A 57,671-nucleotide genomic window follows, 5' to 3' on the forward strand; every position below is an offset into this window, starting at 1 on the left:
CCGAGAAGGCCGCTTTGCGCCACCTGTTTGTCCGCCGGCCGAAGGGAAGGGCACGTGAGCAAACACGCCATCGCCTACGTTCAGGGACTCCAGCTCGCCGATCCGACCGTCGAACGCGTGTTGCTGCTGGTCGAACGCACCAACACCTGGAACCAGGAGCGGCCGGTGATGGGACTGGAGTTGCGCGACGCCGACATCCCGAGGTTTGCCGTCGAGGTGAAGATGAGCGCCCAAGAGTTTCGGCACCTGCCGTGCACGATGAAGAACACGGTCCGGATGGACGTGCTCGAACACAGCGACCGCGCCCCCACCGCCCCGGCGCAGCCCGCCGATGCGCCAATCGGTGCCATCCAGGCGTTCACCATGCCGGGCTGGGATCACTACAGCACCTGGGGCTACGACGCCGGCCTGGGACACCTGTACGCCCCAACCCTTACCTGGTGCCCGGGCGGGTCGTCTTACTCGCACCGGGCCGCGCTGTCTTGCTCGTACTGGGCTTCACCGACGTTGCCGTGTTCCACATGGCGGCCTTTCCCCAAGGCGTCGAATTCTTCGACGCGACGGCTGCTCCCGTAAACGGTCACGTGTGGCCGGATGGATGGCGCCTGGAGGTGACGTCCGATGGCGAGGATTATCTGGTCGCAGACGCGGTTGACGAGCCCGGACCGGTTGACGCGCCAGACGAGAAGGCTTGACCGGGCGACCCTGCCTGTAACCAGCGGATCAAGCTGTGGCCTCCGCCGCCCCGCCCCCGCCGTCTGCGGACGCGTCCTGCTCGTCGGTGCCGAACAGCGTCAACTGCTCGCTGCCCGGCTCGGCGCTGGTGAGTTTCAGGCATCGGCGGCAGGTGACCGGCCCGCGGTCGGGGTGGGCCGCGCCGGGGTCCCAGCCGCTGACGCCGACCATGCAGGCCGGGCCGGGCATGCGTTCGTCGGCGAACCACTTCGTCATGGCGACCTCGTGCACGATGCCTGACGACCGGACCCGCAGGTTCGAGCCGTCGGCGTAGGCGGCCCGCGCCGCCGCGGCGATCGTCGCCAGGGCGGCGTACAGGTCCGGTTCGTCACTCATCTACAGCCCCACCACCGGATTGTCGGTCCATTGATCGGCATCTTCCAGATACCCCAGCAGGGCGCGGGAGCATCCGCCCAGCCGTCGTGCCGGTCGATGCGCACCAGCAACGGGCTGGTGCGGTCGTGCTCGGCGAGCGCGGTGACCAGGGTGCGGGTGGCTCGCACCGGGCAGGTGGCCGGGTTGGACCCGTACGGCACGGCCGTCTCGGTGTACTTCTTGATCTTGCGCCGGTAGACGGTGACCACCAGCCCCTCGGCGGTCTCGGCGACGTCGCCGATGTTCAGCGCGGCCAGTTCCGAGGAGCGGGCGGCGGTGGCGTAGCCGAGCACGGGGTCGAGGAACAGCGGGACAGCCATTAGCGGTACCTGGGAGTAACAAGGGTCTGGCCTGCGGCGGAGGGTCGGCCTCCAGACTGCGTTTTCGGCTGTGGACAAGGTCCGACGTGCTGGGACCGAATCAAGACCGGGTCAAGGGGCAACGCACTGGCCTGCGGCTTCGCCGCGATCGATAGGGGACAGACCGAAGGTTCTGTCCGGTCAGCGTCCCGAAGCGGCCCGTCTCCGCCGTATTCCGGTGGCACCCCATCAGGGGCGGATCCCTCGTTTCGGAACTTGACTGCGCCTACCTGTCATATTCAAGATAAGAGCATGCGGAGCATACAGAGAATCACCAAACCGACGTTGGCAGTACTACGGGTACTGATGGAGGCGGACCAGAGCGTGCACGGTTTCGACGTCGCCCGGCGTGCCGGCCTGGCGGCGGGCAGCGCCTACAACGTGCTCAACCGTTTCCAGGAGGCAGGACATGCCACAAGCCATTGGGAGGACCACAACCCCGTCGAAGGTCGCCCGCCTCGACGGTTCTACGAACTGACGCCCCAAGGGCGCGTATGGGCGGCGGAAGTTCTCGCAGCCCACCCGATCAAGGCGCGACACCAACTCTTGCCTCGGCTGGAGATACGCAGCATGGGAGGCCTGCGGTGATGGACGTGCTCGTGTGGATCCTGATGGCCATCCTGGTGCCGTTACTAGTGACCGAGTTCGGGGAGCTGGCACCATGGCTGGCACGCAAGGTCATCGGGCTGAGTGCTCATCTCATCGTTCATCCGGTTGAGCGAGAAGAGCGACGGCAGGAGTGGCTGGCAGCCCTCCCCGAAGTTCCCGGCAAGATCGTAAAGCTGCTCGATGCTCTCAGCATCCTGCTGTACGTAGTCCCTCGCATGTGGATCGCGTACGGAGTCCCCGGTGGCCCACGGCACCGCCGAATCAAGCGTGCCTTGGAATTTGGCCCCAACCTGGTCCGGCATGCTTTCTTCACCCTCAACGGAGCGGCGGCGGACGAGCTCCCCGCTTTTGTGACTGCACAGGGTAGCAAGGTCAACATTTTCCGATATGTCGATCCTCTTCCGCACGACGTGAGTGAGGACGTGGAGTGTGGAGACCCTCGCTTGGCCAAGGTGATTGTAGATCTTGCAGAGCGCCTATTCGCCGCTCCGCCGACTGTGGACTGGCGGAAAGTGCTGGGGGAGGAACCGGCTACGGGTGGAGCGGCGAAGGCCGCTACCCACGGGGCAGGCACACGCTGACCTGCAAGTGCCCCCTATTTTGGCTCGTCGCACTTAGCTGCGGGTAAGGGGGCAAGCGGTCGCGGGTGGTCAATCGGTCGGATCTGGTCAACTCCTCGCCGTCTCGTCGATCATGAGGCATCTGAATGAACACGTCATGATCGGCGAGACCTGCCTCAGGTTGGGGTGCCGTTAAGGGCCCGGCGCTCCGGTCGGTGTCACCAGCCCCAAAGTAGCTCAGCGTGAGGTCTTACCGGACAGAACGTTTGTTCTGTCCGGTCTGTCCTGGTTGCCGACCGGTACCGCTAATGGCTGTCCCGCTGTTCCCCGACCCCGGAGCAGCACCAGGGCCGCGCCAGTTGCCCGCCGAGGCGTCTGGCTCCTTCTTCGGCGGGCGCGGCGTCGCCTTGGCCCTGCGGTGGCGCCCGGGCGGATCTCACTCGGCTGGCGTGGGAGGTGCCCTACCTGTTCGGACCCGGCCGCGTCGATGAACACCGTGACCGGCGGGCCTGCGCTCGGAGGCCGTGATAGACCTGCCGCCCACGGCCATCGCCCGGCCTGGTCCGGTCAGGATGGCGGGGCGGCCAGGACGGCCTTCGCGGCCAGCCGGAGATTCTTGATCATTGGATTCGGGTCGCCCTTGCGGCTGACCAGGACAACCTGGCTGGGGGGAGCACCCTCGATCGGGACGGTGACGAGGTCGGGACGCAGTGAACTGCGCCGATCGCCGACCGGTAGGACGGCGATCGCCCTGCCACCGGCGACGAGTTCGAGCTTGTCCTCGTAGCTCTCGATCGGCGGCACGCCGGCCCCGAGGATCCGGTAGGACGTCCAGTCCGCGGTCTCGAACGCGCACGGCGCCGTCTCTTCCTCGGCCAGTTCTTCCGCGGTCACCGACGCGCGGTCGGCCAAGGGATGGCCGCGGGGGACCACGAGCATCCGGGGCTCCTCGTACAGCGGGGTGGTGAATACGTCGTCGGCGGCGAGCGGCAACGGGGTCCGCGCGATCAGGGCGTCGACGCGCCTGTCGGACAGTGCGCCGACGTCGCGGCAGCTCAGATGCCGGGTGGCGATCTCGGCGTCCGGGTGACGGTGGCGCAGTTCCCGTACGGTGGTGGTGATCACCAGGTCTTCGACGTAACCGATGGTGATTCGTTCGGTCTGGGCTTGTTCACGCACGGCCAGTTCGGCCTGGCGGGCGGCCTGCAGCAGGGCGTGGGCCCGGGGGAGGAATGTCTGGCCGGCCGGAGTGAGCCGGGTGCCCTGGGAGGTGCGGTCCAGTAGTCGTGTGCCGAGATATCTCTCAAGACGCTGAATCTGGCGGCTCAGCGCCGGCTGGGCTACGTGCAGATCGGCGGCGGCCCGGCCGAAGTGCTGGTGCGCCGCCACCACGGTGAAGTAGCGCACCAGCCGCAGTTCCAGATCCTGCCCGAGATCGTTCACCGTCACAGGGTACGCGTCATGCTGTTTCGGAATGACCGGTTGCCGAAGGGGTCTTGGACGGCCATGCCGTCCAGGGCCTTGACTGAAGGAGCAACGTTTCCCTGAGAAAGCGACAGGCGCGATGAAGGCGATCCAGTTCCACGAGGCGGGCGGGCCGGAAGTTCTGCGGTACGACGAGGTGCCGGTTCCTGAGATCGGCCCGGGCGAGGTGCTCGTCCGGGTGCACGCGGCGGGCATCAACCCGCCGGACTGGTACCTGCGTGAGGGGATGAAGGTCATGCCGGCCGAGATGAGGCCGGTGCTGGAGTTCCCTCTCATCCCCGGAACGGACATGTCGGGCGTGGTTCAGGCGGTCGCTCCGGACGTGTCCGGGTTCGCCGTCGGTGACGAGGTCTTCGGCATGCTGCGGTTCCCGGGATTCGGCGGCCGGACGTACGCCGAGTACGTGGCCGCTCCGGCTTCCGACCTGGCTCACAAGCCGGCCGGTATCGACTACGTTGAGGCGGCCGGTGCGCCGATGGCCCTGCTGACGGCCTGGCAGTACCTGGTCGAGCTCGGCCACGACGTGCCGTCTCCCTTCACCGGCCAGGTGCACCAGCCGGTGGCGATCACGCCAGGGATGACCGTGCTGGTCAACGGGGCCGCTGGGGGAGTGGGTCATTTCGCGGTGCAGTTGGCGAAGTGGAAGGGGGCACACGTCGTCGCGGTGGCCTCGGGACGGCACGAGCAGTTCCTGCGCAAGCTCGGCGCCGATGAGTTCATCGACTACACCACGACGCGGGTCGCGGACGTGGTCAGCGGCGTCGACTTGGTGATCGACACCGTCGGCGGCCCGGACAGTTCACGTTTCCTGACCGTGCTCAAGCGCGGCGGCACCATGCTTCCGGTGTTCTTCGCCCAGTACGATCCGGAAGAGACGGCGCGTCTTGGCATCACTGTCTCGAACATCCAGGTGCGTTCCAACGGCCCCCAGCTCGCCGAGATCGGACGCCTGTTCGACGAGGGCAAGCTCCAGGTCGGGGTGGACAGCACCTACCCGCTTTCCGAAGCGGGCAGCGCACACACACGAGCCGCGCAGGGCCACATCCAGGGCAAGATCGTGCTGACGGTGTTCCCGTGATCGCCGACCTCCAGCAGGCGGTGGCGCGCTACGCCCATGCCCTGGACGAGCTGAATGCGGCCGAACTGGAAGCGGTCCTGACCGAGGACACCACCTGGACCTTCACGATGCCCGGACAGGGGGTGCTCGGCCCGGTCGCCGGACGCGCGGCGGTGCTCGACTTCATCCGTGACGGGCATACGGCCCAGACCGGAAGGGTGCGGCACCACCTGGGTGACGTCGTGGTCACGACGACGGACGCCGCCACCGCCGAGGTGCGGGCCTATCTGCTGCAGACGAGGAACACCGGCGAGAGCGTCCAGATGATCTCGACCGGGGGCTACACGTTCGGCCTGCGACGATCCGGCGGTAGGTGGCGGATCGCCGAGCTCGCCCTGACGCTGGACAACGCCTTATAGGGCGAGGCCAGGTATCGCTCCCGGCGATCATCGAATGCCCGCCGACGGCGCCCGGGGACCGATTCGGGCCGACGACGAACGGCACGGCCCTGGCAGGGAAATGATCAGCCGGTCGATGCGCTGTTGAGCGGCGGCAGGCTCGGCTGCCCCAGACAGATCGACCAGGCGCTCGGGGACAGATCCTTCGACGAGCACCTCACCCCGGCCGTCGAGGAGCGGGCGGTGCGACGCGCGCAACTGGAGCCGCTCCTGCACGGCGACCGGAAGACGGCTCACTGGGGCTGTCTCCCATCTCAGACGGGTGCCAAGGCGATTCTCCGTTCAGCGATCACGCTTCTAGCGTTGCCATCACACGGATTTCGGTTGCGAGCAGGAGGGGCTGATCATGAGTGAGGTGACCCGCCGCGGATTCGTGGGCGGAGCGGCAATCTCGGCGGAACGACGGCGCTGGGCCTCGGCATGCCGTTGAAGACGTGGGCCCAGCAACTGGGGCCGGTCCGTATAGCCCCGAATGACCCACGTTATGAGGATCTAGCCGTGCGCCGGACGAACCAGCGGTTCGACACCAGACCGGAGTACTTCCACGTGGTCGACTCGGCCCAGCAGGTGGAGAAGGACGGCGCGTTCGCGATCGAGGCGGGCACGATGTTCATGCAGGTGTACCGGACGCTGCACCTGGGCTGGGGGGTGACGATCCCCGGAGGCCGGTGCGGCGGGTGGCGGCCGGCGGCCACATCGCCGGCGGCGGCTACGGCCGGCACTCGCGCCGTCTGGGCTCGGTGGTCGACTACCTGCACGCCGTGGAGGCCGTGGTGGTGGATCGTTCGGGGCGGGCGCGAACGGTGGTCGCCACGAGGAGCCCGTCCGACCCCAACCATGACCTGTGGTGGGCGCACACGGGCGACGAGGCGGGAACTTCGGCGTCGTGACGCGCTACTGGATGCGCGACCCTAAGACGAAGGGGAAAGACCCCTGTAAGTCACGGCCCGCGTCGGTGCCGTCACGCCCCGGCTGCTTCGTTCGGCCGGCGACCGGTCGCGGCCCGAACCGTCAACGTGCGTATCGATGACTGATGCGCCATCTCATGACACCGGTTCCTCGCTGTCAGGCTTGGCGGGCGTGGGAGGCGAGGCGATCGGCGAGCCCGATGACGAGGTCGCGCAGTTCATCGGGGCGCTCGATGACGAACGGCCGGTCGAGTGAAGCGAGTACCGGAGGCAACCAGTCCAGCCGCTCCGCCCGCAGCTCGACACGTAGCCAGCGCTCGGTCGCCCGATCCTGGCCTGCCCCGGGCTCGTACTCCTCCAGGCGCGCCACGCCGGCGGGAAGGTGGGCGCGGATCTGCTCAACTGTCCCGTGGATCCGCAAGGTCACCGCATACCGGTACTCAGCCGTGGCGAACCCTGACAACACACGTTGTGCAGGACCGGGCCCCACGGGCGCTTCGAACGAGCCGGGCAGGGTCCTCGCGTCCACGATGCGATCGAGCCTGAAGGTTCGGTCCTCACCGATCCGGGCGTCCTTGCCCGTGACGTACCATCGGCCCGAATGGGCGACGATCCCGTACGCGTGCAGCGCGCGTTCGCTGCGCCGTCCGTCGCGATCGGTGTATCGGATCGAGACCGGTCGGCGGTGGCGCACCGCGTCGGCGATGGTCAGCAGGACCCCGGCGTCCGGGGTGTCGAAGTCACCGGGCTGATCCGTGAAGGCGAGAGCCTCCAGGAGTGTGTCGAGCCGGCGGGCGACGTGCGTGGGCAGGACCCGCCGGATCTTGGCCGATGCCGTCTCGCTTGCTGTGCGCTCCGTCGTCGTCAGCCCGGTGCGGAGGCCGGCGACCAAGCCGAGCAGTACGGCCAGCGCCTCGTCGTCGCTGAGCATGAGCGGAGGCAGACGGCACCCGGGGGCGAGCCGGTACCCGCCGTAGCGGCCGCGCACCGACTCCACGGGCACGTCCAGGTCGATCAGCTGGTCCACATACCGCCGCACGGTGCGCCCATCAACGCCGAGCCGGTCGGCGAGTTCGGCCACCGTCCGGGTGCCGCCCGACTGCAACAGCTCCAGGAGTGTCAGCACGCGGCCGGTGGGTCGAGGCATGCTCTCAGCCTAATGCGAATACAGGACCGATTCTGTCCACTATTTCTCCTAGCCTGCGGAGTGCACGACTCCAGCACAGCCAAGGAGATCCCATGGACTTCGTCTCGATCCGCATCATCACCGGCGACGTCGCACGCCTCGTCGAGTTCTACGAGCGAGCCACCGAGGTGCCGGCGATGTGGGCCACCGAGGACTTCGCCGAACTCAAGACCCCCACCGCCACCCTCGCGATCGCCGGCACCCGCACCGTTCCGCTGTTCGCCCTGGGCTCTGCTCGCCCAGCGGACAATCACAGCGTGATCACCGAGTTCCTCGTCGACGACGTGGACCGTGTTCACCAGAACCTGACCGGCTTCGTCACCGACTTCGTCACTGAGCCCACCACGATGCCCTGGGGCAACCGGTCGCTGCTGTTCCGCGATCCCGACGGCAACCTCGTCAACTTCTTCACCCCCGTCACCCCGGCGGCCATCGAAAAGTTCGCACGTTGACGCCACGCATGGCCGCTCGTCCGGGAGCCCTGAGATCCCAATGAACAGCCACCGGTGGGGGGTACCGAAACACCGCGCCGCCCCCCGAGGGACGTCGGCGGTCGCGTCTACCACGGTGTGGGCACAGACGCCGCCCATGCCACCAAACGTGACCGGGAAGGTCGGTTGTACGTACACGACCACGAGCGGCCGTACGCCGCCTTGAGCGGGGAACCGCCGATCAACCGGACATTCGGCAGCCACTACCGTGTCACGCTCAAGCAGCCGCCGGGGCCGCTCGACACCTTCCCCCAGCAGCTGACCACAGAGGACGTCGTGGAACCAACGTCCTGAGTCTGGACCGGCAACAACCGTGTCCAGTGGTACGGGGACGGAAGGTGGCAGCCCGAGGGCGGGATCGATCCGTGGACCAGCTTCACCTTCCCGAACCACCCGGGCGGGGCCAGCGTCCAAAGGATCAGGATCATGTGAACTTCCGGCGATGATCAGGGGCGGCGATCCTGCCCGATCGCCGGACCGCCCAGGCGGGGCGCCGTCAACCAATGCGCCACTAGCCGCCGAGTAGGCGCTGATCTGGGGAATCGATGTCCCGCTTCCAACTCGGCTCGCACCGTTGGCCGTTCGGCGGCGGGGCGGCCCGTGGCGAGTTCGGGCACGTACTTGTAGATCGTGGAGCGGCTGACGTTCAGCAGCCGGGCGATCGAGGAGACGGTGGCGTCGGGCTGGGTGAGCAAGGCGCGGGCGTTCCGGACCTGCTCGGGGTCATCGTGGGCGGGCGGCCGAGTCGGACGCCGCGAGCCTTGGCGGCGGCCAGACCCTCATGGGTGCCTTCCACGATGAGCTCGCGGATGACTTCGGCGAGCGCGGCGAAGACGTGGAAGACGAGGCGGCCGCCGGGGGTGGTGGAGTTGAGGGCTTCCTTCAGGGACTGGAAGGCGGCGCGGCTCGGTGACAATCGTGATGAGGTCGGCCAGGGAGCGGGCGAACCGGTCGAGTGAGGGAACGACCAGGGTGTCGCCGGACCGCAGGTGGTCCAGGGCCTTGGTGAGCTTTTCGCGGTCGGTGTTTCTTGCCGCTCAGCTTGTCGGCGAAGATGCGGATGCATCTGGCGGCTTCGAGCGCGTGGGTCTGCCGGTCCAGCCGTTGAGCACAGGTAGAGACCCGGGCATAGCCGACAAGCGCTTTGAAGAGGACCGCGGTTTCGGAGCCAAGGAAGTCGGCGGCGGCTTGGCGGGCTGCGGCAGGAGCCGAGCCGGTGATCGCGGATGTATGGGCGTCATGTTGCCACGCCGCTTGACCCTGACGCAGGGTCAAGCTTTCAGCATGGTGGCATGACCACGGAAACCAAGGCGATCGAGGTCGCCGAGCTGTACGACGAGCACAACAATGATGGAGGGCGGGCGGAGAGAGGCGACAGGACGATCCGGCGCTTCACGATCCACCACGACGGCGTCACAATCCCGGTGTCTCGCGGCGGTCAGGGACGACCGCTGGTCCTGTGCCCTGGCCTAAGCTCGACCCAGGCCCACCTGCGCGAGCTGATCGAGCTGCTGAGACGCGATCACGACGTGGTGACCTTCGACCTGCGGGGGCATGGCCTCGCCTCGGCCGCCGACCGGTACTCCTTCGAGGACTTCCTCAATGATCTCGTCGCGGTGATGGCGGAGCTGGGAAACCTCGGCCTCCTAGCAGCGCCCGTACTGGTGGGCTACTCGCTGGGCGCCGACCTGGCCGTGCACTATGCCTCCGAGCATCCTGACACCGTCGCCGAGCTTGTTCTCATCGACGGGGCGAACCCGGTGCCCGAACCGTTCATCACCGAGGCAGCCCTGCCTGCGTTCCGCGCCATGTGGGAGGACCTGGCGACTCAGCAGGAGGTCGAACGGGGCACCGCGCGTCAGGTGCTGCTCAGCGCCCAGGAGATTCTCGACCTGAACTTCGAGATCGACGTGATCCGGTCCGAGATCCTCGACCGGTACAGGAACATCGACCGGCCCATCAGCATGATCATGTCGACCTCGATGGCCGGCGACAGCGGCGAAGGGCCTGCGCCTCGGTTCAACCAGAACTGGCGTGCCGGCGTCGAGCGGCTTGTCCGCGAGCATCCGCACATTGCCACCAGCTGGCTCGACACCGATCACCAGCTGGTCTTCACCCATGCCCCGCACATCGCGCAGATCATTCTTGATGCACCAGTCTCATCCGGTCGGGCGATCTCTTGAGCGGTTCCTGGAGACTGGTCTGATGGTGACCATCGGCGAGCTGGCGTCGTACGCGGGGGTGACGGTGCGTGCGGTGCGGCACTACCACGCCAAGGGGCTGCTGCCGGAGCCTGAACGGGATAACTCCGGTTACCGCAGATACGACGCCGGCGCCGTGATCGAACTGATCAAGATCCGGACCCTCGCCGAGGCCGGGGTTCCGCTGGCGCGGGTGCGGGAGCTGCTACGGGCCGGGCAGGAGGAGTTCGCCGCGGCGGTCGCGGACATCGACAGGCGGCTGCAGGCGGAGATCCGGGAGAGGCGGCGGCACCGAGAGCGAATCGCCCGGCTCGCCTCCGGGGACAGCCTGGTCCTGCCCCCGGAAGTGGTCGAGTATCTCGACCGGATGCGGGCGCTCGGGGTCGACGAGCGGATCGTTCAGGCCGAGCGTGATGGCTGGATCCCGCTGGCCGCGCACTCACCCGAGCGAGTCCCGGAGTGGATGGCACGCAAGCGGAGGCAGCTCGACGATCCGCGGCTGGTCGACTTCTATCTCATCCTGGGCCAGGCCCTTGACCGGGCCGACGACGATCCGCGGCTGATCGAGCTGGCCGACAAGCTGGCCGCCTATCTCACGCGTATGGCCGACGAGCGGGGCGAGGACTATGTCGACGACATCGATATCGAGCTGCCGCTCATCAAGCTGATGGACACGCTGGCGTTCGCCACTGTGCCGCCGGCGCGCCGGCTGATCGAACTGCTGAAGCAGCGAGGCTGGACGGGCTGGACCAAGCTGGAGCGCGTGACCTCCACACCGGGCGCGACTCCCTAGTAGCGCCAATACGCGCAGGAAGACGCCACAGCGCGGCGATCCGAGAGCTATCGGTGATGGCGGGCGGGGTACTGCTGGGCGGCTTGGTTCAATCGCAACAGCAACCCAGCGACGGACTGCCCCTCCTCCGCTAATCTGACTTTAGGCCTAAACTTGAGGAGGATGGCATGACACGTGTGATCGTGGTCACCGGCGGGGGCACCGGCATCGGCAAGGCGATCGCGGCGCGCTTCGCGGCGGACGGAGACCAGGTGCTGATCATCGGCCGCCGCGCCGGCGTACTGGAGAAGACCGCGGAGGAGATCGGCGGCACAGCGCTGGCGGCCGACCTGAGCGATCCGGCCGAGGTCGCACGGGTGCGCGCCGCCCTGGCCGAGCGCTTCGGCGTGATCGACGTGCTGGTCAACAACGCGGGCGGCAACATCGAACGGCACGGCGGGTCCGGTGGAGTCGCGGAGCGGTGGACGAGCAACTTCCGGGCCAACGTGCTGACGGCGGTGCTGCCGACCGAGGCGTTCCGCGATCTGCTGAACCCGTCGGGCCGGATCGTGTTCATCACCTCGATCGCGGCCTTCCGAGGCTCGGGTGGCACCTCCTACGGCCCGATGAAGGCGGCCCTGCACCCGTATGTATTCGACCTAGCCGCCGCCCTGGGGCCGCGCGGCGTCACGGTGAACGCGGTCGCCCCGGGACTGGTCGAGGACACCGAGTTCTTCGGCGACACCCTGAGCGAGGAACGCCGCGCGGCGCTCGTCACGCAGACCCACACCGGCAGGGCCGGGACACCGGGGGACATCGCCGAGACCGTGCACTGGCTCGCCTCGCCCGGCAGCGGGCACGTCACCGCGCAGATCATCCAGGTGAACGGCGGCGCCGAGCGTGGCCGCTGAGCCGCCACGCGACGGCGCCGATGCCATCCAGGACGCCTGGCGGCGCGAACTGCCGGGTGTTCCGGTGGAGTCGATCGGGATCGTCACCCGCGTCTGGTGGGCCGCCAAGGTTTTCGGCGACCAGCGCCGCCGCACCCTCGCGGCGCTGGGGGTGGACGTCGCGACGCTGGACCTGCTGTCCACGTTGCGGCGCTCCGGCCCGCCGTACCGGATGAGCCCGGGGGAGCTGGCCGGGGCGTGCATGGTGACGCGCGGCGCGATCACCCAGCGCGTGGAGCGGGCGGTCAGGGCCGGGCTGGTCGAACGGACCGCTGTGGGGTCGGGCTACCACGCGCGCGCGGTCACCCTCACCGAGGCGGGCGGCGCCCTGCTCGACCGCGTCGTCGCCGATCTGCTTCTCACAGAGGACCGTCTCGTCGGCCATCTCGCCCCCGAACGCCGTGAACTCCTCGCCGACCTGCTGCGTGAACTGCTCGCCGGACTCGACGGCCCGGATCCGACCGGACAGGTCGGAGACTGAACTCCAAACTTTTTGGGCTGATGACACTTTCGTTGAGACCGTGCTGCCGCTGCCCTACGGCTCACACGGCTCAGGACTCCCGAAGCTGCGGTGAGCCGCAAAGTAGACGGGCTGATCCAGCTCAGCGCGGGTTTCCGTACCGCTCGTCAGAGCCGGACCTCGGCGACCCGTCCCGGGCCGGCGTCGAGGACCGGACCGGCGGAGTGACCGGAGTCAGAGCCGTGACCTGGGGCGACGCGGTTCCGGTGACCGGCAGAGTCGTAGTCCTGTCCGGTCGGCCTCCTGCTTTGCCCCTGGCCGTAGCTTCGGGAGTCCTGGGCCACGTCGGCGTCGTGTGCCTGGCGACGTGACCTCTGCGGCCGGGTCGCGGTCATGACGAGGCCGGTGCCGCCGCGCCGGACGTCAGGGCCGCCTGTACGATGCGGATCGCCTCGCCCGCGTCGAGGCCGACGCTGGCGATCACGGCCGCGTACTCGGCGGCGGCCCGGCGGGCCCGCTCCCGGCCCTCCTGCCCGGCCGCCGACACGAACGAGCCCGCCCGCCCGCGCGTCTCGATCAGCCCCGCCTCCTCCAGCTCCCGGTAGGCCCGGCCGACCGTGTTGACGGCCAGGCCGAGATCGGCCGCCAGGTGGCGGATGGTCGGCAGCCGGGCGCCCACGGCCAGCGTGCGGTCCTGGATCTGCCGGGCGAGCTGGGCCCGCAGCTGCTCGAACGGCGGCACCGGCGAGGCCGCGTCGATGACGATCATCGGGTGCTCATGGCCCGCCGGGCCACCGTCGCGCTCGACGGCGTCCTGACGCGGAGGGCGATGCACGCGACCATGCCCAGGACCACGTTGGCGACCGCGGCGGCGCCCCACCAGCCGGGCGCGGTGCCGAACAGCAGCACCATGGGCAGCGACCACTGCACGCTCGGCGTGGTGAGCTCGCGGGCGTCCTCGACGCGCATGATGACGTCGGCGGTCAGCGACTCCTCATCCTGCGCCACGACCGGGTGCCTGAGCAGGTGGCGCAACTGCATGGCGGTGATGGCCGTCGCGCCGAGCAGGGCGATCAGCAGGACGACGGCCGGTTGCCGCAGGGTGGGGTCGGGAACGGCCAGGGCGCTTGCGGCCAGCGCCATCGTTCCGGCGGACGTGGCGGCCGCGAAGGCGGCGTACGGCCTGCCGAGCACGGCCCGCCAGCCGGGCTGGATCAGGTGGGTGGCCCTGCGGGACAGTGTCGCGCCCGCCCGCTGGTCGACGCGTCGCACCCACCGGTCGAGCAGTGATTGGGCCAGTAGCAGCCCGGCCACCAGCGCGGTCAGGGCCAGCAGAGGCAGTGGGCGATGCGGCGGGGAGCCGCCGAAGGCGGAAGCGGCGGCGAGCGCGCTCGCGATGATCAGCACGGCCGGGATGATCTGAGCGGCCAGGCGGGCGCGTCTGCGGACCGCGAGCCGGCTGGCCAGCAGTGGGGTCGGGCGGGTGCCGGCCAGGTCGTGCATGGCCAGCCACTCGCCTGCCAGTCGCAGATCGGTCGCACGCGTCTGCGGGCCGGCGTTCGGTAACGGTTCGGGGGTCACAGCGCCTCCTTTGTCGCAAGCTTTGTATCAAGATGGTGCGTCATAACTTGCGACAAAGTCAACGCCCGACCATTGCGAGATCCCTGCCGGTCGGCGAGGGCGGGTCAGACGGCATGGCCCAGGACTCCCGAAGCTACGGCCAGGGGCAAAGCGGGAGGCCGACCGGACAGGACTACGGCTCTGTGTCCGGTCACCGGAACCGCATTGTTCCAGGTCACGGCTCTGACTCCGATCGCTTCGCCGATCCGGTCCCCGATGCCGACCCGGGACGGGCCGCCGAAACTCGGCCCTGGCGAGCGGTACGGAAACCCGTGCTGAGCTGGACCGGCCCGCCTGCTTTGCAGTTCGTCGCAGCTTCGGGAGCCCGCTGACCTGTGGTTAGACCGCTACTTCGCCCCTGGGCGTGGCTTTAGGAGTCCTGGGCCGACTCCGTCGCCCACATCGCAGACCTACCTGACCAGCCTGAGCCGTCACGGGCCCAGCGACTGTGCATCCACCGACGCGCCGCCAGGCCAATTGGGGCTACGTCCGCACAGTCCTCGGCCGGCGCCGACGGGTCTCCGGCTTCTGGATCGGGTGCCGTGGCCCGATCCCACCCTCGATGAGGTTTCCCACCTTCCGAGGCACGGCGCCCGACGCGGGGCCCTGCGTACCAGCGAGCGAAGGGCCCCTCACACCTTCGCGGCGGACTTGTGAATCGTGTGGGGAGCGGCCCAGGAACACCTGCCCCATCCCGACCTGCGAGCCGGGCATGGATGCGGCAGGGCCCGGTCTGCGCGGGATCGTCGTCACGGGAGGCGAATGAACCTCGTCGACATCACCACAACCGTAACGGGGATGATCAACAAGAAGAAGCCCGCAAGCGGGCATCGCGGCTATGCGTCGATGGCCTGGTAGACGGTGGTCCAGAAGTCATGGATGAGCCGCGCGGGAGCGGGCACGGACAGTCCGACCTGCGTCAGCAGGATGCCGGTGACCCCGTGGCGCGGGTCGGCGTAGACCGACGTCCCGGTGCCGCCATCCCACCCGAACTGCCCGATCGGCGAGTAATCGCCGCGGTGCGTCCTGACGGCCATGCCGAACCCCCAACCACCGTGCTGCCCCTGCCCGTACGACAGGTGCACGTTGCTGACAGCCATCTGATGGCGCAGGGCCTGCACCTCGGCCCCCAGCCGGTTGGTGGTCATCAGCTCCACCGCGGGACGCGACAGGATCCGTCGGCCGTGATGGACTCCGCCGGCCAGCAGCATCCGGAAGTAGGTGTGGTAGTCGTCCACGGTGGACACCAGCCCTCCGCCGCCACGATGGAACATCGGCGGCTTGCTGAAACTGCCGCCGGCGGCTTCGTCCCACACGTGGAACTCCCCGGTGCCCGGGTCGGGCATGTAGCAGGGCGGCAGCCGGTCGATCGTGGCTTCGCCGACCCAGAATCCGGTGTCGCGCATGCCCAGCGGCTCGAAGACCCGCTCGCCCAGGAAATCGCCCAGCGTCTGACCCGTCACCCGGGCGACGAGCATGCTCAGCACGTCGTGGCTGAGTTCGTACTGCCAGCGCTGTCCCGGCTGGTAAGACAGTGGGATCCCGCCGAGGAGCCGGAGCCATGCGTCGGGGTCGACCGCGGACCCGGCCGCCGGACTGTAGTAGGCGACCTCCATAATCTTCGCGCCGATCGGCGCGGCCATCAGCGGCAGGTCGATCCCGAGCCCGAAGGTCGAGCTCAGCACGTCCCGCACCGTGATCGGGCGATGGGCCGGGACGGTGTCGTCAAGGGGGCCGTCCGGGCGGACGAGCACCTGCCGATCGGCCAGTTCCGGCAGCCATTCCTGCACCGGATCGTCCAGCCGGATACGGCACTCGTCCAGCAGCACCATCGCCGCGGCCATCGTCACCGGCTTCGTGGTCGAGGCCATCCGGAAGATCGTGTCCCGGCGCATCGCCGGGCCGCCGTCGTGCCGCATCGTCCCGGCCGCCTCGACGTGGACCTCCTCACCCCGGCTCACCAAGGCCACCAAGCCGGGAATCTGCCCGGACTCGACATACCGGTTCAGCAGGCCGCGCAGTCTGGACATCCCCGCTGTGGTGAATCCGTTACCGACGTCGCTCATCGTCACGCCTTTCCTCTCGCGCGCCTTCTTTTCGCGAGAGCCAGCATCATCGGCCCGCTCAGCAGCGGCAACGCTCAACTCGGCAACCGGCGTTAAGCGATGCTTACCGCCATCGGGGAAGATACGTCCGTGGAACTGCGCGACATCGAGATCTTCCTGACCCTCGCCGAAGAGCTGCATTTCGGTCGTACGGCCCAGCGGCTGCGGCTGACGCCGGCCCGGGTCAGCCAGTCGGTCAAGAAGCAGGAGCGGCAGATCGGGGCGCTGCTGTTCGACCGCTCATCGCACCACGTGGCGCTGACCGCGCTCGGCCGCCGCCTGCGCGACGACCTGCAACCGGCCTACCAGGCTCTGCGCAAGGGCCTGGACAACGCCCGCCTTACGGCCAGCACCGGGATGGCGGCGGCCGACACCCCGCTCCGGCTCGGGATCGTCGGCGGAGGCCCGCTCGACGACCTGCGCCCGGTCTTCGACGAGTTCGCCTCCCGCCACCCCGAGCATCCGATCCAGCTCCGCTCGATCCCGTTCGGCAGGCCGTTCGCCGGTCTGCGCCGTGGCGACCTCGACCTCGCGGTGCTGTGGCTGCCGGTCCGCGAACCCGACCTGGCCGTCGGCCCGCTCATGTTCACCGAGCCGTTCGTGCTCGCCGTCGGGATCCGGCACCGGCTGGCGCAACGCGAGTCCGTCACGTACGAGGATCTGGCCGCCGAAACCACCCTGGCCGCCGACGTCCCCGACTACTGGCGCGCCGCGGTGGTCCCGTTCAGAACCCCGAGCGGGCATCCCATCCGCGTCGGACCGACGGTCGCCGACTGGATGGAGCTGGTCGCCATCGTCGCCAACGGCGAGATCGTCGCTCCGGTCCACGCGCACGCCGTGCGCTACCACACCCGCCCCGACATCGCCTACATCCCCATCACGGGCGTGCCCGACTCGCGCTGGGCACCGGTGTGGCGCGCCGACGCCGAATCCGACGTCATCCGCGCGTTCCTCGACGTCATCACCGACCTAGGCCCTCTCCACCTGTAACGGCCGAACGCGAACGCGGCGCCTACCACGCCGTCACCGGGACGATCCGGGTGGCTGGCCCGGCGTGCACGGTCGGTGTCAGCGGCTGGGGCCTGGGCGCCGCCCACCCAGACTGCGGGCCGGTCACCTGTCGCCGGTGCCTGAAACTCACCAGTGCCGAGCCGCTTGCCGAGCAGCTGACGCTGTTCGGCGCCGACGAGCAGGACACACCTGCAGACGGCGGTAGCACCCCTGCCTGATCCACCAGCCGCAGTCAGGCGTTGCCCGATCGTGCCTTCTCCTCTGAGGCGTCGTCGACCGGTCCCGGCTCATCAGCCGCGCTGTCTTCGACCAGACGGCCCTCGCCGCCGGACCTCACCTCCAAACGCCATCCATCCGGCCACCTATGACCCTCTAGAGGAACAGCTGTCGCGCCGAACAATCAGGCACCGCCGGTGAAGGTCGCCTCGTCGAACCATGCGTTCCCGCTGAAGGACGCCCTAGAGAACCTGGCGATCCCGGTGAAGGTCGCCCTAGCGAATCGGGCGTCCCCGAGGGTCGCCCCATCGCATCTGGCGCCCCCGGTGAAGGTCGCCCCGACAGAGATCGCCCCTGCGGAGTGGCAGCAGGTGAAGTTCAGGTTGGTGAGGATGGCGCCGGTCAGGTCGACGCACATGCCTTCCCAGAACCGGGGGCCGGCCGGTTCGGCGATGCTCTCACCCGGTGCGCGGTCATCGTGGAGGTGGTCTTCCAGGATGCGCTGGGCAGTGAGGCGAACCTGAAGTTCCTCGTGCGGGTCGCGTCCGGTGGCGGGGGCGGAGGCTCCGGCGATGGCGGCGCGCGGGACGGCGGGCGCCAGGTCCTGCCGGACACCGCCGGGCGACGCCCACGGCATCCTCAGATACGCGCAGATGACGTTGACGATGGTCTGCCGGTGCCCGGGGTTGTCTTGGGCCAGGCGCTCCAGCGCGTACAGGCCGCCCAGCCGTACCGCGGCGGCCTCGTGACCGAGCTGCTCGACCGCCTTCGTGTACAGGTCGGTCACCCGGCGCTCGGTCGCGTCGTGGGTGGTGTGCGCGGCGGTGACCTCCTGGTGGTGCTGACGGCGGAAGGCCAGCATCAGCGTGACCGCCGCCCCGACCGCGGCCCCGGCGGCCAGCGCGGTGCGCAGCATCTCCCCCCGCACGCTTCCCACCCCACCTCCGACGCCAGGGCTCGGGGCGGGAACGGAGGCGGCCGGGTCGGCCAGAAGCCACCACAACGTGACGGCAACCACGACGGCCACCAGCACGGTCACGCAGACGATCCACCACAGAGCCGACCGGGGCGTATGCAACGGCGGAGGCGTCACCGTGACGGTTCGGCGAAGGGAAGGACGGGGACGGCGACGTGGAAGTAACGGCATGGCTTTCATTCCAGCCGTCCGCAGCCTGGCCCCGGCCTGATGCCGTCTGATCGTTACGGGAAGCACCTACGCCCGCAGCCTGCGGTTTCAGGAGAAATCGCCTGATCTCGGCGGCCGTGTCTGCCCTTGAGGGGTACGGGGTCTGACTACTGGCGGGCTCTCTCACTCAAGATTCGCGAATCCACCCAGCCTCCTCCACGGTCGCCCCTACGAGTCCTTCCGGCCCGAACATGGGGCACCGGACGTGCCCGTTCAGCAGACCGACCAGCACGTCGGTGAAGGTTCCGGGATAGTGCCACCACCGGTGAAGTGTCGTTATGACGACGGTCCACTTTCCCGGGTCCGGGTCGGTGAGCCAGCAGCAGTAGTCTCCGTTGGAGGTGTTACCCCAGGGAAACAGCCCCTGGGGGGCGGGGTAAACGGGAAACGGCGGCGCCGGACGGGGAACATCGCGGTCGTCGACCAGTTCGATCTGGTCGAAGCGTTCCCCCCACCGGCGCATGTTTTCCAGCACGTCTGCCCAGCTTTGAACGTACTCCTGCGGGGTTTCGCTGGTTCCGGGATGACCCACGAGGAGGAACTCGTCGAACTCCAGGGTGGAGTATCTCGAAGCCCAGTCCTTGTAGTCGTCCGGGAACACCAGGCCGGTGCCTTCTTCGATGAGGGTCCAGTTCACGGGTGGAGGCGGAACACGGGATGGCCCGATGATGGCTTCAAGATCGGTGATGCTGCGCATTCAACACATTCTTCTCCGAAGCTGTTGGCCAGGAAGTGATCTTCGTTCGTGTGGTGACCCGCGCTTCGCTTCACTGATGCAGGCACCTGCCGGGCGGTTACCGTCACCTCATGGCGCCGCCCGTTCCGAAGGGCTACCTTCCCAGGGGCCGCAGAGGTGTCGGGCGTTCAGCAAGCTCCGCACGGGCGCCGACCCCACCCCGATCCAGGCTCTGATCAGATGCTTCCCGGTCAAGGCCGGCCGCTTGCCGAGTGGCCTGGAACTCGGCCAGTTCGGCAGGCGCGGCGACGAACGAGGCAGCGCGCAGTCGGCGGGCAGCGTGTCCAGCTCCTGCTGCGGGCGCTCGTAGGCGGCTGGGGACACGTCCGGTAGCGCAGGCCCTCACCCAGTTCGGGTCACGGTTCCGTCGAGGGTGCGGACGAAGACCGAGCCGGTGGCTGGGCTGGACTGGTAGTGGTAGGTGGCGGTGGTGACCTTGGTGCTGCCGGCGGCGCACTGGGGGTTGAGCAGGCTGGCGGTGCCTCCCGGGCGGCGGGGGTAGTCGCTGCGAGGCGTGATCGTCCAGGTGTAGCCGCGCCCGGCGACAGCGGCGGTGCCGTTGAAGGCGTCCGGCTGCCCGGCGAAAGTGTCCTCGATGCTGCCGCTGATGACCGCCAGGCCGCCGTTGGGCAGGCTCGGGATCACGCCGCCGGGCACCAGGGCGATCCGGCGCTGGCCATAAGGGCCGCTGCGGCCGTTCCAGAAGGTGGCCCGCACCGAGCCGGAGAAGCCCGCGGCAAGGGTGGCCGAGCGCCAGTCGGCCTGGTGGCCGCCGCAACCCGGGCCCTCGCCGACCGCCCGGGCCGCGGAGTCGGCAGCGGGTGCCGCCTCGGCGAAGGAGGAAGCGGCCTGGGCAGGTGTCGGAAAGCCGGGCACGCCGGTCAGGGTGGCCAAGGCGGTGGCCAAGGCCAGGACGGGCAGGGGCCGCAAGCGGCGCATGGGGGCTCCTTTTCTGGGCGAAGGATGTTTCCGCAGCTGATGAGCGGGCGCTCTGCCCGGGGTGTCGTGGGGATCGACGGCAACCAGTCGCTACCTATCGTAGTTAATTGACTACGTTATGGAAATACTTGGGGCCGGCCATACCACCCAGGAGCCACCCCCCGCAGTTCTTCACCCCGGACACCTCTGACCGGCCACCGGGGGATCGGTACAGATTTTGGCGGTAGAGCTGAGGGCGGGGACGTTTCTCCAGTTCACGGCCATCAGTTCTGAGCTGGCCACATCGGACAGAACCTGGATCCTGTCGGGGTTGCGTCCACGGAGGTGGTGTACGAGTTTGACCTGGTCACAAGAGTGGCGCCGGGAAATGGTGACGGCCATCGCGTGATCCTTCGAGTAGCGAAGATCAAGTTTGAAAACGTGCACGTCCTGGTCGCCACGGCCGTGAACGCAGGCGGCAACCGGGAGATCCTCGGGCTGGAGGTCACCTCGGCCGAGAACGGCGCCGGCTGGCTGACGTTCCTGCGGGGCTTGGTGGCCCGCGGCCTGGGCGGGGTGCAGCTGGTCGTCTCCGACGCCCACCCCGGCCTGGTCGAGGCGATCGGCGCGACCTTGGCGGGCGCCTCCTGGCAGAGATGCCGCACCCACTACCTGCGCAGTCTGCTGCCACCGTCCCGAAGTCGGCGCAGCCGTGGGTGGCCACCTTGGTGCGCACCGTCTTCGACCAGCCTGCCGCCGAGCAGGTACGCGCTCAGCATGCCTGGGTGATCGACGCGCTGGAGGCCAGGTATCCGGCCGCGTGCGAGCACCTGGAAGCCGCCCGCGAAGACCTGCTGGCCTTCGCCGCCTTCCCGAAGGAGACCTGGCGGCAGGTCTGGTCGAACAATCCGCAGGAGCGGTTGAACAAGGAGATCCGCCGCCGCACCGACGTGGTCGGCATCTTCCCGGACCGGGCCGCGATCGTCCGGCTTGTCGGTGCGGTTTTGGCCGAGCAGACCGATGAGTGGACCGGGGCACGCCGCTCCATGGGGCTCGACGTGCTGGCCAAATGCCGGACGCGCGTCCTTACCGGCGACACACCAGCCCACAATCCGCTACCGCAGACACTTACCGCTTAACCTGCAGAAACAGGATCACGCGAAGGGCAGCTCATACACCACTTCACTGGACGTGACCCTCGGCCGGCCTTCGCGGTTCGACGGCGGCGACGGTTTCTTCCGTGGTGACGACGTTTTCGGGAGTCGTGTGCGGCCCTCCGCGAGGGCCGGTCAGCCGAACCGTAGGACGAACCGCCCGCGAACGCCACGCCGTTCGAGCGAGCGATGCGCGTCGCCGGCTCGGGAGGCCGGCAGTTCGCCGGCCACGCGGACGGTGAGCAGTCCCTCACCGGCGAGTTCGGCGAGCCGGTCGAGCTTGGCCGCGGCCTCGACGTAGTGGCGGACGAAGATCGGGACGACGCGGACCCGGCCGGTCCCGTCGCCCTGGTAACCGCGGAGGGTGGCGACGGTGCCGCCGTCCTTGACGGCAGGGAGAGCGGCGGCCTCCAGCACGGCGGCATCAACGAGCCCGTCGACGCCGCCCGGGTGGAGGCGGCGGACCATCGCGGTGAAGTCGTCCCCCCGCGGCACAGTCTCGTCGGCTCCGCACTCGCGGACGAAGGTCTCGTCCTGCCGAGCGGTGTCGGCGACGACGACCAGCCCGGCCTGCTTGGCGAGCTGGACGAAGTACCCGCCGACGGTACCGGCCGCACCGGTGACGGCGACCGTCGCGCCGGCCGGGAGCGCCAGCGTGTCAAGTGCGAGCCGGGCGGTGAGCCCGTTCATCGGAATGGTGGCGGCCTGGACGTCCGAGAGCCCGGCCGGGATCCTCGCGACCGAGCGTGCCGGCACGACGAGGTCTGCCCGGTAGCCGCCGTGCGCACCCGAGGGCACCACGATGGCCATGACGGCGTCCCCGATCGCGAACGGACGGTCGACAGCGGGGCCGATCTCGGTGATCACGCCGGCGACCTCCATGCCCGGCACCCGCACCGCGTCCGCCTCATCCTGCCGCGGACGAGAACGGATCACCGTGTCGACCGGGTTCACCGTGGCGCTGCTCACCCGGATCCTGACCTGACCGGGACCGATCGGTTCGGCCACCAGGTCGAACTCGCCAAGAGCGTCCGGTCCGCCCGGCTGGGTCACTCCGATTGCTTGAACCATGGTCGTTCGTACTCCTTGTTCGTTGCCGCCGGGGTGGCGATGGGCAGGGCCGACCACGCCGTTGACGAGACGCGGCGGATGATCGACCCGGTTCGGCTACGGCGATGCGGGGACGCGAAGACCCTCAAGCAGCAGGCTGCACACCTCGTCGAGCTCGGCGCCGACGACGGGGTTCTGCCATTCGGCCGCGTGGGCGAGATGGTGGAACTTGGCAGTGGCGTTGAAGACCACGCGGGCGGTGGCCGCCGCGTCGTCGGTGCGGAGGCTGCCGTCGGCGGCGCCGTCAGCGATGATGGCCGTCAGCTGGCCCAGGAGATCGGCGACGTGGTCGGTGGCGACGCTGCTGTGCGCGGCGGCGAGGATTCCATAGGCGGCGAACAGCTCCGGGTCCTGGCGAATCTTGGCCTGCTTCACGGCCAGGACGGCGTGCAGCCAGGTGCGCAGCCGCCGCGCCGGGGCAACCGCGCTGTCGGCGGCGATGACGGCGAGGGCGTCGCGGTTGCGGTCGAGCCAGCGCCGGGTCACGGCCTCGCGCAGCGCCTGCTTGGAGGGGAAGTGCTTGTAGACGGCGGCGTGGCTGACCCCGAGTGCCCGGGCGACGTCGACGACCGTTGCCTTGTCCGGTCCGTGGCGCCGCAGGATCTCCTCGGTGGCTGCCAGGATGGCGTTCGCGTCCAGCGGGGTTCGGGCGGGCATCAGCGTCCGCCGCCCGTTCGCTCGCTGTCCAGTAGCGCGAGCAGGGCGGGGGCGTAGCGTTCTCCCGCGACCGCCCCCCGGGGGACGGCCTGCTCAATCGCGTCCAGGTCGTCCTCGGTCAGCCGCAGACCGGTGGCGTCCACCGCCTCGGTGACGCTGTGCGGCCGGCTGGTCCCGACCAGCGCGACGATGTCCCGGTGCACGCGACCCTGTGCGAGCACCCACGCGATCGCGAGCTGTGCGACCGTGACACCGCGGGAGGTGGCGATCTCCCGCAGCCGCTCGACCAGCGCGAGGTTGGTCTCGATGTTTCCGGCGGCGAAGCGGGGCAGGTGCCCGCGATGCCGTGCGTCGCCGGCCGACGGCCGCCACATCCCGGTCAGCATTCCTTGGGCGAGTACCCCGTAGGCGATGACGCCGATGCCCAGTTCGCGGCAGGTGGGCAGGATCTCGTCTTCGACACCGCGGCTGAACAGTGAGTACTCGATCTGGACATCGGTGATCGGGTGCACGGCGTGGGCACGGCGGATCGTCTCGGCGCCGACCTCGGACAGCCCGATGCCGCGCACGTAGCCCTTCTGCACCATCTCGGCGACGGCGCCGACGGTCTCCTCGATCGGGACAACGGGATCCAGCCTGGCCGGGCGATAGATGTCCACATAGTCGATGCCCAGCCGCTGCAGCGAGTAGCCCAGGAAGTTCGGGATCGCGTCCGGTCGGCCGTTGACGCCGCGCACGCTGCCGTCCACGCCGAACAGTGCGCCGAACTTCACGCTCAACACGGCGCGGTCGCGATCGGCGGATCGCAGTGCCTGCCCGATGAGCGTCTCGTTGTGCCCCATCCCGTAGTGGTCGGCCGTGTCGATGAACGTGATCCCGGCGTCGAGCGCGTTGCGAAACGTCGCGATGCTCTGTTCGTCGGCGCCGTGCCCGTACGCGCCGGACATACCTGCGCAACCGAGCCCGACCGCCCCCACATGGACGTCGGCGCCGAGTGTCCTCTGCTCCATACGAGAAACACTAAGCAGGCTGGTAACAGATGTCAAAACTTGTAACCTGACACCTTGGTCGTTACGGAACCAGAGCGTGGCGGTCTCTTCGAGGTCAAGGCTTCGGACCTGTCCGGTTCGCGGCGCCGCTGGATGCCCCGGAACCGAACCCGGCCGAAGGAGTGCGGCCGGTTCTCAAACGGGGCCCGGCCAACATCGCTCCCCATAACGCCGAGCGGCTCACCACACTGGTCAAGACCAGGCTCGAACGGATGCGGTACCGTCCTGCGCTGCTCGACGGCTTCATCGCCCGGACTGGCCTGCCCCTCGAACCGCCGCGACTTCAGCCTTTCAACCTCAGACGCTCTCCCGGCTGACGTTCGGTGACGTTTCCCGCGAGGGCCTGAGTTCGCTTTAGCCGGTGGTGGGGAAGCGGCGGAGTGCCGGGGTGAGCGTGGTCGCCAGCGCGATGACGCTGAGGGCGGCGGCACAGCTCAGTATGCCGCCGGGCCCCGTTCCACCGGCGGTCATGAGGGCGCCGCCGAGCAGTGGCCCGAGCGCCGCCGCGCCGCCGGAGCACAACCCGACGATGCCGGTCAGCCGGCCGCGCAGCCTGTCCGGAGTGACCGTGATCTGGTATGTCAGGATCGTCGTGTTCGCCAGCGGCGCGAAGAACGCGGTACAGCCCAGCAGCAGCCCCAGCGGCAGGCCGCCGGGCACGAGCGCCATCAGCCCGGTCAGCAGGGCCGTCATCCACGAGAAGCCGATGATGATGACCGGAGCGGGCAGCAGGGCGTGCAGCCGGTCGGCCAGCGCCGCGCCGAGCAGTCCGCCCGCGCCCATGCAGGCCATGGTCAGGCCGATCACGCCCGCACCCACCTTGTCCTCGTGCGACATCGCCAGCACGATGATCATCAGCGCGGTGAACACGAGGTTGGACCCCGCCATCCACACCAGCGTCGTCCTGATCAACCGCTGCCCCAGCACCCACCGGAGCCCGGCCACGAGATCCCCTCCCGCACCCCGGGCGGGCTCCGCGGGCGCGGGGCGCGCGGGCAGCCGGAGGAACATCAGCGCCGCGAACGAGAGCGCCAGCATCAGGCCGTCCAGCGCGAACGGCATCGCCTGCTCAACCGCGAACAGGAACCCGGCGAGCGCCGGGCCCAGCAGCGTCGCGATGAACGGTCTCGCCGTGTTGGCCGCGACCGCCCGCGACAACTGGGACTCCGGTACGACCTGCGGAAGCGCGGCCTGCTCCGCAGGTTCGAAAGCCGCCCCGAGCAGCCCGTCGATCAGCGCCACGAGCAGGACGTGCGGGAACGAGAACGCGTCCAGCCAGACGGCGACCGCCACCGACGCCACGGCCAGCGCCCGGCCGCCTTGGCACAGCAGCAGCGTCCTGCGCCTGTCCCACCGGTCGGCGATCACACCGGCGGGCAGGTTGGCCAGCATGTGACCGGCCGCGACCAGCGACGAGGCCAGCCCGGCCTGCAACGCGGAGCCCGACATGGCCAGGATCAGCAGCGGGAACGCGACGAAGTTGATCTCGTTGCCGAACTCCGACAGGAACTGTCCGCTCCACAGGATCGCGTAACGCCTGTTACGCGCGAGCGGGGGAGCGACGGTCTCCACGGCGGCTTCCTTCATGCTCCGGGGCTCCCCGCCCGGCGGGCCAAACGGCCTGACACCTGGATCAGGTCGATGTCGCCGCCCAGGGTGATGAACCGCCCCGCGTGGCCCTCGCCGATCTCGAACACCCCGCCCCGGTAGCAGGTGATCGGCCCTGCCGACCGCAGACGCAGCCCGCCGCCGCCGCTGGTGACCTCGAAGGCCGATCCGCCGTTCACGTATGTGCCCGTGCACCCGGGCGGCGGCGCCACGGGTGGTCCCGAGCCCGCGAGCGGGCGGTGGTCGCCGGGGGCGATCCCGTGGAGGGCCAGCCGTTCGGTGAGGTCGCGCCACAGGGCGAGCCCGGTGTCCGCGTTCGTGGTGAGCGCGACGACGGTTCGTTGCGAGGGCTCGAACCTCAGATGGCAGGAGGTGCCCTCGCCGGTGCCGTCGTGGCCGTACCAGTCGAGGCCGTCGCGATGGTGCGCCGACCAGCCCAGGCACCAGCCGTCCGCCAGCCCGTACGGCCCGATCTCGATCCCGGCCAGCTGGTCCTCGCGCAACTCGTGAAGGGTACGCCGGTCGAGCAGGACGGGCAGGTCAGGGTCGGCCAGGTGGAGCCGAGCCAGGGTGACGAGGTCGGCCGCGCTCAGCGCGAGCGCGCCGGAAGGGGCCTGACCGGGGGTCTCCTGCTCCTGCGCCACCGGCACGACGCGACCTGTCGCCGGATGCACGCTGTGGCCGGTCGCGGTACGGCGACCGGTACGCCGTCCCGTCGCGTACGACGCTTCGATGCCCAGCGGGGTCAGCAGTAGTTCCTCGACCGCCTCCCACCAGGTCATCCCGGTGACCTGGCCGACCAGGCGGCCCACCAGCTCGTAGCCGAGGTTGGAGTAGGAGAACGCCCGGCCCACCCGCAGAACGGCGGGGTGCCGTACGTCGCCGTCGGCGGCCAGGCCCGAGGTATGACTGAGCAGGCCACGCAGAGTCACCCCTTCGACCCCACCGGGCAGCGGGCCGTCGAAGGTCAGGTCACCGTCGTCGGCCAGCATGGCGGCCAGCGTGGCCGTGAACGGCTTGGTAAGCGAGCCCAGCGGGAACGCCGTCGCCTCCGTCACGGCCGCCTCTCCGCCGTGGGTCTCGACGCCGTACCCGGCACTCACCGTACGGCCGCCGTGGCGGACGGCGAGCTGCGCGCCCGGGACGTGGTGCTCGCGCGCCAGCTCGGCCAGCAGGCCGGCCAGCGCGGTGGCGGGGAGGGCGAGAACGTCCATGTCAGACCTCCTCGCGGGGCGCCGAACGCCGCTCGGCATGGCGGGCCAGGGAACGCAGCGCGCCGGCGAAGTCCTCCGCGAGCTTCGACACCGTGGACGGGTCGTACAGGTTCTGCGAGTAGTACCAGTCGAAGGTCAGGTGGCGGTCGCGGATCGCGCCGACGATCTCCAACGGGTGGCCTGCGTGTTCCAGCGGGCTCTGCTCCTGCCCGATCGGGTCGTGGAAGGCGTGGTAGAGGCCTTCTCCCGGCGCGGTGCCGGACTGGCCGTGGTAGTTGAAGGCGACCTGCGGGCGCGGCCGGCCGGCGAGTGCGGTGCCGGGGGAGCCGGGCGGGCTGAGGTGGCGCAGCAGGCCGTACCCGAGGCCGTTGCCGGGGATCGCGCGAAGCTGCGCGCGCACGGTCCTGACCAGCGCCGCCCAGTCGTTGCCGCCGGGCACGGTCAGGGCGGCCGGGTATTCGCTGGTGAACCAGCCGACGGTCCTGGTCAGGTCGAGGTCGTCGAAGACGTCCTCACGGCCGTGTCCCTCCAGGCCGATCACGACCTGCTCCTGGCCCGTCCACCGGCACAGCGTCCAGGCCAGCGCGCCGATGAGCACCTCGCTCAGCCGGGCACGGAACACGGCGGGCGCGCCGCGCACGAGCGCCCGGGTCTCGTGCTCGGACAACGAGCACGGCGCGGTCGAGACCGAGCCGACGAGGCTCTCGCCGTCGTGGTCCGTGGGCAGCGGCGCGGGATCGGGCAGGCCGGTCCAGTACGCCGCCTCACCGTCGAGCCCGCCCCTCGCCGTGTGCTCGGCCAGCCGGGCCGCCCACTGGCGGAACGGCGAGGTCGCGGGCCCGAGATCGACGGATGCGCCGCCTGCCGCCTGCCGGTAGGCGGTCTCCAGATCCTCGGTCAGGATTCGCCAGGACACGGCGTCCACGATGAGGTGGTGCGCGGTCAGGTACAGCCAGGGCCGCCGTTCCGTGCCGAGGTCGAGGAGCAGGGCGGACCACAGGGGGCCATGCTGCAGGTCGAACCCCAGATCAGCGTCGGTGGCCAGTTCGTTCGCCGCGGCTCGCAGCTCGGCCTCGCCCGTCAGATGGGACAGGTCGTGGCAGGTCAGCGGGACGGCCGGCGCGGGCACGGCGAGCTGCGACCAGTCCCCGGTGCGGGGCCGGGAGCGGTCACGTTCGAAGCGGAGCCTGAGGGCGTCGTGCCGTTCGGCCAGGGCGGCGAGCGCGGCCCGCAGCGCGGGCTCGCTGACCGGGCCGGACAGCTCCACCAGCATCGACTGGTTGTAGTGGTGCGGCGCGACCCGCCGCGGCAGCAGGAACTCGCGCTGCACGGGCGTCAGCGGCACCGGCCCGTCCACGACCGCACCGGAGGAGGCGGTCTCGGTGACCGGCTGGGCGACGGGCGCCAGTTCGGCGATCGTCTGGTGCAGGAAAAGGTCCTTGGACGTGATCCACACCCCCGCCTGCCTGGCCCTGGCCACCATCTGCATGCTGAGGATGGAGTCGCCGCCGAGGTCGAAGAAGTTGTCCTCGACCCCGAACGAGTCCGCGTCCACGCCGAGCACTTCGGCCCACGCCTCGGCCAGAGCCCGTTCGACGTCGTCGCGCGGGGGGAGCCGGTCCGTACCCGCCGCCGTCGCGCCGGGAGCGGGCAGGGCGCGGCGGTCGACCTTCCCGCTGGTGTTCAGCGGCAGATCCGCCAGCGTCACGAAGAGGTGCGGCACCATGTACCCGGGCAGTGAGCGTTTGGCGAAGTCGCGCAGCGCGCCGGGCTCGGGCGCGGCCCCGGGAACGGGGACCACGTACGCGGCGATGCGCGGCGACCCCGGGTCGTCGAACACGGCCGCGGCGGCCTGCGCCACGTCCGGGTGCTCGCAGAGCACGGCCTCGATCTCGCCCGGCTCGATACGGAAGCCGCGCACCTTGACCTGGTCGTCGGTGCGGCCCAAGTACTCGATCAGCCCGTCGGGCCGCCACCTGGCCAGGTCGCCCGTCCGGTACATGCGGCCGCCCGGCTCCTCGAAAGGCCCGGCCACGAACCGTTCCGCGGTCAGGCCCGGCCGGTTGAGGTAGCCGCGCGCGAGCTGGTCACCGGCCAGGTACAGCTCTCCCGCGACCCCGACGGGCACCGGGCGGAGCCGGTCGTCCAGCACGTACGCCCTGGTGTTCCAGGTGGGCCTGCCCACGACGGGCCGCTCGCTGTCCGACAGTCTGCAGTACAGGGTGTCGACCGTGCACTCGGTCGGCCCGTAGTAGTTGTAGCCGGTGGTGCCGGGCGCGTCGCGCAGCTCGCGCCAGAGCTGCTCGCCGACCGCCTCACCGCCCAGCATGAGTACGGCGGGCCGGTGACGGGCGGAGGTGAGCAGGCCGCGTGCGGTGAGCTGTTCGGCGTAGGAGGGCGTGAGGTCCAGCAGGTCGATCCGGTGCCGGGCGACGTAGTCGATCAGCGCTTCCGGGTCGCGTCTGGTGAGGTCGTCGATCACGTGCAGCTCGTGGCCGTCGGCCATCCACAGCACGCCCTCCAAAGAGGTGTCGAACGTGAACGCCGCGGTCACCCCCGCCTTGATCGGCTGGGTGGTCTCGGCGCGCATGAGGTCGGCCCGGTGGTCGAGGAACAGGTTGGCGAGTCCCCGGTGCTCGACGACCACGCCCTTTGGCCGTCCCGTCGAGCCCGACGTGTAGATCACGTATGCCGGGTGCGCCGGATGCGGCCGCACGCCGGGCCGCGTGTCAGGCAGGCCGTCCAGCAGCGCGGGATCGTCCAGCAGGACGACGTCCACAGGCTCGGGCGGTTCGAACGCGGAGTCGCGGTCGGCGAGGACGATCAGCGGCCGGGCGTCGTCCAGCATGTACGCCATCCGCTCCCGAGGCAGTCCGGGATCCAGCGGCAGGTAGGCGGCCCCGGCCTTGAGCACGGCCAGCAGCGCGACCACGGTCCATTCGCTGCGTGAGCCCGCGAGCCCCACCAGCGTCTCGGGTCCCGCCCCCCGGGCGCGCAGCAGGTGCGCCAGGCGGTTGGCGCGGGCGTCGAGTTCGGCGAAGGTGAGCGCGCGGTCACCGAAGACGAGCGCGGTACGGTCGGCGTTCGCCGCCGCGCACTCCTCGAACAGCTCGGCGAACAGCGCGGGCGGGGTGTCCCGGCGGGTGTCCTGCCGGCCGGTCACGGCCTGCTTGAGCTCCGTGTCCGTCATGATCGGCAGTTCCGCCACGGAACCCTGATGACCTGCGGCGATGGCGTTGAGCAGGGTCGTCAGGTGCCCGGCCAGACGGTCGGCGGTCGAGTGGTCGAACAGCGCGGTGCCGTAGCCGACGGCGGCGGTCAGCCGGCCGCCGTGCTCCAGGAAGTCCACGGTCAGGTCGTGGCTGACCTGGTCGGAGACCGTGGGCAGCGGCGCGGTGCGCAGTCCCGGCAGATCGGGGTCGGCCGAGGGTGTGTTGTCCAGGACGACCATGACGTCGACGAGCGGGTTCCTGCTCGGGTCCCGTTCGGGCCGCAACACCTCGACGAGTTGCTCGAACGGTACGTCGTCGTGTTCGAACGCCTCCAGCACCGTATCCCTGACCTGCGCCAGGAACTCCGCGAACGACGACGACTCGGTCACCGTGGACCGCAGCACGACCGTGTTGACGAAGAACCCGACCAGCCCTTCCAGTTCGGCGCGCCCGCGCCCCGAGGCGGCGGTGCCGACGGCGACGTCCCGTTGGCCGCAGATCCTGGACAGCAGGATCGTGGTGGCCGCGACCAGCACCATGAACAGGGTCGCGTCATGCTGTCTGGCCACCGCCTTCAGCCCGTCCAGCGTGTGCGCCGGGAGGTCGAGCAGGCGGATCGCGCCGTCGGCCCGCCGTACCGGGGGGCGTGGGTGGTCGGTGGGCAGGGCCAGGGGGGTGAGCCCGGCCAGCCGCTCCCGCCAGTAGGACGGGTCGGACGGGTGGCGGCGCTGCCAGGCCGCGTAGTCGGCGTACCTGATCGGCAGCGGCGCCAGCTCGGGGGTCTCGCCGCGCAGCGCGGCCGCGTAACAGGCGCCGAGCTCGGCGGCGAGCACGCCCATCGACCAGCCATCGGTCACGATGTGGTGCATGACCAGCGCGAACGTGTGCTCGTCCGGTCCCATCCTGATCAGGGTGGCCCGCAGCAGCGGGCCGCGGCGCAGGTCGAAGGGCAGGGACGCCTCCCGCCCGAGAAGGCCGTGCGTCGCGGACTCGGGGTCGTCGTGGCCGGACACGTCGATCACGCGCAGCGGCAACGGTCCGGGCGGCAGGATGGACTGCACGCCGCGGCCTTCGACGTCGCCGAAGACCGTACGCAGCGACTCGTGTCTGGTCACCAGCCGGTCGAGCGCGGTACGCAGCGCGGCCACGTCCACCTCACCGGACAGACGCAGGCCGAACACGGTGTTGTACTCGGAGCTGTCCGGCTCGAACTCGCTCAGGAACCACAGCCGCTGCTGCGCGAACGACAGCGGCAGGCCGTCGTCGCCGTCCGCCCGCCCGATGGCCTCCTGCGGCGCGGCGGCCCCGAGCGTCCTGGCGAAGGAGGCGATGGTGGGCGTGTCGAAGAGCTGGCGGGGCGAGGGCGCGGCGCCGAGCGCCGCACGTACCCGCGAGATCACCTGGATGCTGAGGATCGAGTCGCCGCCCAGGTCGAAGAAGTCGTCCTCGACGCCGATCCCCGCCGGATCGCGGCGCAGCACCTCGGCCCAGATCCCGGCGAGCAGCCTCTCCGTGGTGTCGCGCGGCGGGACATGGGGCACGGCGGCGTCGAGCAGGCCGGCGGGGGCGGGCAGGGCGCGCCGGTTCAGCGTGCCGCTCGGAGTCATCGGCAGCGCGTCGATCCTGACGTACGCCGACGGCACCGCCTGAGCCGACACCCGCCCGGCCAGGAACGCCCGCAGTACGGCCGGGTCGGGTGCCTGCTCGCCGGTGGGAACGACGTACGCGACGAGCCGCGTCCGCCCCGCCTCGTCCTGCCGTCCGGCCACCGCGGCGGCGGCGACCTGGGGATGCGCGACCAGCGCCGATTCGACCTCGCCTGGCTCGACACGGAACCCGCGTACCTTGACCTGGTCGTCGACCCGCCCGACGATCTCCAGTACGCCGTCGGCCCTGCGGCGGCCGAGATCGCCGGTCCGGTACATGCGTCCCGGGGTGAACGGGTCGGGTGAGAAGCGTTCCTCGGTCAGGTCGGGCCGGTTCCAGTAGCCGCGCGCCACCCCGTCACCGGCGATGTGGATCTCGCCGACCACGCCGATGGGCACCGGCCGCCGTTCGGCGTCCAGCACGTACACGCGGGTGTTGGCGAAGGGCCGCCCGATCGGCACGTACGTCCTGTGCCCCATCGGGTCGGCGCCGAGCTGGAACACGGTCGAGTCAACGGTCGTCTCGGTGGCGCCGTAGGCGTTCACGATGACGGTGCCGGAGCCGAGCCGGTCGAGTATGCGCCGGGCCTCGCCGACCGGCCAGCCCTCGGAGCCGACCATCAGCACCCGCAGCGAGCCGGGACCGTCCAGCTCCTCGGCGATGGCGCGGGCCAGTGCGGGCACGGTCACCAGGAGTTCCGCGCGCGTGTTCTCGATCAGGCGGGCGATGGCGAGCGGGTCGCCGAGCCGTCCGCTCGGACAGATGATCATCTCGCCGCCGAGCACCGCCGACAGCAGGAAGTCGCCGAAGAACAGGTCCACCGACTGGCTGGAGACCGACAGGCATCGGGGCGAGGTCCCCGCCAGGCCGTAACGGGCGTCCCAGGCACGCAGCATGTGGCAGACGTGGCGATGCTCGACCATCACGCCCTTCGGTCTCCCGGTCGAGCCCGACGTGTAGATCACGTACGCCAGGTCGCCGGGGGTCACGTCCGTGTGGGGCGCGGTGGCGGGGTGCCCGGCCAGGTCGGCGTCGTCGAGGCAGACGAACGCCGCCCGGCCGCGTTCCAGCCGGTCGAGCAGCCTCGTCTGGGTGACCACGATCGGGGCGGCGGCGTCCTCCAGCATGGATTCGAGGACCCGAGGCGGATGGTCGGGGTCGAGTGGCACGAACGCCGCGCCCGACTTGAGCACGCCGAGCAGCGCGACGACGGCGTCCAAGCCGCGTTCGACGCACACGCCGACCAGCGTTCCGGGCCGCGCGCCCAGCCCGATCAGGTGGTGAGCCAGCCGGTTGGCCCGCTCGTCCAGGGCGGCGAAGCTCAGCGCGGTTTCGCCGCAGCTCACGGCGGTGGCGTCGGGGGTGCGGGCGGCCTGCTCCGCGAACAGCTCGTGCACGGGACCGGCGGCGGGGAAGGGGACGACGGTGTCGTTCCACTCCACGAGCAGCCGATGCCGCTCGGATTCCGGCATGACAGGCAGCTCCGACACCCGGCAGGTCTCGTCGTCGGCGAACGCGCCGAGCATCGTCTCCAGGTGGCCGAGCAGCCGCTCCGCGGTACCCGCGTCGAACAGGCCCGGGTCGTAGTCGAGCGCCAGGGTCAGCTCGCCCGCCGCGTACGCGGTGATCATGAGCGGGTAGTTGCCGTGCTCGTCACCGGTGTGCTCCAGCACGCGGACGCCATGGTCACCGGCGGCCTCCGGGTAGTTCTCGAACACCATGACGCTGTCGAACAGCGGCACACCGCCCGCCAGGCCGGCACATCTCTGCACGTCCGCGGGGGACAGGTAGTCGTACTGGCGGCCTTCGACCTGAGACTCCTGCAGCCCGCGCAGCCAGCCGATCAGGTCGGCGTCGCCGTCCACGTCCACGCGCACGGGCAGCATGTTGATGAACAGGCCGACGATCGACTCCGACCCCGGCAGTCCGGAGGGGCGGCCGGAGACCGTGGCGCCGAAGCACACGTCGCGCTCGCCCGAGTACCGTGAGAGCAGGATCGCCCAGGCGCCCTGGAGCAGCGTGTTCACCGTCAGCCGGGCGCGGCGGGCCCGCTCGTACAACGCGTGCGAACGTTCGGGCGACAGGCTCAGCCGTACGGCGGCGGCCGAGCGCGACCCGTGCGCCCTGACCGGCGGCCGGTCGAACGGGAGTGGCGTCGCCGCGGTGAACCCGTCCAGCTCCCGCCGCCAGTGCGCCTCCGCCGCCGCCCGATCCTGCCGCCCCAGCCACTCCACATAGTCCCGGTACGGCCTGCGCGCCGGATGCGTGCGACCCGCGTACCGCTCGAACACCTGGGTCAGCACCTGTGCCGCGCTCCAGCCGTCGAGCAGCAGGTGATGCGCCGTCCAGAACACCCGCACCCGCGTGTCGGACAGCCGCGCCACGGCCAGCCGCATCAGTGGCGCCCGGCCCAGGTCGAGCCGCCACCGGGCACGGCCCTCCCACATGCGCGCGGCCTCGGCGCTCCTGGCCTCCTCGGTCAGCGCGCGCCAGTCGTGACGCTCGACGGGGATCGTGGCGTCGCGCCGCACGACCTGCAGCGGCTCGGGCACCCCCTCCCACACGACCGCGGTACGCAGCGCCGGGATGTCCGCGGCCACCTCCTGCCAGGCGCGCACCAGCCGCTCCGGATCGTCCACGCCGTCGAGCAGCAGGTTGAAGTGCGAGGCGTAGGTGTCGCCCGCGGGGTCGGACAGCGAGTGGAACAGCAGGCCGCTCTGCACGGGCGTGAGCGGGTAGACGTCCTCGACGGCCCGGCCGTCGCCCGCGATCCCGTCCAGCGCCGCCTGGTCCAGCCGCGCCAGCGGGAAGTCGGACGGCGTGCACCCGCCCGCCCCGGGACGCGCGCAGTGCTCGGCGATCTCCCCGAGCGCCGCCACGAGCTGCCCGGCCAGCCGGTTCACGGTCTCCTCGCGGTGCAGCCGGGCCGAGTACGACCAGCCGATCTCCAGCCGGTCGTCGCGTACGACGGCGTTGACCTCCAGCAGGTGAGCCCGAACCTGACCCGGGACGCGCTCGGTGCCCTCGGGGACGGGCAGCAAGCGCGGGAACGGGCCGCCGGGCGAGCCGTGGGCGTCCATGCGCCCCAGATAGTTGAAGGCGACCTGCGGCCTCGGGTCGTCACGCAGCTCCTCCCCTGAAGGGGACAGGTAACGCAGCGCGCCATACCCGAGACCGCGCGAAGGAACGGCTCTGACCTGCTCCTTCACGGACTTGAGCAGGTCACCCCAGTCACCGCCCGGCACGTGCAGCACCAGGGGCGAGACCGTGGTGAACCACCCGACCGTCCGCGACAGGTCCACCTCCGGGAACAGCTCCTCGCGGCCGTGGCCCTCCACCTCGACCAGCACCCGGTCACCGCCCGCCCACCCGGTCAGCACCCGGCCGAGCGCGCCGAGCAGCACGTCGTCCATCCGCGCCCGGTACGCCTCCGGCACCTCGCGCATCAGCCGCCGGGTGACCTCGGGGCCGACAGTGCTGGTCACCGTACGCAGGTCACCGGCCAGGTTCTCGCCGCCGCCGTCCAGTGGCAGCACCGCCGCGCTCCTCGCCAGCTCACGGGTGCGTCGCCAATGGTCCAGCTCGTCGTCGAAACCGCCCGAGAGGGCATGCTCGCGCAACCGCAGCGACCAGGAGCGGAACGAGGTGGTACGCGGCCCGAGCCTGATCGGCTCACCCGCCGCGGCCTGCCGCAGGGCGGTCTCCAGGTCGGGCAGCAGGATCCGCCACGAAACGCCGTCCACGGCCAGGTGATGGACGGCCAGGTACAGCCGCCTGGACTCGCCGGACGTGACCAGCAGGGCCTTGACCAGCGGCCCGCTGTCCGGCGCGAACGTGATCTCGGCTTCCTCGCCGGGCCGTTCCGCCCTGCGCAGGATCGTGCCGTGCTCGGTCTCGGCGTTGTGCTGGCGCCACCCACCGTCGCCGTCCCGCTCCAGCCGCAGGCGCAACGCGTCGTGCCACTCGACCAGGGCGCGCAGGGCGGCTTCGAGCGCGTCCTCGTCCACGTCGGGGGCCAGCTCCAGGCAGACCGCCTGGTTGAAGCGGGACAGGCTGTCGGCCATGTTCTCCAGGAACCAGTGCTGGATCGGCGTCAGCGGCACGTCGCCGCTCACCCGCTCGTCCCCGCCCGCGTGGTCCTCACGCCCCGCGGGGACGAGGGCCGCCGCCACGGCCAGGTCGGCGACGTTCTGGCGCAGGAACATCTGCCGCGGCGCGACATCCAGTCCCTGCGCCCTGGCCCCGGCCACGACCTGGAGCGCGAGGATGGAGTCGCCGCCCAGGTCGAAGAAGTTGTCCCGGACGCCGACCCGGTCCACGCCGAGCACCCGCGACCACACCCCAGCCAGGACACGTTCGGTGGGGGTGCGCGGCTCGACGTACTCCTCGCCGCTGTCACGCTCGCCGGGTGGCGGCGGCAGCGTACGGCGGTCGACCTTTCCGCTGCGGGTCAGCGGCAGCTCGGGCAACGGCACGAACGCCGCGGGCACCATGTGCTCGGGCAGCCGCCGGCGCAGGAAGTCGCGCAGCTCGCCCGGCGTGACCCCGCCGTCGGCCGGCACCGGGTAGGCCACCAGCCGTTTTGCCCCGCCCGCGTCCTCCTTGACCGCCACCGCGGCGGTGACCACGGCGGGATGCGCGGCCAGCGCCGCCTCGACCTCGCCCAGCTCGATACGGAACCCCCGCAGCTTGACCTGGTCGTCGGCGCGGCCCGCGTGCTCCAGCCTGCCGTCGGCCAGCCAGCGTGCCCTGTCGCCCGTGCGGTACATGCGCGTGCCCGGCGGCCCGTACGGGTCGGCCACGAACCGCTCGGCGGTCAGCCCGGGCCGGTTCGAATACCCCCTCGCCAGCCGCGTACCACCGAGATACAGCTCGCCCGGCACGCCGATCGGCGCCGGCCGCAGCCGCGCGTCCAGCACGTACGCCCTGATGCTCGGGAAGGGCCGTCCGATCGGCACCGGTCCGGGATCGGCGTCGGCCGCCGTCAGCGGCCCGCCCAAAGTCGCGCCCACCATGGTCTCGGTTGGCCCGTACCCGTTGAACAGGCGCCGGCCCCGCGACCACGTCCGCACGAGTTCCGGCGGGCAGGTCTCGCCCGCCACGATCAGCACCGCGCCGTACGGCACTCCGCCGGGTGGCAGCGTCGAAACCGCGGTGGGCGGCAGCACGGCGTGGGTGACGCGCTCGCGTGCCATCAGCCCGGCCAACGGCGCGCCGGGCGGACGCTCCTCGTCGGTGGCGATCACCAGCGTGCCGCCCGACAGCAGCGCCCACACCAACTCCCAGAACGCGCCGTCGAAGCTCAGCGACGCGAACTGCAACACCCGCGCGTCCGGCCCGGCGCCCAGGCGTTCCCGCTGGATGAGCACCATGTCGTGCACACCCGCGTGCGTCACCACGACGGCCTTGGGCCGTCCTGTGGAACCCGAGGTGTAGATCACGTAGGCGGGGTGATCGGGGTTGACGGAGGGGAGAGGGGTGGCGTGCGGGCCGGTCAGGGCGTTCTCGACGGCCGGGTCGTCCAGCGCCACGGCGGGCACACCCGGGGGTAGCCTGTCCACGCCCTCGCGGGTGGTGAGCGTGAGCACCGGCGCGGTGTCGTCGATCATGGTACGGATCCGGTCGGCCGGATAGTCCAGGTCGATCGGCAGGTAGGCGGCGCCGGAGCGGAGCACGCCCAGCACGGCCGCGACCATGTCGATCGAGCGCGGCAGGGCCACCGCAACATACCGCTCGGGCCCCGCGCCCTCGGCGGCCAGCAGCCCGGCGATGCGCTCGGCCCGCTCGGCCAGCTCCCCGTAACGTACCGAGCGCGGGCCGCACACCACCGCCTCGGCGTCCGGCCGGGCCTCGGCCTGCTCGGCGAACAGCTCGCTCACCGTGCGCGCGGGCGGCCCGGTCCCGTCGCCGCACCACAGCGACGTCAGCAGCGTCCGCTCGGCCTGGCCGAGCGACGAGATCTCGGCCAGCGGCCGGTCGGGGCCGTTCGCGACCTCCTTGAGCAGGCACGTCAGATGCGCCGCGATTCGCTCGGCCGTCCCCGCGTCGAACAGCGTCGCGTTGTAGGCCACGCTCCCCGCCAGCGTCCCGTCACGCTCGGCGAAGTCGAACGACAGGTCCATGCTCGCCGCCAGCACGGGCGGCTCCAACTCCTCGGCCAGCAGGCCGGCGAACGCCGCCGACGCCGCCGGCAGGTTACGCAGATTGACCGCGACCTCGGTGAGCGGCGGCCTGCTCGGGTCACGTTCCGGCCGCAGCGCCTCCACCAGCCGCTGGAACGGCACCCCGTCGTGGGCGTACGCGTCCAGCACGCCCGCCCGCGTACGCCGCAGCAGCTCGTCGAACGACACGCCCTCGTCCACGTCACCACGCAGGACCAGCGTGTTGACGAAGAACCCGACCAGGTTCTCCAGCTCCACCCGGTCCCTGCCCGACACGACGGTCGCGACCGCGACGTCAGGCCGTCCCGTGTACCGGGCCAGCAGCAGGTGCACGGCCGCGACCAGCGTCATGAACAACGTCGCCCGGTTGCGCTCGCCGGCCTCGCGCAGCCGCCCCACCACCTCGGCCGGGATCTCGAACGTGTGCCGCGCCCCGGCCGAGCTCCTGACCGGCGGGCGGGGGCGGTCCGTCGGCAGGTCCATCGGCGTGAACCCGTCCAGCCGGTCGCGCCAGTACGCGAGCTGCTTCCCGGCCTGCGGCCCCGCCGTCAGATTCCGTTGCCAGGCGGCGTAGTCCGCGTAACGCAGGGGGAGCGGCGCCAGGCCCGCCGGTTCACCGCCGAGCGTGGCGGAGTACAGGGTGGCCAGGTCGTCCAGGACCAGCCGCGAGGACCAGCCGTCGGTGACGATGTGGTGCGCGTAGGCCGTCAGCACGTGCTCACGCTCGCCCAGCCTGATCAGCCGGGCCCGGAACACCGGACCTTCCCGCAGGTCGAAGGGCTGCCGCGCCTCCTGTTCGAGTACGCGGTCCAGCTCGCCCGGCCGCCCCGTCAGGTCGGTGACCTGTAACGGGACCTCCATGTGCGGCGCGACCTCGCGCACGCCACGGCCGTCACGCGACCCGAACGTCGACCGCAGCGTCTCATGCCGTTCCACCAGCGCGTTCAGCGCGGCACGCAGCGTGGGCACGTCCAGCGGCCCGGTGAGCCGCACGATCAGCGGCACGAGATAGTCGAGGGCTTCCGGATCCAGCTCGTACATGAACCAGAGGCGTTCCTGCGCGGGCGAGAGCGGCAGCGGTCCTGAGCCGTCGATCGCGGGTATCGGCTCCTCGGCGGGCGACGACTGCCCTGACAGGCGCCGCAGAAGCTGCTCGCGCAGGTGCTCGGGCAACGCCTGGATGCGCTCGTCGCGCGGGGAAGAGATATGCACGGGGAGTTTCTCCAATGTCCTGCGGTGTTCGCCGCGCCTGGATAACTCGTCTGATCACTCATCGCCGAAACAGCGGTGAGCAGGCTGTGAACCCCTGGAGGCGGACTTCCGGTACAACCGATCTTTTCAACGCCGACCCGGCGGTTCCAGGGCCTTGAATCGACGGCTAAAGAGCCAGTTCAACGGCCACCTCCGACGAAAAGCAGGAAAACGCGCCATCGCCGAGCACAAAAAAGCGGTTGCTCCGCCAGCGAAATGGGCGCCCTGTGCAGGGCTGTCGTAAAGCGCGGCAACGGGGGCGGTTTTCCGAAGACCGCTGGGAAAGGCATGACCTCCCCGGCGAAGACGGTCGAATTCTTGAGGCGGTGACGCGAGGACATCGTCGGGCGATCGGAGCCGCCGCGCCCCTACGACGCCAAGAGGCGCCGCAGGAACGTCAACAGGCAGGTACGGCGGCGCAGGGGTGAGTCGTTCACGACTCGCGCGCCGCCGCTTCGAGCTGGTCCAGGATCCTGTCCTGGACCAGCTCGGACAGCTCGGCCACGGTCGGCGCCACGAACACGTCGGCCGGGGACAAACTCACCCCGAAGGCCGGGCGCATCCGCGACGTCACCCGCAGACTTGAGATGGAGTCACCGCCGAGCATGAAGAAGTCATCGTGCGCGCCGATCTCGTCCAGGCCGAGCACCTGCTCCCAGATGCGGCACAGCGCCTCCTCCGTGGGGTTGCGCGGCGCGACGTGCTCGCCCGCGCGCTCGGGCTCGCGCGGCGACTCGGGCAGCGCGCCGCGGTCGACCTTGCCGTTGCGGTTGAGCGGCAGCCGCTCCAGGAACACGAACGCCGACGGCACCATGTACGCAGGCAGCCGCGCGCCCAGCTCCTTCGCCAGCTCCTCACCCCGCGGCCTCTGCCCGGCCGCGGGCACCACGTACGCGACCAGCGTCTTGCGCCCGCCCGAGCCCTCCCTGGCCACGACCACGGCCTCGGCCACACCAGGACGGTCGAGCAGCGCGGACTCGATCTCGCCCGGCTCGATGCGGAAACCCCGGATCTTCACCTGGTCGTCCACCCGGCCGAGGAAGTGCAGGTCGCCGTCCGCCGTCCACCTGACCCGGTCGCCCGTGCGGTACATGCGCTCGCCGGGCGGCCCGTACGGGTCGGCCACGAAGCGCTCGGCCGTCAGCCCGGCCCTGCCGAAGTACCCTCTGGCCAGACCGCTGCCCGCGAGGTAGAGCTCGCCCGGCGCGCCGACGGGCACGGGCGACAGGTTGTGGTCGAGCACGTAGGCACGGATGTTGTCCACCGGCCGTCCGACGGGAGCCAGCCCCGCCCGCGCCAGCTCGGGCGTCAGCTCTCCGGTGAGGGCGAACGTCGTCGTCTCCGTCGGCCCGTACCCGTTGTGCACCCGCGTGCCCGGGCAGTGGGCCGTGACCCGCGACACCGCCGAGGGCGCGACCGCGTCGCCGCCCGCCAGCACCTCACGCATCCCGGCGAAGCACTCCGGCGACTCCTCGGCGAACAGCTTGAACAGCGCGGCCGTGACGAACGTCGCCGTCACGCCGTGCTCGGCCACCAGCGACCGCAGCCCTTGCGCGTCCAGCTCACCCGTGGCCACCACGACCTGGCCGCCGGTCAGCAGCGGCGCCCACATCTCGTACGTGGCCGCGTCGAAGGCGTGCGGAGAATGGAACAGCACACGCTCGTGCCCGGACCGCCACCGACTGTCCCAGGCCAGGCTGACGACGCCCCTGTGGGTGATCGCGACGCCCTTGGGCTCGCCGGTCGAGCCTGAGGTGTACATCACGTACGCGAGCTGGTCGGGCGGTGTGCTCGCCGGGATCGGGCCGTCGGCGGCGGGCTCGTCGCCGATCCGGACGACGGGCACGCCGAGCTCACCCGCCCTGTCCGCCATCGCGGAATCGGTGAGCACGGCCGCCGAGCGGGTGTCGTTCAGGATCCAGCGCAGGCGGTCCGGCGGGAAGCCGGGGTGCAGCGGCACGTACGCGGCGCCCGCCTTGAGCACCGCCAGCGTCGAGACGATCGCGTCAGCCGTACGCGCCTGCAGTATCGCCACCCGCGACCCCGGCCGCACCCCCACCCCGGACAGGACACGGGCCAGCTCGTCCGATCGGCGGTCGAGCCCGGCGTAGGTGATGGGGTCGCCGTCCCCCCGCAGCGCCACCGCGTCCGGCATGGCACGCGCCCGCTCGGAGAACAGCTCGTGCACCGCGCGCCCGGGGTAGTCGCGTGCCGTGTCGTTCCACTCGGCCAGCGTCCGCCGTCGTTCGCCGGGGTCGAGCGCGGTCAGCGTCCCCACCTGAGCCCCCGCCCGGGCCCCCGCCTGGGCCGCCATCTGGGTCAGCAGGGCCTTCAGACCTTCGCCCAGCCGCCGCACGGTCGCCTCGTCGAACAGCGCCTGGTCGTAGAGCAGCACGAACTCCAGTTCGTCGCCCGGGTAGACGACGAGGCTGAGCGGGTAGCCGTTCGCCTCGGCGGCGTCCACGCCGCTCAGCCGTGCCTCCCGCGCCTCGATCGGGTAGTTCTCGAACACGATCGTGCTGTCGAACAGCGAGGTGCCCGGCGGCAGCCCGGTCCACGACCTGATCCGCGCCGGCGAGACCGCCTCGTGCCCGCGCGCCCGCGCCTGAGCCTGCTGCAACTCGCTCAGCCAGGACAGCAACGGCCGCGCGCCGTCCACGAGCACGCGCACCGGCAGGGTCTGGATGAAGATGCCGATCATGGACTCGGCTCCGGCCAGCTCTTCCGGCCGGCCCGACGTCGTGGCGCCGAAGCACACCTCCCGCTCGCCGCCGTGCTGCGACAGCAGGATGGACCACGCGCCCTGCACGAGCGTGTTGAGCGTCAGCCCGCCCTCACCCGCAAACGCGGCCAGCCGCCGGGTGACCTCGGACGGCAGGCCGGTACGCAGGCGCTCGGCCGCCTTCGGCCGATACCGCGGCGCGGGGACCCGGTCGTAGGGGAGCGGCGTCGGCGCGGTGAACCCGGCCAGGGCCGCGCGCCAATGCTCCTCGTCCGCCGCCGGATCCCTGGACAGAAGCCACTCGACGTAGTCGCCGAACGGGCGTCGCGGCTCGGGCCGCCAGGTGACGCCTTCGCGCAGCGCGGTATGGGCCGACAGCACGTCGGGCAGCAGCCGGTGCACGCTCCAGCCGTCCAGCAGCACGTGGTGCAGGGTCCACACGACGTGGACGCGGGTGTCCGACACGCGGATGAGCGCCAGCCTGCACAGCGGCGGCTCGGCGAAGTCGAGCGGCTCGGCCCTGTCGGCGGCCAGCAGTGCGGCCAGCCGGGCCCGCCGCTCCTCCGCCGGCAGAGCCCGCCAGTCATGGTGCGTGACCGGCAGCCCGGCCTGGTGGCGCACGATCTGTACAGGAGTGTCGAGACCTTCCCACGCCAGGCCCGTGCGCAGGATCGGCGTATGGTCCACCACCGCCTGCCAGGCCATGGCCAGTGCCTCGGGGTCGTCCACGTCGTCGACGTCCATCTCGAACTGCGCCAGGTAGAGGTCGTCGCCGGAGGCCAGGCAGTCGTACAGCATGCCGTTCTGGGTGGGCGTGAGCGGGTAGACGGCGGCGATGGCGCGGCCCGTACCCGCCAGCCGGTCGACGGCCGCCTGGTCCAGGCGCGCCAGCGGGTAGTCCGACGGGGTACGGCCGCCCGCGTCGGGTTCGGCGCAGTGGCGTACGAGGCGGGTGACGTTCGCGGCGAAATCGGCCGCCAGCCGCTCGACGGTGGCATCGTCGTGCAGGTTTGACGAGTACTCCCACGTCAGTTCGAGCCGTCCGTCGCGGATCGCGCCGATCACGTCGATCGCGTGTGGCCGGTTGTCGCCCGGGTCCTGGAACAGGCCGATCGGCTCGACCTCACGGTAGAGCCCGCCGCCCGTCGGCGGGTCGAAGCGGCCCAGGTAGTTGAAGCAGATCCCGGGACGGCAGTCCGGCACGATGCCGCGCAGGTAACGCAGCACGCCGTAGCCGAGCCCGCGCTTCGGCACGGCCCGTACCTGCTCCTTCACGGCCTTGATCAGCTCACTCCAGCCAGCGTCCCGGATCGTCAGCGCCAGCGGGAAGTACGTGGTGAACCAGCCGGTCGTACGCGACAGGTCGACGTCGGGGATGATCTCCTCCCGGCCGTGGCCCTCCATGCCGAGCACGAGATCCCCGTGTCCTGTCCAGTCGGTGACCGTGCGGGCCAGCGCGGCGAGCAGCACCTCGATGATCTCCGTGTGGTAGACGTCGGGGACGTCGCGCAGCAGCGCCCGGGTGACGTCCTCGTCGAGCGCGGCCGTCACCTGCCGTCCCGAGGCCACGGTGTCGGCGCCCGCACGGTCCAGGGGGATCGCCGTCGTGCGCGCGGCGACGTCCGCCCAGTGGGGCCTCTCGTCGTCGAACGCGCCGGTCTCCGCGTGGGCGGCCAGCGCCCTGCTCCACCGCGCGAACGACGTGCCGCGCGGGCCGAGATCGATCGGCTCGCCCCGGACCGCCTGGCCGTAGGCGGTGTTCAGGTCATCGAGCAGCACGCGCCAGGACACGCCGTCCACGACGAGGTGGTGCGCGCTCAACAGCAACCGAGGCCGCCCGGCCCCGGTGAACAGAACGGCCACCATCGCGGGGCCGTTCTCGACGTCGACGCTCCGGTGCGCGGCCTCGATCTCGCAGGCGAGGGTGTCGCCGCCGACCGTTACCCGCCGAAGGCGTCCGGTGTCCTCCACGGTCCGCTGCGTTCCTGCCCGAAGCCTGGTACGCAGTGCCGCGTGATGCTCGACCAGGGCGCGCACCGCGGATTCGAGCGCGTCGGCGTCCACGTTCTCGTCCAGTTCGGCGGTCACGTACTGCTGGAACACGCCGGGCACGGTGAACCGGTCGTACAGGAAGTGCTGGATCGGGGTGAGCGGCGCGGTCACGTCGCCCGGCTCCTCCTCCACACGCTCGGCGGCCCGCTGTACGTGTGGGGCGAGCGCCTCGACCGTCTGCCACCGGAACAGGTCACGCGAGGTGAACCGCAGACCGGCGGCGCGTGCCTTCGACACCGTCTGGATGGCGAGGATGGAGTCGCCGCCCAGCGCGAAGAACGAGTCCCGCGCGCCCACTCGCTCGACGTCCAGCACCTCGCGCCAGACCCTGGCCAGTTCCCGTTGCGCCGGGCCCTCCGGCGGCACGTACGTGCCTGCCCGCTCCGGCGCGCCGGGGTCGGGCAACGCGGCCCGGTCCACCTTGCCGCGCACGGTCAGCGGGAACGCGGGCAACACCATGATCGTGGCGGGCACCATGCTGCCGGGCAGGAGAGTGGCGGCGAAGCGCCGCAGCCCTTCCGGGTCGGGCTCGCCCCGGCCCGACGGGATGACGTAGGCCGTCAGCCGGTCGCGCCCGCGGTTCGGCAGCACGACCGCGCCGCCCACCGACGGGGACCGTTGCAGCACGGCCTCGATCTCGCCCGGCTCCATGCGGATGCCACGGATCTTCACCTGGTCGTCGGTGCGGCCCAGGTATTCGAGCTCGCCGCCGGGCAGCCGCCGGACCAGGTCGCCGGTACGGTACATGCGCCCGCCCTCGGGCCCGAAGGGGTCGGCCACGAACCGTTCCGCGGTCAGGTCGGCCCGGTTCAGGTACCCCCTGGCCAGGCCGGGACCGGCCACGTACAGCTCGCCCGGCACGCCTACGGGCACGGGGTTGGCGTAGGCGTCGAGCACGTACCCGGCGCTGCCCGTCACCGGCACGCCGATCGGGGGAAGCCCGTCGCCATCGGGGCCGACCTCGCCTGCCGTGGCCACCACCGTCGTCTCCGTCGGGCCGTAGTTGTTGACCAGGCGGAACGGCAGGCCGGGCCGTGGGCGGCGGCGCAGAACGTCCCCGCCGGTCAGCACCGTACGCAGGCTCGTACGCTCGATCTGCGGCACGTCGATCACGGTCTCCAGCCGAGGCGTCGGCAGGAAGCAGATCGTCGTGCCCGCGGCGGCGAACCACTCCACCAGTGCGTCGGGATCGTCGAGCGTGTCCCGGTCCGGGAAGGCCACTCGCGCGCCCGCGCACAGGTACGGCCAGACCTCCCACACCGCCGCGTCGAATCCCGGCGAGGCCACCTGTGAGGCCCGGTCCTGCGGTCCCACCTCGAAGGCCGCCACATGCCACGTGCACAGGTCCGACAGCCCTCGATGATCGATCATGACCCCCTTGGGACGTCCCGACGAGCCGGACGTGTAGATCACGTACGCCAGGTCGTCAGGTGTCACGCTCGGGATGACGCCGCCGGTGGACTCCCCGCCGTCGCCGGGGTGGACCACCCGGACGCCCGCACGGGCCACGTCGGACAGCACGAACGGCGCCCTCGTGTCGGCCATCACGTAGGCCAGCCGGTCGCGTGGCGTGCCAGGGTCGAGCGGTACGTACGCCGCTCCCGCCTTGAGCACGGCCAGCACCGACGTCACCATCGCCGCACCCGGTTCCATGCACACCACCACGGGCACGCCGCGTGTGACGCCCAGCGAGCCCAGGTGGCCCGCGAGCCTGCCGGCGCGCTCGTTCAGCTCGGCGTAGGTGAGCCGGCCGCCCCGCCACTCCACCGCCACCGCGTCCGGCGTGCGCCGTGCCCACTCCTCGAACCGAACGTGCACGGGACGCCGGTCGCCCGGCGCACCGGTCACCGGCCCGCCGGTCGCGCCACCGCTCAGCGGCAGACGGGTCATCGGCAGCCCGGGAGCGCCCGTCACGGACTCCAGCAGCGAGACCAGATGCCGGGCCAGGCGCTCGGCCGTCGCGGGCTCGAACAGGTCCGTGCTGTACTCGATCATCGCGTCCAGCCCGCCGTCGCCCTCGCCCTCCCGCTCGGCGAACTCCAGCGTGAGATCGAAGATCGACGATACGTGCGGCAGCTCGTGCCGTTCGGTACGCACGCCGCCGAAGTTCGGCACCTTGGGCGGGGCGTTCTGCAGCGCCACCATCGCCTGAACCAGCGGCGTCCTGCTCGGGTCCCGGTCCTCGCCCAACTCGCTCACCAGCCGCTCGAACGGCACATCCCGGTTGTCGAACGCGTTCAGCACGTTCTCGCGTACCTCGCCGAGCAGCGCGGCGAACGTGGCGTGCTCGTCCACGGTCGAGCGCAGCACCAGCGTGTTGATGAAGCAACCGATCAGCGGATCGAACTCGGGCAGGTCGCGGCCCGACACCGGGGTGCCGACCGCCACGTCCTTCTGTCCCGCGTAGCGGGAGAGCAGGAGCTGACAGGCCGCCACCAGCGCCATGAACAACGTCGCGTCGTTGCGTGCCGCCACCCGTTCCAGCGCGGCCACCAGCTCGGCGGGCACGGTGAAGCGGTACGCCGACCCCGCCCACGAGCGGACGGCCGGTCTGGGGCGGTCCGCCGGCAGGTCGAGCGGGGTGATCCCGTCGAGCCGTTCGCGCCAGTAGGCGAGCCGGCTCTCCAACCGCTCGTCGGTCCAGCGGTCGCGCTGCCAGGCGGCGTAGTCCGCGTACCGGATCGGCAACGGCGGCAGCTCGGCGCGCCGTCCGTGCCTGGCGGCGTCGTACAGCAGGCCGAGTTCGTCGGCCAGAATCCGCATCGACAGGGCGTCGATCACGCTGTGGTGCAGGCTCAGCATCAGCAGGTGGTCGTCGGCCGCCTTGCGCAGCAGCGTCATGCGCAGCACCGGCCCGGCGGCCAGGTCGAACGGCCGGGTCGTCTCCCGCAGGAGCAGCCGCTTGAGTTCTTCCTCCCCGAGCCCCGACACGTCGGTGACCGAGAGCGGCACCTCGACGTCGTCCGGGGGCCGTACGACCTGGACCGGTTCGCCCCGCACGGACCGGATGACCGTGCGCAGGGGCTCGTGCCTGGCGATGAGCTCGCCCAGCGCCGTACGCAGCGCCTCGACGTCGAACGGGCCGCGCAGCCGGTAACCGAACCGGACGTTGTACTCGACGCTCTCGGGGTCGTGCTCGTGGAAGAACCAGAACCGCCGCTGCGCGAAGGAGAGCGGCGCCGGGTCTCCGGACGGAAGCGGCACGATGACGTCGGACCCGCCAGGGGAGGGCCGGTTCGGGGAGGGTGCTTCGTCCGGCTTGGACCCGTCAGGTCGCGCCGTGGGACGCTCCGTGTCCAGAGGTCCGCCTGAGCGGGACGGTTCGGTGGCGCTCGTGGAGAGGGAGGCGGCCAGGGCCTCGACGGTTCGTTTGCGGAAGACGGAGAGGGCGGGCTGGTCCGTGCCCAGCGCCTCGCGGATACGCCGGACGAGGCGGAAGGCCAGCAGCGAGTTGCCGCCGAGCGTGAAGAAGTCGTCGTTCACGCCCACCCGGTCCAGCCCCAGCATCTCGGCCCACAGCTCGGCGATCACCCGCTCCTCGTGGGTGCGCGGCGCCGTGTAGCCGGTGTCCGCGCCGTCCTCCCGGCTGGGCGCGGGCAGCGCGGCCCGGTCCACCTTGCCGCTGGCGGCCAGCGGGAGCCGTTCCAGGGAGACGAACACGGAAGGGATCATGTACTCGGGAAGCGTGCGCGCGAGGAACCCGCGCAGGTGCTCGGGCGACGGGCCCGGCTCGTGGACCGGGACCACGTACGCCAGCAGGCGCTCGTCCGCCGCCGTCACCGCGGCGGCGGCCACTCCCGGATGGCCGCACAGCGCGGCCTCGACCTCGCCCGGCTCGATCCGATGCCCGCGGATCTTGATCTGGTCGTCGGCACGGCCGAGGTATTCGAGGTCGCCGGTCGGCAGGAGGCGGGCCAGGTCGCCGGTACGGTACATGCGCTCGCCCGGCGGCCCGTAGGGGTCGGCGACGAAGCGCTCGGCCGTGGCGTCGGGGCGGCCGTGGTAGCCGCGGGCCACGCCGGAGCCGGCGACGTACAGCTCGCCCTGTTCGCCCTCGCCCACGGGGCTCAGGTCGGGGCCGAGGAGGTGGACGCGGACGCCGCGCATCGGGCGGCCGATCGGCACCGGGCCGCCGGGGGAGCGGTCGCCGGGGGCGAGGCGGAAGGCCACGCAGCCGACCGTGGTCTCCGTGGGGCCGTACTCGTTGATCACCGCTGTTGCGGGACACGCGGCCCGCAGGCGTTCGAGTGCCTCGCCGTACAGGGCCTCGCCGCCGATCACCAGGTCTTCCGTGGGCGACCGGTCGGCGGGCATCTCGTCGAGCAGGGGCAGATGGCTTGGCGTGATCTTCAGGAACGTCGGCCGGGCCGACGCGGTGTCGAGCGGGGCGACATGGACGCGTCCGCCCGCCGCGAGCGGCCCCCACAGCGTCGTCACCGACAGGTCGAACGACACCGACGAGTGCAGTGTGGCGGTTCCCGCCAGGCTCGGGTAGTCGCGCAGGCAGCAGGCCAGGTACGCCGCGAGCTGCCGCCGCTCGACCAGCACGCCCTTCGGCCGGCCGGTGGACCCGGAGGTGTAGATCGCGTACGCCAGGTTCTCCCGCCGGGCGGGCCGTACGAGCGCGCGGTGTTCGTCCGGCTCCAGCCCCGGGGCGTCGTCGGCGCACAACACCTGGGCGGCGGTGACGGGCAACCGTTCACGCAGGTGGCGCTGGGTGACGATGACGGGGGCACCGGAGTCGCCGACGACGAGGGAGAGACGGCCTGCCGGGAGGTCAGGGTCGAGCGGCAGGTACGCGGCCCCCGCCTTCAACACCCCGAGCAGGGAGACGACGAGGTCGGGGCCGCGTTCCGCGTACACGGCGACCAGCGTGTCGGCGCCCGCGCCGAGCGCGCGCAGGCGGCGGGCGAGTCGATCGGCCAGCGCGTCGAGCTCACCGTAACTGAGTGATCCGTGGCCCGGTGGCCCGTCGCCGTACCGCCCGTTGCCGTCCGGTCCGCTACCGGGGGGCGGCGCGACGGATACGGCCGTCCGCCCGGGGTCGCGCCGCACCCATCCGGCGAACAGATCGAGCAGGTCGGCCGGGTTCGCCGGGTCGGGGTGGACGGCGGGGGAGTTCTCGCGGGCGGGCGCCGTCGGGTTGTCCATGTCCGGGACTCCTAGCTCGATCCGGGTGGTCAGTAGATGACGCGGGAACGCGCGTCCAGCCGGAACTCACGAGACTTACGCAGGTCCCTGGCGACGTTCAGGCGGCGCAGCCATCGGTCGGTTCCGTCGAACCTGGCGCGGAACGGCTTGCGCCCGTGCACGGCCTTGAAATTGTCGATGATGCAGATGTCGCCAGGCTGGAGAACGACTCCTGTCATGGCTGCCTCGACGGCGGAGACGAGCGCGGCGAGTGCTTTCTCATCAGCCTCGTCCTGTGTTCCTGCCATATACGAGGGATCGGCGCGAAGATAGGGGTCGTCGGGCGCGCCGAAAAGCACGGGGCCGGGCTCGGGATCGTTCAGCGCGCTCTCGACGCGTCGGTAACCGCGTTCCCGCAGGGCAGCGGTCCTGGGGTCGTCGTCGTGTGCTGTGACGCGATTGGCCGGGCGGTGCGAATCGTCGGGAAGAATGCGAAAGCGAGGCTCACGGAGCAAGGTTTCCGTGGCTTCGTCGAAGCGCAGGTCACCGACGTCGGCATATGTCGTTTCCACACGATCGTGATTGCGCAGGCACATGAGCCCGAGATAGTCGGTGCGAAGTGGATGGAAAGCGTCCTCAGTGTGCCAGACGAGCGTTTCCTCGCTGCTCCACCCGATCTGCTCGTACTCGAATCCCTTGATCGGGAAAACGTCGTGCATAATGCGCCCGCCCTGTTGCGTGGCCCACGCGATCGGATCCCCGAGCAGGCTCGCCACCAGGAAGAACGCTATGTCCAGTACCAGCGTGGATGACGGTTCCGGCTGGTTGCGCCAGTCGGGTGGGGTCGGGCCGATTGCGTCGTCGTCGACGGGGAGACCGGACAGCACGAGGATTCCCGAAGGTTCGGAGAGCCGGAAATCGTACAGTGCCGCCCGCAGTCGGCGCGGTAACTCATCGACATGGGTACGGCTCACGTCCTGGAATTCCGCTGATTCCACGCTCGGGTGCCGCAGGGCCAGTTCGCTCGCCAGATCGAGGATCGCGGCCGCCTCGTCCGGGCGTAGCTCGAATGTTGACACAAGTCACTCCCTTCGCTGACAACGGTCGTGGTTGCTCAGCACATCTCGTGGTCAAGAATCAAGGATGTGGTCGCGCTGTTCAATGTGTTTGAGCCAGGGGTGAAACAGCGCAGTCACCGTGACGTGTGATAGCGTGACTCAAAGGAATTGCATGCGCGAGCCCATTGCACGAGCGCGTGCCGGTCGGCTGCGGGACCTTTGCGCGATACGGCTGATTTCCGGTCCGGCGGCTCAGGTGAAAAATTCGTCGTCGGCGCCGCCCGCGGCGTCCGCGTCATGGAAAAGGCCCAGGAAAAGGTACTGATGATCTCACCGCCATGAAGGAGGTCCATCGGTGCGCCGATCAGGATTGGCCCGTGTCACCAGTGCGGCGACCCATCTTCAGGTCTTCGCCATCGCGGGCATCAGCGCGGTGCTGCTCATCCGCACCTATCTGGCGAGCACCGGCTACCCGCGGCTCGGCGGCGGCGACCTGCACGTCGCGCACGTGCTGTGGGGCGGCCTGCTGATGGCGACCGGGCTGGTCGTCACCCTCACCTTCCTCGGCCAGGGGGCGCGCATGGGGGCGGCGCTGCTCGGCGGGGCGGGGTTCGGCACGTTCGCCGATGAGGTGGGCAAGTTCGTGACCACGAGCAACGACTACTTCTACCGGCCCGCCGCGGGGATCATCTATGTGACGTTCGCGGCGCTGGTGATGCTGGCCCAGTGGCTCAAGGCCCGCACCGCCTACACCGGCACCGAGCGCACGGCGAACGCCATGAACACCGCCCTCGCCGGCACGATCTCCGGGCTGACGGCGGAGCAGCGGCGCAACGCGATCCGCCTGGTGCAGGACTCCGGCGATCCGCTGGACGCCGCCACCGTCCGCCTGCTCGGCATGGTGCCGCCCAAGGAGGCGGTGGGCCGCGTGCGGTTGTGGGCGAGCGGCGCGGTGGCCTGGTTGGAACGGCTGATCCGCCACCCCGCGATGGTCGTGGTCGCGGTGGCCTACCTCGTCGTACGCGCACCGCTCCCACTCGTGGGCCTGGTACTGGAGAACTCCTACGACCGCCCCACCCTCATGGGCGAGCCCGAGCGGGGAGCGGTGATCGGGCTGGCCACCTCCGCCGCGGTCACAGTGGTGCTGTGCCTGGTCGGGGCCGCCATGCTGGGATTCTCGCGGCACGACCGCCTGACCGCCTTCCAGATCCTCAACCTGGCGATCCTGGCCGACATCCTGTTCGGCCAGGTGTTCGCATTCATCGTGAACCAGTTCTCCGCGGTGCCGGGCCTGCTCGCCGACCTGCTGGTCCTGCTGGTGATCTCCGCCAGGATCAGGCAGCTCAGGTACCAGGAGCCGGAGAACCGGCCAGGCTAGACGATGGCTCGGCCATGGCCACCGCGATCCTCCGCCTCCCCGCGTAGGGCTCGCGCCCGTGCGAGGTCAGCATGTTGTCGATGACCAGCAGGTCGTCCGGTTCGTAGTCGAAACGGCGGGACGCGGCCCGGTAGCACTTGCGCAGATGATCCATGATCTCGTCGGGGATGGGGCCGCCGTCACCGTAGTAGGTGTTGCTCGGCAGCCTCTCCTCGCCGCACACCTCAAGCAGCCCCTCGCGTACGCTCTCCGGCAACGTCGTGACGTGGAAGAACGTCGCGTGGTTGAACCAGACGGGCTCGCCCGTCACCGGATGCCGGTGCACGGCGTCGCGTACGGCGCTGGTGCGCAACGCGCCGCCGTCGAGCCACTCCGCCCGCACACCGTTGCGCCTGCAGTACGCGGTCACCTCGTCGCGGTCGCAGGTGTTGAACGCCTCCCGCCACGGCATGCCGAAGTCGTCGTCATAGTTGCGCACCACCATCCAGCCGCGCCGCTCGAACTCCTCGCGCACCGAGGGGTCGAGCGATGCGTACACCTCACGGGTGGAGGCCAGCGGTGTCGCGCCCAGCGAGGCGGGTGGCTGGAGGCAGTGGAAGAACAACACCATGGGCCACACGGCCTGGTAGGAGTTCTCGTTGTGGAGGAAGATCTCCTCGTCGGGCGGATAGTCGGTCGAGGTGTAGACGTTGCCCTTGATCACGCTGCGGGGTGACGATCTCTCCGTGTAGGCCAGAGGCGTTCCCGACATCGCGCGTACGGCCTCGTCGAAGCCCTCGACGCCACCGACGTCGAACCCGCGGAACAGCAGCGCTCCGTTCACCAGCAGGTTGTCGCGGATCTCCCGCACGTTCCGCGTGATCCACGCGGAGACCGGCTCGCCCGCGCCCTGGACGATCAGCGGTAGCATGATCTATTTCTGCGCCGGGTCGTTCATCGCGGCGACGAGGCTGTTCGGCCGCATGTCGATCCAGTTGGAATTGACGTAGTCGAGCGCGCTTTGCCGGTCGGTGTCGCTCAGTACGACGTTCCAGCCGCTGGGCACGTCGGCGAAGGACGGCCAGAGCGAGTGCTGGCCCTCGTCGTTGACGAGCACGTGGTAGGTGCCGTCCGGGTTCTCGAAGGGATTGTTGCTCACTGTTCCTCCTCGCGGGGGGGTTTCAGCTGCGTTGGAAGCTCGCGGGGTTTTGCAGTTGCGCCGGGAGGCGAGGCCAGTCGCCGCGCAGCAGCGCCACACCCAGGGACGTGAGGGTGTGCAGGGCCGTGTTGCGGTTGCGCGCGGTGGTGATGAGTCCCGCCTTGCGCAGCACCGCGGCGTGTTTGCTCGCGCCGGCCAGCGAGATGCCGAGCCGTTCGGAGAGCACGCCGGTGGTGCAACTGTTGGTGAGCGCCTGCATGGCCGCCGCCCTGGTGTGCCCGACCAGCGCGCCGAGCGCTTCGTCGGCGGTCATGGGCTCGGCGACGAGTTCGGTCAGCACACCGGGAGTCCACGGGACCGACACGACCAGGGCCGGCAGGCCGGTCTCCTGTTCCCTGTCCAGGAACAGGCAGTGCTTGACCTGGAGGAAGAACGACGGGCTCAGCAGCAGGCCACGCCCGTCGAGATGCACGTCCCTGTCGGTGTCGTGCGGCACCTCCAGCACCGGGGGGTTCCACATGAGCTTGGGGTGCAGGGTGTCGAGCAGGCACTCCACACCGTTGGTGATGGTGATGCGCCCGAACGTCTCGCGTTCCAGTTCCAGGTAACCGCGTACCCGGCCCCAGTAGGGCAGGACCGCGGCCTGGCAGAACGCGAGCACCGCCGAGATCGCCTGGCTGTCGGACCGGGTGTGTGTCACCACGTCGAGCAGTTCCTCGACCGGGCGGCGTTCTCTGGCCAGCCGTTCCACGTGAGCGGCCTCGCCGTTCATGCGTTCGCGCACTCCCTTGCGCCATTCGCCGGGCACGGCACCGCCGCGCCCGAACAGGTCGAGAGCGAAGACGCTCTCGGTCACCGGGCCGAGCGTCGCCGCCATGCGCAGCCGCGCCAAGTCCTCGACCGTGAAATGAATCCGCAGCACGGCGGCTCCCATTTCTCAGCAGATTTTGGCCATGATGGTGGGGCGCTGCCGTACGCGATGCTGCAGGACGCGCGCGAGCTGCGGAAATAGCACGCACAACGACCGCGGGACGCGCGTTTGTTTGGACAGCTCCCGGCCGTTGCCGAGGTCGCCGGGTAGCGAAGCCCCCTGTCATGCCCAAGCTAACTCAGCGTCCGTTGAAGAGTCAATTGCGGTTGGGTTCAGAATCGAATCACCATCCAACTGAGCCGATACAGCCGCCATGAGCCGCGCGACATGGCCGGCGTACGGCAGCTCACCGTCTGTGCCCGCAGGCGTGAAGACCCGTCTGACCGCCCTATTTAGCTACCGCGTCAATGAGCTGGAATCCCCGCGGCGCATCATGCACCCTTGAAAAGGGCGCCTCGCCAATCGCTGTTTCCTGTTTTCTCGGCGCTCACTTATCTTACGCACGGACAAGGGCAGCAGAATGGTCAGAAAAGTCGTCATCGCCGGGGGCGGCACGTCGGGCCGGATGACCGCGTCATATCTCGCGGTGGCCTCCGGCGACCGCGACGGCGTCACCCTCGTCGAAACGAGGCATGTCCCGGCCATTGGCCACGTCGTCCACCCGCCGTCGAGTCCTTCTTGATGATCACGGCCCTGACCGGCCCGTCCTGCGCGCTCGGCCGGCGGTCCGCCGGGATATCCCGTACGAACCCGGAGCTCGTCCCGCATGACGGAGGCCCGCGATGACCGATCTCCCCTTGGCGCAAGCGTTCTCGACGGCGCCACTCGCGGCCGGCACCCACCGGTCCCGCGCGCTGATGCCCGGCTTCCCCGGTGGCGTGGCCATCCTCGCGGCGCCGCACGGCCCGCGTGCCTGCTCGTCCCGCTCGTCCTGTTCGTCCCGGCGAAGGGCCGAGCCGTCATGACCCGGTCAGAACGTCCCCGTCCACCGCAGCCCGTCCCACATCGAGGACCACGGCCTGCGGGGCCCGACGCACACCAGCAGTTCCTTGCCCTCCTCGAAGTGCGGGACGTCGAACGTCAGCCGCCCGCGCACCTCGCACCGCTCGAACAGCGCCGAGAACGCCGCCCGGTCCACGCCCACCGCGATGACGACGTCCTTGGCGTCCGCCGGACGGCCGAAGCCGGCGTAGGAGTTGTGGCCGCTGTAGACCGGCGGCAGCCCGTACGCCGGACCGTACCGGTCGAGCGCCCCGGCCTCGCCGTAGTTCTGCGCGTACACGACGGCACGCCGCCGCTCGGATTCGGGCAGCGCCCGGTGGACGGCGGCGACCTGCGCGGCCAGGCTCGGCCAGCCGGTCTGGCCGAACTGCTCCTCACCGAGCGCGGCGAGCACGGGGTTGGCCGCGTACGTGGAGACGGGGAGGACCGGCAGCACCATCAGCGCGGCGAGCACCCCGTTGACCACCGCGGCGACGCCCAGCCACAGGCGGCGGGCGGGCGTCGCCGCGCGCACGCACCCGGCGGTCAGCAGCACCGACAGCAGGCCCTCGGTGTAGCGGGGTTCGGCCCCGAGCAGCATCAGCACCGGCACCATGACCAGGTAGGCCACCGCGACCAGCCGGTACGACCGCCACTCCGCCCGCCGCAGCAGCGCCACCAGCCCGGCGACCCAGACCGGCGCCAGGAACGGCCCGATCATCAGCACCTGCCCCACCAGGAAGTCGACCACGCCGCTGTCGCCGGAGGTGAGCACGCCGGCCATGGTGAGCTGCGGCCAGCCGTTCACCGCCTGCCACACCAGCCCTGGAGCCCCGATGAGCAGCGCGAGCGCGGCGCCGCCCGCCGCCCAGCGGCTCAGCAGGATCCGCCTCGGCCCGGCGATCAGCAGCCCGGCCGCCAGCCCGACGGCGAGCAGTACCACCAGGTACTTGGCCAGCAGCCCGACCCCGGCCACGGCACCCGCCGCGAGCCAGAGCCGCTGGTCGCCGGTACGGATGATCCTGATCACCAGCCAGCAGGCCGTGACCCACACCAGGTGGTCGACGGCGGTGGGATGCAGGACGTGCCCGGCCGCGAGTGTGGCCAGCGACGCGGCCGCCGCGCAGGCGGCCAGCACCTGCCCCCGGCGTCCCGCCCCGAGTTCCCTGGCGGTCAGCCCCGCGACGAACACCGCCACACCGCCCAGTACGGCGGGCACGACGCGGATCGCGGTCAGCGAGTCACCGAACAGCGCGATCTGCGCCCAGGAGAGCAGCGGGACGAGCAGCGGCTGGTCGGCGTAACCCCAGGCGAGATGCTCTCCCGCCACCCGGAAATAGAGTTCGTCGACGTAATAGCCGGGCCCTCCGGCGTACGCCAGCAAAAGCACGGCGACGGCGCCGGAAACGATCCCGGTCCAGACCTTCGCCGATCTCGGCGAAGCGGCCTCTTTTTTCGCCGCCACAGCGGCTGTCGCGGTGTCCATCGCCATCGTCCTTCCGTGCCGTCCGAAGGAGTATCCGCTGGCGGCAGACTCTCACCGCCCAAGAGAAACGGCAACGTAATTGACTCCTGAACGAAAAACGCAGACCGTCGGGCGCGGCATCGGAGCAAACAAAGTCGTCCGCATATTCCGCGTCTCGTGAAAGTTGTCGGCACACCCACTGTGAGGTGAAAGTCATGCAGGAAATCCAGGCGACGGCGTCCCTCCCCGACACCGCCACCAGAAATCTCACTGAATTCGAATTCATGGCGTTGAACAGTCGGCTGAACATGGCCGACGGCCATGCGAGGCAGGCGCTCACCCCCGGCCAGGCCCGTATCATCGACGACCTGCCGAACCTCTTCGCCAAGACCGCGGCCAGTCCTCCGGAGGTGGTGGAGCTGGACGCCTGCCGCGCATACCTGGGCCTGCTCGGCCAGCACAGTCACCCGGGCGGCGACGGCCGCGTGCTGGCCTGTTATTCCTCCTCCGTGGCCATGGAGATCTTCGCCAGGGCAATGGTCAGGGAGGGCGGCCCCGTCGCGCTGATCCACCCGACCTTCGACAACATCCCCGACATCCTTCGCGGCGTGGGACTGCGGCTCGTCCCGCTGGAGGAGGACCGCCTGCACGAGGGCGACCTGGATCACGACCTGCTGAACTCCGTACGTTGCGTCTTCGTCACCACCCCCAACAACCCGACAGGACGCGTGCTGACAGAGGAACGGTTACGCGCGCTCGCCGCGCAGTGCGCCCGGCATAACGTGGTGCTGGCGCTCGACACGTCCTTCCGCGGCTTCGACCCGCGCGGCCACTACGACCACTACCGGGTGCTGGAGGACAGCGGGTGCCGCTGGGTCGTCATCGAGGACACCGGCAAACTGTGGCCCACGCTCGAACTGAAGATCGGCTGGCTGGTGTTCTCCGCCGAGCTGGGCCTGCCCATCCCGAAGATCTACTCCGACATCCTGCTCGGCGCGTCGCCGCTGGTCCTGGCCCTGGTGCAGCGCTTCGCCGAGGACGCCGCCGACGGCGGCCTCGCCGATCTGCACCGCTTCATCGCGGGCAACCGCGCCCACGTACGGCAGGAGCTCTCCCACCTGCCCGGCGTCGGCTTCCCCGACCTCGACAGCCGGGCCAGTGTCGAACGCGTGCACGTCGGCGACCGCTCCGCTCTGGACGTGTGGTCCGCGCTGAGCGACCAGAACGTGTACGTCCTGCCCTGCCAGAAGTTCCACTGGGCCAACCCCGCCGAGGGCGACAGCATGCTGAGGATAGCCCTCGCCCGCTCCGCAGGCCCGCTCAGCGAGGCCACACGCGCGCTGCGCCACGTACTCGCCGCCACATGACGCCTTACGTACAGGTCGCCGGCCCGCTCTCCCACACACGGCAGTGGT

The 57,671-nt window shown here is 70.5% G+C and carries 41 protein-coding genes and 2 pseudogenes (1 of these 43 cut by a window edge); 18 read left to right on the forward strand and 25 right to left on the reverse strand.

What is annotated here, in order from left to right; all coding sequences use genetic code 11:
- Positions 1–54: 54 nt before the first annotated feature.
- A complete protein-coding gene (locus ABZ470_RS17180; RefSeq protein ID WP_362912036.1) occupies positions 55–576 on the forward strand; it encodes a hypothetical protein in 522 nt (173 codons plus the stop codon).
- Positions 577–723: 147 nt separating this feature from the next.
- On the opposite strand, the gene ABZ470_RS17185 is transcribed toward ABZ470_RS17180, so the two are convergent.
- Both ABZ470_RS17185 and ABZ470_RS17190 read right to left on the reverse strand, forming a co-directional pair.
- Positions 724–1,071, reverse strand: a complete 348-nt coding sequence (locus ABZ470_RS17185) for a hypothetical protein (RefSeq protein ID WP_362912038.1) — start codon at positions 1,069–1,071, stop codon at positions 724–726.
- The gene (locus tag ABZ470_RS17190; protein WP_362912040.1) at positions 1,068–1,430 is read right to left on the reverse strand and encodes a hypothetical protein; all 363 of its coding nucleotides are present in this window, start codon (positions 1,428–1,430) and stop codon (positions 1,068–1,070) included. Before ABZ470_RS17190 ends, ABZ470_RS17185 begins: the two co-directional genes overlap by 4 nt.
- Positions 1,431–1,721: 291 nt before the next feature.
- On the opposite strand from ABZ470_RS17190, the gene ABZ470_RS17195 reads away from it, so the two are divergent.
- On the forward strand, positions 1,722–2,057 hold the full coding sequence (locus ABZ470_RS17195) for a helix-turn-helix transcriptional regulator (protein WP_362912042.1): 336 nt from the start codon (positions 1,722–1,724) through the stop codon (positions 2,055–2,057).
- Entirely contained in the window at positions 2,057–2,659 is a 603-nt protein-coding gene (locus ABZ470_RS17200) for a hypothetical protein (protein ID WP_362912044.1), read from the forward strand. Before ABZ470_RS17195 ends, ABZ470_RS17200 begins: the two co-directional genes overlap by 1 nt.
- Positions 2,660–3,205: 546 nt before the next feature.
- On the opposite strand, the gene ABZ470_RS17205 is transcribed toward ABZ470_RS17200, so the two are convergent.
- On the reverse strand, positions 3,206–4,081 hold the full coding sequence (locus ABZ470_RS17205) for a LysR family transcriptional regulator (protein WP_362912046.1): 876 nt from the start codon (positions 4,079–4,081) through the stop codon (positions 3,206–3,208).
- 121 nt (positions 4,082–4,202) lie between these two features.
- Here ABZ470_RS17205 and ABZ470_RS17210 point away from each other — a divergent pair, with 121 nt between their 5' ends.
- Positions 4,203–5,201 (forward strand): NADP-dependent oxidoreductase, encoded by a 999-nt coding sequence (locus ABZ470_RS17210; RefSeq protein ID WP_362912048.1) that lies wholly within the window; start codon positions 4,203–4,205, stop codon positions 5,199–5,201.
- On the forward strand, positions 5,198–5,599 hold the full coding sequence (locus tag ABZ470_RS17215; RefSeq protein WP_362912050.1) for a nuclear transport factor 2 family protein: 402 nt from the start codon (positions 5,198–5,200) through the stop codon (positions 5,597–5,599). The genes ABZ470_RS17210 and ABZ470_RS17215 overlap by 4 nt, the downstream gene beginning before the upstream one ends.
- Positions 5,600–6,120: 521 nt before the next feature.
- Here ABZ470_RS17215 and ABZ470_RS17220 read toward each other — a convergent pair.
- On the reverse strand, positions 6,121–6,252 hold the full coding sequence (locus ABZ470_RS17220; protein ID WP_362912052.1) for a hypothetical protein: 132 nt from the start codon (positions 6,250–6,252) through the stop codon (positions 6,121–6,123).
- Between the two features lie 54 nt (positions 6,253–6,306).
- Here ABZ470_RS17220 and ABZ470_RS17225 point away from each other — a divergent pair, with 54 nt between their 5' ends.
- Positions 6,307–6,528, forward strand: a complete 222-nt coding sequence (locus ABZ470_RS17225; protein ID WP_362912054.1) for a hypothetical protein — start codon at positions 6,307–6,309, stop codon at positions 6,526–6,528.
- 175 nt (positions 6,529–6,703) lie between these two features.
- Here ABZ470_RS17225 and ABZ470_RS17230 read toward each other — a convergent pair whose 3' ends face one another.
- A complete protein-coding gene (locus tag ABZ470_RS17230; protein ID WP_362912056.1) occupies positions 6,704–7,693 on the reverse strand; it encodes a YafY family protein in 990 nt (329 codons plus the stop codon).
- A 92-nt stretch (positions 7,694–7,785) separates the two neighbouring features.
- Here ABZ470_RS17230 and ABZ470_RS17235 point away from each other — a divergent pair, with 92 nt between their 5' ends.
- Together ABZ470_RS17235 and ABZ470_RS17240 are read left to right on the forward strand one after the other, a co-directional pair.
- Positions 7,786–8,184 (forward strand): VOC family protein, encoded by a 399-nt coding sequence (locus ABZ470_RS17235; RefSeq protein WP_352013481.1) that lies wholly within the window; start codon positions 7,786–7,788, stop codon positions 8,182–8,184.
- A 165-nt stretch (positions 8,185–8,349) separates the two neighbouring features.
- Positions 8,350–8,517: a hypothetical protein gene (locus tag ABZ470_RS17240; protein WP_362912058.1), complete on the forward strand. Its 168-nt coding sequence runs from the start codon at positions 8,350–8,352 to the stop codon at positions 8,515–8,517.
- A gap of 152 nt (positions 8,518–8,669) precedes the next feature.
- Here ABZ470_RS17240 and ABZ470_RS17245 read toward each other — a convergent pair whose 3' ends face one another.
- Complete coding sequence (locus ABZ470_RS17245; RefSeq protein ID WP_362912060.1) at positions 8,670–8,918, reverse strand: helix-turn-helix domain-containing protein; 249 nt, start codon at positions 8,916–8,918, stop codon at positions 8,670–8,672.
- Positions 8,870–9,498, reverse strand: a pseudogene (locus tag ABZ470_RS17250) (recombinase family protein). Before ABZ470_RS17250 ends, ABZ470_RS17245 begins: the two are co-directional and overlap by 49 nt.
- Positions 9,499–9,515: 17 nt before the next feature.
- Between ABZ470_RS17250 and ABZ470_RS17255 the strand changes: the two are divergent.
- The 4 genes from ABZ470_RS17255 to ABZ470_RS17270 all read left to right on the forward strand — a co-directional run bounded on the left by ABZ470_RS17255 (position 9,516) and on the right by ABZ470_RS17270 (position 12,627).
- Positions 9,516–10,406, forward strand: a complete 891-nt coding sequence (locus ABZ470_RS17255; protein ID WP_362912062.1) for an alpha/beta fold hydrolase — start codon at positions 9,516–9,518, stop codon at positions 10,404–10,406.
- Positions 10,407–10,428: 22 nt separating this feature from the next.
- Positions 10,429–11,217: a MerR family transcriptional regulator gene (locus ABZ470_RS17260; protein WP_362912064.1), complete on the forward strand. Its 789-nt coding sequence runs from the start codon at positions 10,429–10,431 to the stop codon at positions 11,215–11,217.
- 167 nt (positions 11,218–11,384) lie between these two features.
- A complete protein-coding gene (locus tag ABZ470_RS17265) occupies positions 11,385–12,107 on the forward strand; it encodes an SDR family oxidoreductase (RefSeq protein ID WP_352013484.1) in 723 nt (240 codons plus the stop codon).
- On the forward strand, positions 12,097–12,627 hold the full coding sequence (locus ABZ470_RS17270; protein ID WP_352013485.1) for a MarR family winged helix-turn-helix transcriptional regulator: 531 nt from the start codon (positions 12,097–12,099) through the stop codon (positions 12,625–12,627). The genes ABZ470_RS17265 and ABZ470_RS17270 overlap by 11 nt, the downstream gene beginning before the upstream one ends.
- Before the next feature lie 370 nt (positions 12,628–12,997).
- Here ABZ470_RS17270 and ABZ470_RS17275 read toward each other — a convergent pair whose 3' ends face one another.
- The 3 genes from ABZ470_RS17275 to ABZ470_RS17285 all read right to left on the reverse strand — a co-directional run bounded on the left by ABZ470_RS17275 (position 12,998) and on the right by ABZ470_RS17285 (position 16,292).
- Positions 12,998–13,375, reverse strand: a complete 378-nt coding sequence (locus ABZ470_RS17275; protein ID WP_362912067.1) for a GntR family transcriptional regulator — start codon at positions 13,373–13,375, stop codon at positions 12,998–13,000.
- On the reverse strand, positions 13,372–14,187 hold the full coding sequence (locus tag ABZ470_RS17280) for a hypothetical protein (RefSeq protein ID WP_362912069.1): 816 nt from the start codon (positions 14,185–14,187) through the stop codon (positions 13,372–13,374). Before ABZ470_RS17280 ends, ABZ470_RS17275 begins: the two co-directional genes overlap by 4 nt.
- Before the next feature lie 875 nt (positions 14,188–15,062).
- Positions 15,063–16,292 (reverse strand): serine hydrolase domain-containing protein, encoded by a 1,230-nt coding sequence (locus ABZ470_RS17285; RefSeq protein ID WP_362912071.1) that lies wholly within the window; start codon positions 16,290–16,292, stop codon positions 15,063–15,065.
- A gap of 129 nt (positions 16,293–16,421) precedes the next feature.
- On the opposite strand from ABZ470_RS17285, the gene ABZ470_RS17290 reads away from it, so the two are divergent.
- Entirely contained in the window at positions 16,422–17,321 is a 900-nt protein-coding gene (locus tag ABZ470_RS17290) for a LysR family transcriptional regulator (protein ID WP_362912073.1), read from the forward strand.
- Between the two features lie 421 nt (positions 17,322–17,742).
- Here the strand turns inward: ABZ470_RS17290 and ABZ470_RS17295 are convergent, their stop codons facing one another.
- From ABZ470_RS17295 to ABZ470_RS17305, 3 genes are all read right to left on the reverse strand, one after another.
- Complete coding sequence (locus tag ABZ470_RS17295) at positions 17,743–18,597, reverse strand: pentapeptide repeat-containing protein (RefSeq protein WP_362912075.1); 855 nt, start codon at positions 18,595–18,597, stop codon at positions 17,743–17,745.
- A 274-nt stretch (positions 18,598–18,871) separates the two neighbouring features.
- Positions 18,872–19,441, reverse strand: coding sequence for an SMI1/KNR4 family protein (locus tag ABZ470_RS17300; RefSeq protein ID WP_352013492.1), 570 nt, complete (start codon positions 19,439–19,441; stop codon positions 18,872–18,874).
- Positions 19,442–19,822: 381 nt separating this feature from the next.
- Entirely contained in the window at positions 19,823–20,419 is a 597-nt protein-coding gene (locus tag ABZ470_RS17305) for a hypothetical protein (protein WP_362912078.1), read from the reverse strand.
- Positions 20,420–20,845: 426 nt separating this feature from the next.
- Here ABZ470_RS17305 and ABZ470_RS17310 point away from each other — a divergent pair.
- Positions 20,846–21,537: pseudogene (locus tag ABZ470_RS17310) on the forward strand (IS256 family transposase); the annotation flags it as partial.
- A gap of 150 nt (positions 21,538–21,687) precedes the next feature.
- On the opposite strand, the gene ABZ470_RS17315 reads toward ABZ470_RS17310, so the two are convergent.
- From ABZ470_RS17315 to gntD, 8 genes are all read right to left on the reverse strand, one after another.
- Entirely contained in the window at positions 21,688–22,623 is a 936-nt protein-coding gene (locus ABZ470_RS17315; protein ID WP_362912080.1) for an NADP-dependent oxidoreductase, read from the reverse strand.
- A 96-nt stretch (positions 22,624–22,719) separates the two neighbouring features.
- Positions 22,720–23,319, reverse strand: a complete 600-nt coding sequence (locus ABZ470_RS17320; protein ID WP_362912082.1) for a TetR family transcriptional regulator — start codon at positions 23,317–23,319, stop codon at positions 22,720–22,722.
- The gene (locus ABZ470_RS17325; protein WP_362912084.1) at positions 23,319–24,329 is read right to left on the reverse strand and encodes an aldo/keto reductase; all 1,011 of its coding nucleotides are present in this window, start codon (positions 24,327–24,329) and stop codon (positions 23,319–23,321) included. The genes ABZ470_RS17320 and ABZ470_RS17325 overlap by 1 nt, the downstream gene beginning before the upstream one ends.
- A 393-nt stretch (positions 24,330–24,722) precedes the next feature.
- Positions 24,723–25,955, reverse strand: coding sequence for an MFS transporter (locus tag ABZ470_RS17330; protein ID WP_362912086.1), 1,233 nt, complete (start codon positions 25,953–25,955; stop codon positions 24,723–24,725).
- On the reverse strand, positions 25,952–27,190 hold the full coding sequence (locus ABZ470_RS17335) for a serine hydrolase domain-containing protein (RefSeq protein ID WP_362912088.1): 1,239 nt from the start codon (positions 27,188–27,190) through the stop codon (positions 25,952–25,954). Before ABZ470_RS17335 ends, ABZ470_RS17330 begins: the two co-directional genes overlap by 4 nt.
- A 1-nt stretch (position 27,191) precedes the next feature.
- Positions 27,192–39,422, reverse strand: coding sequence for an amino acid adenylation domain-containing protein (locus ABZ470_RS17340; protein WP_362912090.1), 12,231 nt, complete (start codon positions 39,420–39,422; stop codon positions 27,192–27,194).
- A 472-nt stretch (positions 39,423–39,894) separates the two neighbouring features.
- Positions 39,895–49,386 (reverse strand): amino acid adenylation domain-containing protein, encoded by a 9,492-nt coding sequence (locus ABZ470_RS17345; protein WP_362912092.1) that lies wholly within the window; start codon positions 49,384–49,386, stop codon positions 39,895–39,897.
- Positions 49,387–49,415: 29 nt separating this feature from the next.
- A complete protein-coding gene (gntD, locus tag ABZ470_RS17350; RefSeq protein ID WP_362912094.1) occupies positions 49,416–50,444 on the reverse strand; it encodes a guanitoxin biosynthesis L-enduracididine beta-hydroxylase GntD in 1,029 nt (342 codons plus the stop codon).
- Between the two features lie 334 nt (positions 50,445–50,778).
- Here gntD and ABZ470_RS17355 point away from each other — a divergent pair, with 334 nt between their 5' ends.
- Positions 50,779–51,801, forward strand: coding sequence for a hypothetical protein (locus ABZ470_RS17355; protein ID WP_352016302.1), 1,023 nt, complete (start codon positions 50,779–50,781; stop codon positions 51,799–51,801).
- Here the strand turns inward: ABZ470_RS17355 and ABZ470_RS17360 are convergent.
- Genes ABZ470_RS17360 through ABZ470_RS17370 form a run of 3 tightly spaced genes read right to left on the reverse strand, consistent with a single transcriptional unit; the run spans position 51,767 to position 53,861 of the window.
- The gene (locus ABZ470_RS17360; RefSeq protein ID WP_362912097.1) at positions 51,767–52,711 is read right to left on the reverse strand and encodes a TauD/TfdA family dioxygenase; all 945 of its coding nucleotides are present in this window, start codon (positions 52,709–52,711) and stop codon (positions 51,767–51,769) included. The two genes, ABZ470_RS17355 and ABZ470_RS17360, sit on opposite strands and share 35 nt — an antisense overlap.
- Before the next feature lie 3 nt (positions 52,712–52,714).
- A complete protein-coding gene (locus tag ABZ470_RS17365) occupies positions 52,715–52,939 on the reverse strand; it encodes an MbtH family protein (RefSeq protein WP_352016300.1) in 225 nt (74 codons plus the stop codon).
- A 22-nt stretch (positions 52,940–52,961) separates the two neighbouring features.
- Complete coding sequence (locus tag ABZ470_RS17370) at positions 52,962–53,861, reverse strand: winged helix-turn-helix domain-containing protein (protein ID WP_352016299.1); 900 nt, start codon at positions 53,859–53,861, stop codon at positions 52,962–52,964.
- 469 nt (positions 53,862–54,330) lie between these two features.
- Here ABZ470_RS17370 and ABZ470_RS17375 point away from each other — a divergent pair, with 469 nt between their 5' ends.
- Entirely contained in the window at positions 54,331–54,492 is a 162-nt protein-coding gene (locus ABZ470_RS17375; protein ID WP_362912099.1) for a tryptophan 7-halogenase, read from the forward strand.
- Positions 54,493–54,780: 288 nt separating this feature from the next.
- On the opposite strand, the gene ABZ470_RS17380 is transcribed toward ABZ470_RS17375, so the two are convergent.
- Positions 54,781–56,277: a glycosyltransferase family 39 protein gene (locus ABZ470_RS17380; RefSeq protein WP_362912101.1), complete on the reverse strand. Its 1,497-nt coding sequence runs from the start codon at positions 56,275–56,277 to the stop codon at positions 54,781–54,783.
- Between the two features lie 263 nt (positions 56,278–56,540).
- Between ABZ470_RS17380 and mppP the strand changes: the two genes are divergently transcribed.
- Both mppP and ABZ470_RS17390 read left to right on the forward strand, forming a co-directional pair.
- Positions 56,541–57,623 (forward strand): enduracididine biosynthesis enzyme MppP, encoded by a 1,083-nt coding sequence (gene mppP / locus ABZ470_RS17385; RefSeq protein WP_362912103.1) that lies wholly within the window; start codon positions 56,541–56,543, stop codon positions 57,621–57,623.
- Positions 57,620–57,671 carry the 5' portion of an aminotransferase class I/II-fold pyridoxal phosphate-dependent enzyme gene (locus ABZ470_RS17390; protein ID WP_362912105.1) on the forward strand. Its footprint extends 1,265 nt past the window's final position, so 52 of the gene's 1,317 nt are visible here — the first part of the coding sequence; the start codon lies at positions 57,620–57,622; its stop codon lies beyond the right edge, outside the window. Before mppP ends, ABZ470_RS17390 begins: the two co-directional genes overlap by 4 nt.

It is taken from the genome of Streptosporangium sp. NPDC020072, assembly GCF_040631445.1.
GTDB lineage: Bacteria > Actinomycetota > Actinomycetes > Streptosporangiales > Streptosporangiaceae > Streptosporangium.

Bases quoted from the DNA above. Each gene is read 5' to 3' on its own strand.
- ABZ470_RS17185 (WP_362912038.1), bottom strand. From the start codon at position 1,071: ATGAGTGACGAACCGGACCTGTACGCCGCCCTGGCGACGATCGCCGCG.
- ABZ470_RS17190 (WP_362912040.1), bottom strand. From the start codon at position 1,430: ATGGCTGTCCCGCTGTTCCTCGACCCCGTGCTCGGCTACGCCACCGCC.
- ABZ470_RS17195 (WP_362912042.1), top strand. From the start codon at position 1,722: ATGCGGAGCATACAGAGAATCACCAAACCGACGTTGGCAGTACTACGG.
- ABZ470_RS17200 (WP_362912044.1), top strand. From the start codon at position 2,057: ATGGACGTGCTCGTGTGGATCCTGATGGCCATCCTGGTGCCGTTACTA.
- ABZ470_RS17210 (WP_362912048.1), top strand. From the start codon at position 4,203: ATGAAGGCGATCCAGTTCCACGAGGCGGGCGGGCCGGAAGTTCTGCGG.
- ABZ470_RS17220 (WP_362912052.1), bottom strand. From the start codon at position 6,252: ATGAACATCGTGCCCGCCTCGATCGCGAACGCGCCGTCCTTCTCCACC.
- ABZ470_RS17230 (WP_362912056.1), bottom strand. From the start codon at position 7,693: ATGCCTCGACCCACCGGCCGCGTGCTGACACTCCTGGAGCTGTTGCAG.
- ABZ470_RS17235 (WP_352013481.1), top strand. From the start codon at position 7,786: ATGGACTTCGTCTCGATCCGCATCATCACCGGCGACGTCGCACGCCTC.
- ABZ470_RS17255 (WP_362912062.1), top strand. From the start codon at position 9,516: ATGACCACGGAAACCAAGGCGATCGAGGTCGCCGAGCTGTACGACGAG.
- ABZ470_RS17260 (WP_362912064.1), top strand. From the start codon at position 10,429: ATGGTGACCATCGGCGAGCTGGCGTCGTACGCGGGGGTGACGGTGCGT.
- ABZ470_RS17265 (WP_352013484.1), top strand. From the start codon at position 11,385: ATGACACGTGTGATCGTGGTCACCGGCGGGGGCACCGGCATCGGCAAG.
- ABZ470_RS17275 (WP_362912067.1), bottom strand. From the start codon at position 13,375: ATGATCGTCATCGACGCGGCCTCGCCGGTGCCGCCGTTCGAGCAGCTG.
- ABZ470_RS17285 (WP_362912071.1), bottom strand. From the start codon at position 16,292: ATGAGCGACGTCGGTAACGGATTCACCACAGCGGGGATGTCCAGACTG.
- ABZ470_RS17300 (WP_352013492.1), bottom strand. From the start codon at position 19,441: ATGCGCAGCATCACCGATCTTGAAGCCATCATCGGGCCATCCCGTGTT.
- ABZ470_RS17305 (WP_362912078.1), bottom strand. From the start codon at position 20,419: ATGCGCCGCTTGCGGCCCCTGCCCGTCCTGGCCTTGGCCACCGCCTTG.
- ABZ470_RS17315 (WP_362912080.1), bottom strand. From the start codon at position 22,623: ATGGTTCAAGCAATCGGAGTGACCCAGCCGGGCGGACCGGACGCTCTT.
- ABZ470_RS17320 (WP_362912082.1), bottom strand. From the start codon at position 23,319: ATGCCCGCCCGAACCCCGCTGGACGCGAACGCCATCCTGGCAGCCACC.
- ABZ470_RS17325 (WP_362912084.1), bottom strand. From the start codon at position 24,329: ATGGAGCAGAGGACACTCGGCGCCGACGTCCATGTGGGGGCGGTCGGG.
- ABZ470_RS17330 (WP_362912086.1), bottom strand. From the start codon at position 25,955: ATGAAGGAAGCCGCCGTGGAGACCGTCGCTCCCCCGCTCGCGCGTAAC.
- ABZ470_RS17335 (WP_362912088.1), bottom strand. From the start codon at position 27,190: ATGGACGTTCTCGCCCTCCCCGCCACCGCGCTGGCCGGCCTGCTGGCC.
- ABZ470_RS17345 (WP_362912092.1), bottom strand. From the start codon at position 49,386: ATGGACAACCCGACGGCGCCCGCCCGCGAGAACTCCCCCGCCGTCCAC.
- ABZ470_RS17360 (WP_362912097.1), bottom strand. From the start codon at position 52,711: ATGCTACCGCTGATCGTCCAGGGCGCGGGCGAGCCGGTCTCCGCGTGG.
- ABZ470_RS17375 (WP_362912099.1), top strand. From the start codon at position 54,331: ATGGTCAGAAAAGTCGTCATCGCCGGGGGCGGCACGTCGGGCCGGATG.
- ABZ470_RS17380 (WP_362912101.1), bottom strand. From the start codon at position 56,277: ATGGACACCGCGACAGCCGCTGTGGCGGCGAAAAAAGAGGCCGCTTCG.
- mppP (WP_362912103.1), top strand. From the start codon at position 56,541: ATGGCGTTGAACAGTCGGCTGAACATGGCCGACGGCCATGCGAGGCAG.